Source organism: Arthrobacter citreus (assembly GCF_038405225.1).
In the GTDB taxonomy this organism is placed as follows: domain Bacteria; phylum Actinomycetota; class Actinomycetes; order Actinomycetales; family Micrococcaceae; genus Arthrobacter_B; species Arthrobacter_B citreus_A.
On sequence record NZ_CP151657.1, the window covers coordinates 2914252 to 2971922 of the forward strand.

At 63.0% G+C, this 57671-nt stretch carries 45 protein-coding genes, 1 tRNA gene and 6 rRNA genes (1 of these 52 running past the window's edge); 15 read left to right on the top strand and 37 right to left on the bottom strand.

Annotation, left to right across the window (positions count from 1 at the left end; translation table 11 throughout):
* The first annotated feature begins 81 nt into the window (after nucleotides 1-81).
* Entirely contained in the window at nucleotides 82-543 is a 462-nt protein-coding gene (locus AAE021_RS13410) for a GatB/YqeY domain-containing protein (RefSeq protein ID WP_342022838.1), read from the top strand.
* Between the two features lie 35 nt (nucleotides 544-578).
* Here the strand turns inward: AAE021_RS13410 and AAE021_RS13415 are convergent, their stop codons facing one another.
* On the bottom strand, nucleotides 579-1250 hold the full coding sequence (locus AAE021_RS13415) for an aminoacyl-tRNA hydrolase (protein WP_342022839.1): 672 nt from the start codon (nucleotides 1248-1250) through the stop codon (nucleotides 579-581).
* A 107-nt stretch (nucleotides 1251-1357) separates the two neighbouring features.
* Nucleotides 1358-1777 (bottom strand): hypothetical protein, encoded by a 420-nt coding sequence (locus tag AAE021_RS13420; RefSeq protein ID WP_342022840.1) that lies wholly within the window; start codon nucleotides 1775-1777, stop codon nucleotides 1358-1360.
* Nucleotides 1778-1875: 98 nt separating this feature from the next.
* Between AAE021_RS13420 and AAE021_RS13425 the strand changes: the two genes are divergently transcribed.
* A complete protein-coding gene (locus AAE021_RS13425; RefSeq protein WP_342022841.1) occupies nucleotides 1876-2331 on the top strand; it encodes a hypothetical protein in 456 nt (151 codons plus the stop codon).
* A 44-nt stretch (nucleotides 2332-2375) separates the two neighbouring features.
* On the opposite strand, the gene AAE021_RS13430 is transcribed toward AAE021_RS13425, so the two are convergent.
* From AAE021_RS13430 to AAE021_RS13445, 4 genes are read right to left on the bottom strand one after another with little or no spacing between them, the layout of a single operon-like run.
* Complete coding sequence (locus AAE021_RS13430) at nucleotides 2376-3770, bottom strand: gluconate:H+ symporter (RefSeq protein WP_342022842.1); 1395 nt, start codon at nucleotides 3768-3770, stop codon at nucleotides 2376-2378.
* 51 nt (nucleotides 3771-3821) lie between these two features.
* The gene (locus tag AAE021_RS13435) at nucleotides 3822-4457 is read right to left on the bottom strand and encodes a bifunctional 4-hydroxy-2-oxoglutarate aldolase/2-dehydro-3-deoxy-phosphogluconate aldolase (RefSeq protein ID WP_342022843.1); all 636 of its coding nucleotides are present in this window, start codon (nucleotides 4455-4457) and stop codon (nucleotides 3822-3824) included.
* Nucleotides 4447-6105 carry a D-aminoacylase gene (locus AAE021_RS13440; RefSeq protein WP_342022844.1) on the bottom strand — a complete coding sequence of 553 codons (1659 nt, stop codon included), beginning with the start codon at nucleotides 6103-6105 and terminating at the stop codon, nucleotides 4447-4449. Before AAE021_RS13440 ends, AAE021_RS13435 begins: the two co-directional genes overlap by 11 nt.
* 12 nt (nucleotides 6106-6117) lie before the next feature.
* Nucleotides 6118-7440 carry an amino acid deaminase gene (locus tag AAE021_RS13445; RefSeq protein WP_342022845.1) on the bottom strand — a complete coding sequence of 441 codons (1323 nt, stop codon included), beginning with the start codon at nucleotides 7438-7440 and terminating at the stop codon, nucleotides 6118-6120.
* Between the two features lie 243 nt (nucleotides 7441-7683).
* On the opposite strand from AAE021_RS13445, the gene AAE021_RS13450 reads away from it, so the two are divergent.
* The 3 genes from AAE021_RS13450 to AAE021_RS13460 are packed head-to-tail and all read left to right on the top strand — an operon-like array spanning nucleotide 7684 to nucleotide 9868.
* Complete coding sequence (locus AAE021_RS13450; protein WP_342022846.1) at nucleotides 7684-8709, top strand: sugar kinase; 1026 nt, start codon at nucleotides 7684-7686, stop codon at nucleotides 8707-8709.
* Complete coding sequence (locus AAE021_RS13455) at nucleotides 8706-9467, top strand: IclR family transcriptional regulator (protein ID WP_425362401.1); 762 nt, start codon at nucleotides 8706-8708, stop codon at nucleotides 9465-9467. The genes AAE021_RS13450 and AAE021_RS13455 overlap by 4 nt, the downstream gene beginning before the upstream one ends.
* The gene (locus AAE021_RS13460) at nucleotides 9464-9868 is read left to right on the top strand and encodes a RidA family protein (protein WP_342022847.1); all 405 of its coding nucleotides are present in this window, start codon (nucleotides 9464-9466) and stop codon (nucleotides 9866-9868) included. The genes AAE021_RS13455 and AAE021_RS13460 overlap by 4 nt, the downstream gene beginning before the upstream one ends.
* A gap of 19 nt (nucleotides 9869-9887) precedes the next feature.
* On the opposite strand, the gene AAE021_RS13465 is transcribed toward AAE021_RS13460, so the two are convergent.
* From AAE021_RS13465 to AAE021_RS13495, 7 genes are all read right to left on the bottom strand, one after another.
* A complete protein-coding gene (locus tag AAE021_RS13465) occupies nucleotides 9888-10970 on the bottom strand; it encodes a PLP-dependent cysteine synthase family protein (RefSeq protein ID WP_342022848.1) in 1083 nt (360 codons plus the stop codon).
* Nucleotides 10971-10975: 5 nt separating this feature from the next.
* The gene (gene sigJ / locus AAE021_RS13470) at nucleotides 10976-11926 is read right to left on the bottom strand and encodes an RNA polymerase sigma factor SigJ (protein WP_342022849.1); all 951 of its coding nucleotides are present in this window, start codon (nucleotides 11924-11926) and stop codon (nucleotides 10976-10978) included.
* Nucleotides 11860-13020 carry an NAD(P)/FAD-dependent oxidoreductase gene (locus AAE021_RS13475; RefSeq protein ID WP_342022850.1) on the bottom strand — a complete coding sequence of 387 codons (1161 nt, stop codon included), beginning with the start codon at nucleotides 13018-13020 and terminating at the stop codon, nucleotides 11860-11862. Before AAE021_RS13475 ends, sigJ begins: the two co-directional genes overlap by 67 nt.
* A gap of 96 nt (nucleotides 13021-13116) precedes the next feature.
* Nucleotides 13117-13422, bottom strand: a complete 306-nt coding sequence (locus tag AAE021_RS13480) for a transcriptional regulator (RefSeq protein WP_342022851.1) — start codon at nucleotides 13420-13422, stop codon at nucleotides 13117-13119.
* Nucleotides 13415-13885 (bottom strand): hypothetical protein, encoded by a 471-nt coding sequence (locus AAE021_RS13485; RefSeq protein WP_342022852.1) that lies wholly within the window; start codon nucleotides 13883-13885, stop codon nucleotides 13415-13417. The genes AAE021_RS13480 and AAE021_RS13485 overlap by 8 nt, the downstream gene beginning before the upstream one ends.
* A 66-nt stretch (nucleotides 13886-13951) precedes the next feature.
* Entirely contained in the window at nucleotides 13952-14914 is a 963-nt protein-coding gene (locus tag AAE021_RS13490) for a patatin-like phospholipase family protein (RefSeq protein ID WP_342022853.1), read from the bottom strand.
* Nucleotides 14915-15010: 96 nt separating this feature from the next.
* A complete protein-coding gene (locus tag AAE021_RS13495; RefSeq protein ID WP_342022854.1) occupies nucleotides 15011-15238 on the bottom strand; it encodes a hexameric tyrosine-coordinated heme protein in 228 nt (75 codons plus the stop codon).
* A gap of 99 nt (nucleotides 15239-15337) precedes the next feature.
* Between AAE021_RS13495 and AAE021_RS13500 the strand changes: the two genes are divergently transcribed.
* The 3 genes from AAE021_RS13500 to AAE021_RS13510 all read left to right on the top strand — a co-directional run bounded on the left by AAE021_RS13500 (nucleotide 15338) and on the right by AAE021_RS13510 (nucleotide 17653).
* Nucleotides 15338-15694: a YciI family protein gene (locus AAE021_RS13500; RefSeq protein ID WP_342022855.1), complete on the top strand. Its 357-nt coding sequence runs from the start codon at nucleotides 15338-15340 to the stop codon at nucleotides 15692-15694.
* A gap of 82 nt (nucleotides 15695-15776) precedes the next feature.
* Nucleotides 15777-17075, top strand: a complete 1299-nt coding sequence (locus tag AAE021_RS13505; protein ID WP_342022856.1) for an LssY C-terminal domain-containing protein — start codon at nucleotides 15777-15779, stop codon at nucleotides 17073-17075.
* Nucleotides 17076-17104: 29 nt separating this feature from the next.
* Entirely contained in the window at nucleotides 17105-17653 is a 549-nt protein-coding gene (locus tag AAE021_RS13510) for a hypothetical protein (protein ID WP_342022857.1), read from the top strand.
* A 16-nt stretch (nucleotides 17654-17669) separates the two neighbouring features.
* Here the strand turns inward: AAE021_RS13510 and AAE021_RS13515 are convergent, their stop codons facing one another.
* A complete protein-coding gene (locus AAE021_RS13515) occupies nucleotides 17670-18128 on the bottom strand; it encodes a hypothetical protein (RefSeq protein ID WP_342022858.1) in 459 nt (152 codons plus the stop codon).
* Between the two features lie 122 nt (nucleotides 18129-18250).
* Entirely contained in the window at nucleotides 18251-19258 is a 1008-nt protein-coding gene (gene gap, locus AAE021_RS13520) for a type I glyceraldehyde-3-phosphate dehydrogenase (protein ID WP_342022859.1), read from the bottom strand.
* 112 nt (nucleotides 19259-19370) lie between these two features.
* On the opposite strand from gap, the gene AAE021_RS13525 reads away from it, so the two are divergent.
* Nucleotides 19371-20579 (top strand): ROK family protein, encoded by a 1209-nt coding sequence (locus AAE021_RS13525; RefSeq protein WP_342022860.1) that lies wholly within the window; start codon nucleotides 19371-19373, stop codon nucleotides 20577-20579.
* A gap of 31 nt (nucleotides 20580-20610) precedes the next feature.
* Here the strand turns inward: AAE021_RS13525 and AAE021_RS13530 are convergent, their stop codons facing one another.
* The 9 genes from AAE021_RS13530 to AAE021_RS13570 form a co-directional block, all read right to left on the bottom strand.
* Complete coding sequence (locus AAE021_RS13530; RefSeq protein ID WP_342022861.1) at nucleotides 20611-21021, bottom strand: VOC family protein; 411 nt, start codon at nucleotides 21019-21021, stop codon at nucleotides 20611-20613.
* A 24-nt stretch (nucleotides 21022-21045) separates the two neighbouring features.
* Nucleotides 21046-21486: a helix-turn-helix transcriptional regulator gene (locus AAE021_RS13535; protein WP_342022862.1), complete on the bottom strand. Its 441-nt coding sequence runs from the start codon at nucleotides 21484-21486 to the stop codon at nucleotides 21046-21048.
* A complete protein-coding gene (locus tag AAE021_RS13540; protein WP_342022863.1) occupies nucleotides 21483-21962 on the bottom strand; it encodes a DUF1801 domain-containing protein in 480 nt (159 codons plus the stop codon). The genes AAE021_RS13535 and AAE021_RS13540 overlap by 4 nt, the downstream gene beginning before the upstream one ends.
* A gap of 179 nt (nucleotides 21963-22141) precedes the next feature.
* A complete protein-coding gene (locus AAE021_RS13545) occupies nucleotides 22142-23140 on the bottom strand; it encodes a lantibiotic dehydratase C-terminal domain-containing protein (protein ID WP_342022864.1) in 999 nt (332 codons plus the stop codon).
* 50 nt (nucleotides 23141-23190) lie between these two features.
* Nucleotides 23191-23676, bottom strand: coding sequence for a cupin domain-containing protein (locus tag AAE021_RS13550; protein ID WP_342022865.1), 486 nt, complete (start codon nucleotides 23674-23676; stop codon nucleotides 23191-23193).
* Nucleotides 23677-23866: 190 nt separating this feature from the next.
* Nucleotides 23867-24604 (bottom strand): NUDIX hydrolase, encoded by a 738-nt coding sequence (locus AAE021_RS13555; RefSeq protein ID WP_342022866.1) that lies wholly within the window; start codon nucleotides 24602-24604, stop codon nucleotides 23867-23869.
* Nucleotides 24604-25710 (bottom strand): AAA family ATPase, encoded by a 1107-nt coding sequence (locus tag AAE021_RS13560; RefSeq protein ID WP_342022867.1) that lies wholly within the window; start codon nucleotides 25708-25710, stop codon nucleotides 24604-24606. Before AAE021_RS13560 ends, AAE021_RS13555 begins: the two co-directional genes overlap by 1 nt.
* Nucleotides 25707-26366, bottom strand: coding sequence for a nicotinamide riboside transporter PnuC (gene pnuC, locus AAE021_RS13565; protein ID WP_342022868.1), 660 nt, complete (start codon nucleotides 26364-26366; stop codon nucleotides 25707-25709). The genes AAE021_RS13560 and pnuC overlap by 4 nt, the downstream gene beginning before the upstream one ends.
* Before the next feature lie 85 nt (nucleotides 26367-26451).
* Nucleotides 26452-27078 carry a TetR-like C-terminal domain-containing protein gene (locus AAE021_RS13570; protein WP_342022869.1) on the bottom strand — a complete coding sequence of 209 codons (627 nt, stop codon included), beginning with the start codon at nucleotides 27076-27078 and terminating at the stop codon, nucleotides 26452-26454.
* 112 nt (nucleotides 27079-27190) lie between these two features.
* Here AAE021_RS13570 and AAE021_RS13575 point away from each other — a divergent pair, with 112 nt between their 5' ends.
* Nucleotides 27191-28171: a DUF5692 family protein gene (locus tag AAE021_RS13575; protein WP_342022870.1), complete on the top strand. Its 981-nt coding sequence runs from the start codon at nucleotides 27191-27193 to the stop codon at nucleotides 28169-28171.
* Nucleotides 28172-28241: 70 nt separating this feature from the next.
* On the opposite strand, the gene AAE021_RS13580 is transcribed toward AAE021_RS13575, so the two are convergent.
* Both AAE021_RS13580 and AAE021_RS13585 read right to left on the bottom strand, forming a co-directional pair.
* A tRNA-Thr gene (locus tag AAE021_RS13580) sits at nucleotides 28242-28318 on the bottom strand.
* A gap of 161 nt (nucleotides 28319-28479) precedes the next feature.
* Nucleotides 28480-29352, bottom strand: a complete 873-nt coding sequence (locus tag AAE021_RS13585; RefSeq protein WP_342022871.1) for a DsbA family protein — start codon at nucleotides 29350-29352, stop codon at nucleotides 28480-28482.
* 169 nt (nucleotides 29353-29521) lie between these two features.
* Between AAE021_RS13585 and otsA the strand changes: the two genes are divergently transcribed.
* The 5 genes from otsA (at nucleotide 29522) to AAE021_RS13610 (ending at nucleotide 36289) form a co-directional block, all read left to right on the top strand.
* Nucleotides 29522-30985, top strand: coding sequence for an alpha,alpha-trehalose-phosphate synthase (UDP-forming) (otsA, locus tag AAE021_RS13590; protein ID WP_342022872.1), 1464 nt, complete (start codon nucleotides 29522-29524; stop codon nucleotides 30983-30985).
* Nucleotides 30982-31758, top strand: coding sequence for a trehalose-phosphatase (otsB, locus tag AAE021_RS13595; RefSeq protein WP_342022873.1), 777 nt, complete (start codon nucleotides 30982-30984; stop codon nucleotides 31756-31758). The genes otsA and otsB overlap by 4 nt, the downstream gene beginning before the upstream one ends.
* A gap of 132 nt (nucleotides 31759-31890) precedes the next feature.
* Entirely contained in the window at nucleotides 31891-32982 is a 1092-nt protein-coding gene (locus AAE021_RS13600; protein ID WP_342022874.1) for a sn-glycerol-3-phosphate ABC transporter ATP-binding protein UgpC, read from the top strand.
* Nucleotides 32983-33086: 104 nt separating this feature from the next.
* The gene (locus tag AAE021_RS13605) at nucleotides 33087-34451 is read left to right on the top strand and encodes a DUF4032 domain-containing protein (protein ID WP_342022875.1); all 1365 of its coding nucleotides are present in this window, start codon (nucleotides 33087-33089) and stop codon (nucleotides 34449-34451) included.
* Between the two features lie 122 nt (nucleotides 34452-34573).
* Entirely contained in the window at nucleotides 34574-36289 is a 1716-nt protein-coding gene (locus tag AAE021_RS13610) for a glycoside hydrolase family 13 protein (protein WP_342022876.1), read from the top strand.
* Between the two features lie 26 nt (nucleotides 36290-36315).
* Here the strand turns inward: AAE021_RS13610 and AAE021_RS13615 are convergent, their stop codons facing one another.
* The 11 genes from AAE021_RS13615 to treS form a co-directional block, all read right to left on the bottom strand.
* Entirely contained in the window at nucleotides 36316-37689 is a 1374-nt protein-coding gene (locus tag AAE021_RS13615; protein WP_425362402.1) for an FAD-binding oxidoreductase, read from the bottom strand.
* A gap of 9 nt (nucleotides 37690-37698) precedes the next feature.
* The gene (locus tag AAE021_RS13620; RefSeq protein WP_342022877.1) at nucleotides 37699-38184 is read right to left on the bottom strand and encodes a hypothetical protein; all 486 of its coding nucleotides are present in this window, start codon (nucleotides 38182-38184) and stop codon (nucleotides 37699-37701) included.
* Between the two features lie 325 nt (nucleotides 38185-38509).
* Nucleotides 38510-38626: ribosomal RNA gene (gene rrf / locus AAE021_RS13625) — 5S ribosomal RNA — on the bottom strand.
* A gap of 275 nt (nucleotides 38627-38901) precedes the next feature.
* Nucleotides 38902-42066: ribosomal RNA gene (locus tag AAE021_RS13630) — 23S ribosomal RNA — on the bottom strand.
* Between the two features lie 539 nt (nucleotides 42067-42605).
* Nucleotides 42606-44133 (bottom strand): 16S ribosomal RNA (locus tag AAE021_RS13635).
* Together the 16S, 23S and 5S rRNA genes form the textbook arrangement of a ribosomal RNA operon.
* Before the next feature lie 767 nt (nucleotides 44134-44900).
* Entirely contained in the window at nucleotides 44901-46955 is a 2055-nt protein-coding gene (locus tag AAE021_RS13640) for a thioester domain-containing protein (protein WP_342022878.1), read from the bottom strand.
* Nucleotides 46956-47343: 388 nt separating this feature from the next.
* Nucleotides 47344-47460 (bottom strand): 5S ribosomal RNA (gene rrf / locus AAE021_RS13645).
* A gap of 289 nt (nucleotides 47461-47749) precedes the next feature.
* Nucleotides 47750-50914 (bottom strand): 23S ribosomal RNA (locus tag AAE021_RS13650).
* A 539-nt stretch (nucleotides 50915-51453) separates the two neighbouring features.
* Nucleotides 51454-52981, bottom strand: a 16S ribosomal RNA gene (locus AAE021_RS13655).
* Between the two features lie 513 nt (nucleotides 52982-53494).
* Nucleotides 53495-57349 carry a 1,4-alpha-glucan branching protein GlgB gene (glgB, locus tag AAE021_RS13660; RefSeq protein ID WP_342022879.1) on the bottom strand — a complete coding sequence of 1285 codons (3855 nt, stop codon included), beginning with the start codon at nucleotides 57347-57349 and terminating at the stop codon, nucleotides 53495-53497.
* On the bottom strand, nucleotides 57346-57671 hold the end of the coding sequence (gene treS, locus AAE021_RS13665; protein ID WP_342022880.1) for a maltose alpha-D-glucosyltransferase. It continues 1444 nt past the right edge of the window; the window shows 326 of its 1770 coding nt (coding positions 1445-1770); the start codon falls outside the window, past its right edge; it ends in the stop codon at nucleotides 57346-57348. Before treS ends, glgB begins: the two co-directional genes overlap by 4 nt.

Genomic DNA, 57671 nt, shown 5'->3' on the forward strand with positions numbered 1-57671 from the left:
GCGGCAGCGTGCATGCCCGTGCCGATCCGCGGGATCATGGAGGTAAACCTTACGAGATTCGTCGATCGGAAATGAGACCCCATGACACTCAAAGAGCAGCTCCAGGCCGACATGAAGACCCATATGAAAGCCGGAAACCGCACCGCGCTGATGACGGTGCGCAACGTGCTCGGCGAGATTGAGACCCGGGAAAAGTCCGGAAAAACTCCGGTGGAGCTTGATGACGTGCAGGTCGTGTCGCTGCTGCAGAAGGAAGCAGCCAAGCGGCGGGACACCGCCGGAATCTACCGCGATGCCGGCGAGACGGAGCGTGCGGACGCTGAGGTCGCTGAAGCCGAAATCATCGAGGCTTACCTGCCGGCCCCGCTGACCGCCGCTGATGTGCTGGCCATTGTGGATGAGGTCATCGCAGATCTCTCCGCCGCCGGCACTGAACTGTCGATGCGCCAGATGGGCGCCGTGATGAAGCCGGTAACTGCCAAGGTGGCGGGGCGCTTTGACGGCAAGGCCGTCAGCGAGATTGTCCGCAGCCGCCTCGCCTAGCCAGCGCTCCCGGTAGGACCGCCAGGCGGGTGGTTCTACCGGGCGGCCGCCGGCGGCACGGGGTTGCCGGCCCCGGCGGGCGCCACGAAGGCAGTGGCTGTGTTGGGGGCAATCTCGGTCATGCCGGCGTCCACGATCAGCGGCCCGGCACCGGCTGTGGCGGCGAGCGCCTTGAACTCGGCCCCCGCTGCGGCCCGGACGGACACCGGGCTGCCGTCAGCGCACCACGCGTCCTGCTCCTGCCCGGACAGCGTCAGATACCAGGCGAGCAGGGCATGCGCGGCCTGCGCCCCGGCCTTGCCGGTGGACATCTCCAGGTCCGCGTTCACCACCACCACCGGGGCACCCGGAAGTCCCGGCACCGGGTCGTCGTCGGGCAGCTGGGTCCCCGAGACCTGCAACGCGCGCACGGCCTTGGGCATGTCCTCATAGGTCACCGGTTCAAAGGCCAGTGCCTGTGCCCGGCCGACGACGACGGTGCCCGACGGCGCATGGGCCGCCAGCTTGGCAAAGGCCTTGGGGCTCGCCCGGCGGACGGTCTTGGTGAAACGGCCGTACACCCAGTTCTCCCAGGCTCCATCGTCTTCCCGCCGCGCATAGGCGCTCACGCTGGCCGCTGCGGCGGCTGCCACTGCGTCATAGTGGGCCGCGGGGTCTTCCTTATCGACGAGCAGGACGATCGGCTGGACAGTGTCGCTGGGTTGCATGTCTCCAGTTTTTCACGGCGGGGACAATTCACCCCTCACACGGACTGCCCGGCGTAATTCCGCCGGAATCGAAGCGTGACCAGTTCAAAGGGCCTCAGCTCCTGCACCTAGAGGACGACGGCGGCGGTCATCTCGCGCACGAAGGCCTCAGTTTCGGCGGCGTTGCGGAAACCGTAGGACACTTCGCGCACTGCCTCCTCGCGGCTGGCCGGAACGGCGTGATACTTGACGGCGTCGAAGTTCCCGGGGTCGGTGACCGGCTGGACCAGCGGCCGGTGGTTCAGGTGCGGAAACTGGCGAAGGGTCGGATCAATCCGCCACTGCTGCGTTTCGATCCAGAAGTGGTCGCCCATTCCGGAGGATCCGCTGGCCACCCGGATGTCCTCGATCCCCGCACCGGCCATCAGCCACGCCAAAGTGAAGGAAGCCGGCGCGCCAAGGCCGGAGCCGTAAGGAATGTGACCCTCTGCCACCGCCGCTGTCTGCTCTGCAAGGCGGGTTGCTTCCTGAAGGCTGAGTGATCGCATGCTTCCATGTTCCCAGCCCGATGCGCAGAGTACCTATTTCACGGCCCGCAGGCGGCTGTCCCCTGCCTCTGCGCCGATGGCGGCGGTACCGTTGAACCATGACCGACCGGGAAACCCATCAGCGGCACAGCTCCCATCCAACCGGCGCCATCCGGACCATTCCGTCCGGCAAAAAGGCCGACGCGCTGTGGTCCTCGATGGAACGGGAGGACGGCCTGTACACCATCCTCGAAGCCGCCCAGCGTCTGGGGTTTGGCTACGGCCCTAACCTCCGGGCTTCCCGGCTGACCGGTAAGGGCCGGGTCCTGGCTGTGAGGCGCGGCGGACGATTCCTGTATCCGGGGTTCCAGTTTGATGTGCCCGGCGGCCGGATGATTCCGCCCGTCAAGGACGTTATCCGGCTTGGCCGGTGGATGGGTTGGACCGATGAACAGGTCGCGCTGTGGTTTTACACGCCCAACAACTCGCTGCAGGGCAAGCGTCCCGTCGATGTCCGTCATGACGAGGAAAAGCTGATCAGCACCGCCGAGAAGGACATCGCCGGCGTTTCCTGAGATCTGGCCGCCGGAACCCCGGACCGCCGGAAACGCCGGCCCGGTTACACGAACTGGTAAAGCAGTGCCGCCATGCCAAAGCCCACCAGGGAGAGCACTGTTTCCAGGACAGTCCACGTTTTCAGGGTGTCCTTGACCGAGAGGTTGAAGAACTTGGCTATGATCCAGAAACCTCCGTCGTTGACGTGGCTGGCGATGATCGAGCCCGAGGAAATCGCCATCACGATGAGGGCCAGCTGCGGCTGGGAGTAATCCCCTGCAAGCAGGCTGGGTGCCAGAATTCCACCGGTGGTAACAATGGCCACGGTGGCGGATCCTTGGGCGATGCGCATGCCGGCGCTGATGACGAAGGCCGAAACCAGGAGCGGCAGCCCTGCCGCGGCGAGGGATTCCGCAACGGCCGCTCCCACACCGGTTGCGGTGAGGACGGCTCCGAAGAACGCTCCGGCTCCAACCACCAGCAGGATCATGCCAACGGGACGCAGGGATGAGGAAGTCAGTTCAGAGAGTTCCATGGATGTCATGCCGCGGCGGATGCCCAGCAGCCACATGGAGATCAGAACGGCCACCGTCAGTGCGACGGCGGGATTGCCGAAGAACTGCAGGACCGATCCCACAGGACCGTCCGGCAGGAAGATGTTGCCGAAGGTACCTCCGAGGATCAGCAGCATGGGCAGTCCAATGCAGGCGAGCACGGTGGACAGGGCCGGGCCGCCCAGCTTCTTGGCATCGTCGGATTCAGGAATAATGCGGTCTTCCGGAACGGTGATGTAGATCCGTTTGCCGATCCAGGTTCCCCACAGGATGCCTGAGGCAAACCAGGCGGGAATGCCGCATGCCAGGCCCATGATGATAATCCAGCCCAGTTCCACCTGGAGCAGGCCGGCGGCAGCAACCGGACCCGGGTGCGGCGGCAGGAAGGCGTGCGTCACCGAGAGTCCGGCGAGCAGCGGCAGTGCATAGAGGAGCAGGGACTTCCCGCCCTGGACGGCGGCCACGTAGACCAGCGGCGCGAGCACGAAGATGCCGATGTCAAAGAACACGGGGATGCCCAGCACAAAGCCGGTGATACCCATTGCCAGCGGGGTTCCCTTTTCCCCGAAGAGTTTCACGAGCCGGCCCAGCAGGACCTCGGCTCCGCCGGACCGTTCAAGGATGGCACCCAGGACGGTGCCCAATCCGATGATCACGGTGATGTGGCCAAGGATTCCAGCGAACCCCTTTTCGATCAGGGCGTCACTGCTCTTGGTTGCCGTGCCCACCAGATCGTCCACCGGCACGCCGCCGGCCAGTGCCACGAGAATTCCGGTGCCGACCAGGGCGATGAAGGGCTCCAGCTTGAGTTTGATAATCAGGAACAGGAGCAGCGTGATGCCCGCGCCGGCGAGGAGCAGGAGGCCTGCCGTGTCATTGCGCAGCCAGGTAAGGAAATCGATCATGAAAGACTTTCTGGTGAGACCTTGGAGGGGTGGCGGGAAAAGATCCGGGCGTCAGCCCAGTGCGCGGATGAAGCCGGCGGCGCGGGCCGTGATGTCGGCCCAGTCCCCCGCCTGCACCGCCGCCGGTGGCACCACGCTGGTGCCGCAGCACACCGCCGCGGCTCCCGCCGACAGGTAGCTGCCGGCGTTCTGGTCATTAATTCCGCCCGAAGGGAGCAGTGCGATCCCCGGGTACGGGCCCTGGAGGTCCGAAAGATACGAAGGCCCAAATTGCCGTGCCGGGAAAATCTTCACGGCCGCCGAGCCAAGGTCCAGGGCCTGCGCCACCTCTGTGGGCGTCATCGCGCCAAGGCTGAAGGGGATCCCGGCTGCGGTTGCCACGGCGGCCACCTCCGGGCGCAGTCCGGGAGTCACCAGGAACTGCGCGCCTGCATCGATGGCAGCCCGGGCCTGGTCTGCTGTCAGCACGGTGCCGATCCCGACGACGGCGCCGTGGCTGGCGGCCGTGTCCGCTGCGCGGCGCAGGTGGGTCAGGACATCGGGAATGGTGAAGGTCAGTTCCACGGTACGGATGCCGCCGCCCGCCAGCGCCTGGCACAGGGCTTCAGCGTCGGGAAGCGCCTGCGTCCGGACGACGGCGAGCGTTCGGTCTTCACGGAGTTGGAGGATGAAGTTCTCAGGAGTCACGGGGATCTGTGCTTTCTGTCCGGGTCTTGCCATCGGGTTGGCGGCGGAGGGCCCTCCCGGCGCGCGCACCGGTGGGTTTCCCTTCATCGATCGCCGCTGTTCCGTTGACAAAGACGCAGTGGATGCCCGCGGCGGCTTGCCGGGGCTGGTCAAAGGTTGCTCGGTCGCTGATCGTGTCCGGGTCAAAGAGCACGAGGTCGGCTGCGTAGCCTTCACGGATCAGCCCGCGGCGGTCCAGCTTGAGTCGGGCCGCCGGCCGGCCCGTTAGGTGATGAACGGTTTCTTCGAGGCTCAACAGTCCCAATTCGCGCCTGTAGCGGCCAAGGAACCGGGGGAAGGTGCCCCAGGACCGGGGATGGGGTTTGTCCCCAACCAGGATTCCGTCGCTGCCGCCGGTGTGTGCGCGGTGCATCATGATTTCCCGGACGTTCTCTTCATGGCCGACGTGCTGCAGGATCCCGGTGCCCAAGCTGTCGGTGCGCAGGATATGCGTAAAGACGTCGAAGGGGGCCGTGCCGGATTCCGCGGCGATCTGCGCAATCGTCTTGCCGATGCAGTTGGCCAGCGCGGGGTTCCGCACGCCGCTGATTTCCAGGGTGTCCCACTCCGCAACTACTCCGTGACAGCCGTCGGAGCCGTAAACCTCGACGTTTTCGCGGATCCGTTCCAGTGCGGACGGATCGGACAGCCGCTGCAGGGTCGCTGCCGTTCCGCCCGAAGAAGCCCAGCTGGGCAGGATTGCCGAGAGGGTGGTGGCGCCGGGAAGGTAGGGGTACGTGTCCAGGGTGATGTCCACGCCGCTGTCCAGCGCCTGGTCGATCAGGTCCAGAAGCTCCCCCGCGCGGCCCTTGTTCTCGGCGAAGTTCATGGTGGCATGGGACAGGTGCAGTGCACAGCCCGTGTCCCGGCTCAGGTCAATCATTTCGGCGTAGGCAGACAGGGCGTCTTTTCCATAGGAGCGGTGGTGCGGGGCATAAAAGCCGCCGAGGTGCGCCACTGCCCGGCACAGTGCGGCCAGCTCCTTCGTGTCCGCGTACATCCCGGGTGTGTAGGTCAGTCCGGAGGACATCCCCACCGCCCCTTCCATCAGGCCGGTCCTGATGACTTCCTGCATCTGCTCCAGCTGGGCCGCTGTGGGTTTCCCCTCCGTGAAGCCCATGACCAGCGCCCGGACCGTTCCCTGCGGCACCAGATAAGCGGCATTGGTGGCGATCCGGCCCCCGGGACCGGGGGCGTCAAGGCGGTCCAGGTACTCGCCCACCGTCCGCCAGTCGTAGGTGAATCCCTCGGGGTCATCGTTCCAGCCGGCTATTTTCTGCCGCATCCCCTCGAGGGTCACCTCGTCCACCGGCGCATAGGACATGCCGTCCTGGCCCAGCAGCTCGGTGGTCACGCCCTGGCTCAATTTTGCGTAGTGCCCGGGCTCCGCCAGCAACTGCAGGTCGGAGTGGGCGTGCATATCGATGAAACCGGGGCTCAGGACCAGGCCTGAGGCGTCGATGATTCGTGCTGTTTCATAGCGTGAGGGGGCCAGGGAGCCGACGGGCGCCACCGCAGCGATCACGGTCCCTTCCACCAGGACGTCCGCTGCGCGTCGCGGTTCCCCTGTCCCATCCACCACCGTGGCGTTGCTGATCAGCGTGTTCATGGACATCAGCTCCTAAAAAAACGTGTGGACAAGGTCAACAACTGTTGGGTCCTGATCCGTGTCCGCCAGCACTGGAATCAGCGTCCATTTGTCCAGGGCGGTGCAGGGATGCGACAGACCCAGCCGGACAACGTCTCCCATTCGAATCTCCAACGCGGGGTCATAGGCCAGGAAGCAGTGCTGATCATTGACCGCGGTGATGGTCGCCTTCAGGGGCCGCATGGGCTCACCCAGCCCCGCACCAATCAGCTGCGGCTCCGGCAGGCCTTCGTCCACGGGGAAATCACGCTTGCCACCGTCAAGGATCGCCAACCCGGGCTCAGGCAGTGAAACCACCCGGGCCCACCCATGCATCCCGGCGGCGAGGGGTGCTGCGCCGCTGCGCGAGAAGGGGGAGATCCCCCGGTAGAAGCCGTCGTCGTGGACGAGGTAAGCGCCGCTGCGGATCATCAGCCGTACTGCCGGGCCACCCTTCGTTTCAGCTCCGGTGACGCAGGGGGAAAGGACATCAACCACCTCGTCGAAGTACGCGCTTCCGCCGGCGGTCAGGATGACGTCCGCGCCGTCGCCGTACAGATTCTCCTCAAGCAAAGCCGTGTGCAGAACGGCCATCTGCCCCAGATACTCCCGTACGGCAGCCAAACCGGAGGGGTCCGCGGTATGCGCCAGTGCACCTTCATAACCGCTGACCCCCACCAGCCGCAGAAAAGGCGACCGTGCCACGGCCCGGGCCACCTGCTGCGCAGCCCCAACGCTCCGGGCACCCGTCCGTCCACCGTGGCCGCCCAGCTCCACCAGGACATCCAGAACCGCGGTGCTGCCGGCGGCCGAGAGTACCCGGCCAATACGTTCAACGGTTTCTTCGGCGTCCACCCACGAGAGCACAGGGCGGCCGGCGGCTGTTTCTTCGGCAACCCAGCTAATGGCCTGTGGGTCGGTGAGGCTGTTGGCCAGCTGAAGCCTGCGGACGCCAAAGGCCCGCGCCACGCGAAGCTGCGCGAAGTTGGCCAGCGTGATTCCCCAGGCTCCGCGCTGCAGCTGCTCGGCCCAGAGCTGGGGTGCCATGGTGGTCTTGCCGTGCGGTGCCAGCAGCACTCCGCGTTCTGCGCACCAGTGTGCCAGCCGGTCAAGATTGTGATGCACAGCAGCACGGTCAAGCGTCAGCAGCGGTGTGGAAAAGCTTGCCAGGGTGGGATGCGCGGCCACGAAGGATCCGGCAGTTTCTCCTGAGGCCGAGACGGGAGCCGCTTTGTACCGCCAATCCAGGACGGCATTCTGCAAGGCGGCGACGGCGTCGGTGTCAATGTCGCGGTCGATGGCTGAGGATGAGGCCATTGCGTCAGTCCCTTCAAAGGTGGGCGCCCAAACGCAGGTGACCACATTGCGGATATTGCAACGCTCGTTGCAAACTCGATGGTGATATGTCTAACATGGTGGTCATTCGGGAGTCAAAAGGTGCGGTCAGCGGCGCCCGTCACATGGCTCGGGAGTCCGCGTCCGCCGCGGCCGGCATCACGTCGAGCGCCCTCAGAAGAGAACAGGAAACACATGCTGTCAGCCGTATGCGTCGGTGAGTCAATGGCCGTATTGACACCCGCACGGGCGCTGCCCCTTGACCAAGCGGACACCCTGCGGGTTGGGGTGGGCGGCGCCGAATCCAATGTCGCCATTGGGCTGGCCGCGCACGGGGTCACCACTCACTGGATCGGCAGGGTGGGAGAAGACGGGTTCGGCACCCGGATCCTGGATGAACTGCAGAATCACGGCGTGGGGATCTCGGGCGTGGAGCTGGATCCCGTCCGGAACACCGGCGTTTACGTGAAGATAGCCGCCCAGCCGTCCGGCCCCCGCACCGGCAGCAGCTCCGTGCTGTACTACCGCAAGGGTTCGGCGGCCGCCGCCATGAGTCCTGAGCTCCTCGCCTCGCCCGCCGCGGCCCGGCTCATCGGCGATGCGCAGCTCATCCATCTGAGCGGCATCACGCCAGCGCTTTCCGCCGACTGCCTGGACTTGTGCCGCGCCATCCTCACCGCGCCGCGGGAGGGCAGGACCATCAGCTTCGACGTCAACTGGCGCAAATCCCTCTGGGCCGGGCAGGACCACAGCGTCCTGCCCGAATTAGCCAACCTTGCCGATGTCGTACTGGTAGGCAGTGATGAGGCGGAACATGCCTTCGGCACCAGCGATGAGGAAGAAATGCGGAGCCTCCTGCCGGACCCGGAGGTACTGGTCATCAAGAACGATGCCATTAGCGCCATAACCCTGAACCGTTCCGGTGTGCGCGAGGAAGTGCCGGCACTTTCCGTGGACGTCGTCGAGCCTGTGGGTGCCGGTGACGCGTTTGCCGCAGGGTACCTCAGCGGCATGCTTTCCGGCCTCGATCCCAAGGCGAGCCTGCGGCGCGGGCACCTTAGTGCAGCCTGCACCCTGACTGTCCGGGGAGACCGCGGGCCCCTGCCGGGCGCGGATGTCCAGGCGGCGCTTGAGCAGAGCAGCGATGCCCACTGGCTGCAAACGCACGTCGCCGCCGGTCGGATCACGTCACCTGCCCTTGATAACCTTGCAGGTTCCATTTCCCTTCCCCTCGAAAAGGCGGACACGTGAGCCAAAGCCTGATGCGCGCCATGGACTTGCTGGGCGAACTTGCCGAAAAGCCGCAGACCCTGGATGAGCTGGCGTCCCGCGCATCCGTGCATAAAACAACGATCATGCGGCTCCTCCATGCCATGGAGGAGACGCGGTTTGTCACCCGGGACCGGGAGCAGCGGTTCCATCTGGGGTCCAAGCTCTTCGAGCTTTCCTCCCTGGCCCTGGAACAGCGTGATATCCGCGCCGCCGCACGCCCTCATCTTGCCGAGCTGAACACCCGCACCGGCCACACCGTGCACCTTGCGGCGTTTGAGGGCAGCGACGTCGTCTACGTGGATAAGTTTGAGTCCCGGCACCCGGTGCGGATGTACTCACGGATCGGGTTGACGGCCGCCCTGCACTCAGCGGCGGTTGCCAAAGTCCTGCTGGCGGACCTGCCGCGCAGCGAGCAGGAGCACATCGCCGGCGGACTGGACTACGTCCGGATGACAGATAACACGCTGACCGACCCGCAGGCGCTTCTGGCCGAACTTGAGCGGGTCAAGACCCAGGGGTGGGCCCATGACAACGCCGAGCACGAGTCCTTTGTGCATTGCATCGCTGCCCCCATCCGTGATGTCCGCGGCGTTGTGGTGGCCGCAGCGTCACTGTCGATCCCCATCGTCATGCTGGACTACGACGGCTTGCTGAACCTGCTTCCCGACCTTAAAGCCTGTACCGAGGCCATTTCAGCGGACCTCGGCTGGACCAACCCTGAAAGGGACAATAAATGAGTGAAAAGACCGTTGTACTGACAGACCAGGCTCCGGCCCCCGCCCATGTGTTTTCGCAGGGGGTGCGGAAAGGCGGTTTCTTCCAGGTGTCCGGACAGGGCCCCATGGATCCGGCGACCAACCAGTACATTGGCGAGGGAGACGTCCGCACCCAGACGCGCCGAACCCTGGAAAACGTTAAGGCGATCCTCGAAGCAGGCGGGTCCTCCGTTGAGGATGTCCTGATGTTCCGCGTCTATCTGACCACCCGCGATGATTTCCCCGCGATGAACGAGGTTTACGGTGAGTTCATCAGGGAGAACGTCCCCAGCGGAGCGCTGCCCAGCCGCACCACGGTCTTCGTGGATCTTCCGCACGAAGTAATGCTGGTGGAGATCGACGCGCTGGCTGTCACAGCCTAAGTGCGCTGCTGGCCGCGCCTTACTGCTGCGGCCAGCGGCCGGTTGCGAACAGTTCGGCCAGCAGTGCCTGCGCCGGAGCCGGGTCCAGCCCGCGTGAGGCCAGCCAGTCGTTGTTGCCGTAGGACGCCTCATACCGGTCGCCGGAATCGCACATCAGGGAGACGATGCTCCCGGTCTTTCCTTCGGCTTCCATCGCGGCCGCCAGCTGCCACACACCCCACAAATTGGTACCGGTGGACGGACCGGCATGCAGCCCGGCCAGGTCGAAGAGATGTCTGGCGGCCGCCACCGAAGCGGCGTCGGGAACCTGGATCATGTGGTCGATGACGGCGGGGACAAAACTCGGTTCCAGCCGCGGCCGGCCGATGCCCTCAATCCGCGAGGGGCCGCCAACCGCGGGTACGCCGGGGTTACGCCAGGACGGATAGAACACCGAATTTTCCGGGTCCACCACGGCCAGCTTCGTGGCATGGCGGTGATACCGGATGTAGCGGCCCAGCGTTGCGCTGGTGCCGCCGGTACCGGCGCCAACCACAATCCATTCGGGCACCGGGGACTCCTCCAGCGCCAGCTGCCCATAGATGGATTCGGCGATGTTGTTGTTGCCCCGCCAGTCCGTGGCCCGTTCGGCATAGGTGAACTGGTCCATGTAGTGGCCGCCGCTGCTGCGGGCAATCTCCTCGGCGGCCGCGTACACCTGGGACGGATCGTCCACAAAGTGGCAGGTGCCGTTGTACTGCTCGATCAGCGCGATTTTTTCGGCGCTGGTGGTGCGGGGCATGACGGCGACAAACGGCAGGTCCAGCAGCTGCGCAAAATAGGCCTCGGATACGGCGGTTGAGCCGGAGGACGCCTCAACGATGGTCATGCCGCGGGTAATCCATCCGTTGACCAGTCCAAAGAGAAACAGGGACCTGGCGAGCCGGTGCTTGAGGCTGCCGGTGCGGTGGGTGGACTCGTCCTTGAGATAAACCTTCACCGACCATCCGGCCGGAACCGGAACCTCGAACAGGTGGGTGTCGGCGGACCTGTTGCCTTCGGCCTCGATCCGGCGGATCGCGTCGTCCGACCAGCTGCGGTTCTGTTCCTGGGAATTAATCACCTGATTCAGCCTACAGCCGGGCCCTGCAGGTGAACGAGCTTGTCCGGGTTGCGCATCGCGTACACCCCGCTGACCTGCCCGTCGGCCAGACTCAGCTGGAACACCGTGGTGATGCTTCCATCCTCCCGGAACGCCACCGCGGGCAATCCGTTCAGTTCCACAAACTCCACCACCGCGCCCGCCGCGTATTTCGACGCCAGCCCAAGCATGAGCCGGGCAACCTTCTCCGGGCCGAACACCGGCCGCACCGCGGCGCTGGCCTTCCCTCCGCCATCGGAATGCAGCACCACATCCGGTGCCAGCACATCCAGCAGCGCCTGGAGCTGACCGGTGAGGGTTGCTTCCAGAAAGCGGCCGACGGCGGCCCGGTGCTCAGCCGGATCCGGCAGTGTCCGGGGCGCTCCCGTTCCGACACGTTCCCGGGCCCGGTGCACCAGCTGGCGCACGGCTGGCTGTCCGGAGTCCAGCGTCTCGGCAATTTCCGGATAGCCAAAGCCAAATACGTCGTGCAGGATAAACGCGGCCCGTTCCGGTCCGCTCAGGGTCTGCAGGACCACCAGCATGGCGGTGGACACTTCAGCGGCGGTCACTGCGGCGGCTTCCGGATCCAGGGATCCTCCGGGCGCATGCCCTCCGGTGGGAAGCGGCTCAGGGAGCCACTCCCCCGGATAGTCTTCGCGCCGCCGGGCCGCGGAACGGACGGCGTTCAGCGCCTGCCGGGTGGCTATCCGCGCGAGGTATGCCCGCGGGTTCGCCACCGTCCTGTCGACCGAACGCCAGCGCAGATAGGTGTCCTGGACAATATCCTCGGCGTCGGCCACCACCCCGGTGACGTCATAGGCGATGGTGAAGATCAAACCGCGGTGCGCCAGGAAATCGGCGTCCCGGCTCAGCTCCAAGCTTCCGCCTGCCCCTGCGCCGCCGTCGTTGTCCTCAAACGCGGGCCCCTGGGCCATGTGTACGCTCCGCTCCGTTTGGCTTCGCCGCGGATCCAGCGCAGCGTCATCCGGCAGATGATTTCCTTCTGGACCGCCGCCAGCCTGCCGTGCAGGTGGAAACGGACCGGACTGTCATCCGCACGGACAAACTGCACCAGACCGTCACTGCGGCCCAGACTAACGCACTGCCCGCCGAAACCGCTGTCGTGCCGGATTGGAGAGTCGCTGTCCAGGTTGCGGAGGATATTTCCCGCCGCGTCGGCACCCATCGGCATTGCCGCCGCGCAGCTCATCCGCAGATAGGCGTAGTCCCGGCCGGCGATCACCGCCGCGTCTCCTGCGCCGTAAATCCGTGGCTGGCCGGGCACCTGCAGGGTCGGGTCCAGCAGCAGCCGGCCCGCGGCATCAACCGGCAGACCGCTGACCGAGGCGAGGTCCGGCACACTGAACCCGGCACACCACAGCACGACGCCGGCGTTCAGGGCCGCCCGCGGATCGCCCGGCCACGGCACCGGCGTCCCGTTTCGCTGCTCCACGCCGGCACGGCGCAGGCTGCGGACCAAACCGCGGCGGGCACCAGCGGAGACATGCGGCGCAGGAACATCCGCGGCATGTAGGCTGATGCGCAGGTGAGGGTTGCGGTATGCGGCTTCGGCAGCACTTTCGATGGCGGTGAGGCCGCCACCCACCACCGCCACATGCCCTCCCGGCTCCATAGCAGCCAAGGCCTCGCGGGCCTGTGCCGCACCGGCCAAAGTGCTGATGGACAGGGCTCCGTCGGGGATCTTTGCCTGCCCGGAACCCACCGCGTATACGAGATAGTCGTAGTTCAGCCTGTTTCCTCCCGCAAGCCGCACCGTCCGGGCGGCGGCATCAATCCCGACGGCGGTGTCCGCCACCCGGCGGACTCCCGGATGCAGGAGCGATCCAAAGTCCACAGTGGGATCCTTCCGGGTTCCGGCCGTGTACTCGTGGAGGCGGATCCGTTCCACAAAACGTTCCTCCGGGCTGACCAATACCACATTGAGCTCCGGACGCCCCGTGGCGGCCAGCCGGTTAGCCGCCATGACGCCGGCATATCCTCCGCCCAGGACAACTGCAGTCGTTTCCATGTCCTTCTCCTGTTTTTGTGTTTCCGGCTGCTGCCGGCTCACACATGGGACACCGGCCGCGGCGGATTTGTGACAGGAAGGAAATCGGCCGTGCTCTCAGCCGGCCGCGGCGGCGATCTGCTGCAGTGCGCGGACATGCGCGTCAAAGGCTTGCCTCCCGGCTGGGGTGAGTCCCACCCAAGTCAGCCGTCTGGCGTCCCGCCGGGTCTCCGAGGCGGCCTTGGACAACCGGATGAAACCTGCATCCGCCAGGGTCTTCAGGTGTTTGGACAGGGCGGCGTCCGATAGTCCCAGCCCGTCGCGGAGGACGGAAAAATCCATCGAGTCCACGGCCCGCAGTAAGCCGCAGATCCGCAGCCTGCTGGGGGCATGGATCAGGTCGTTGAACTGCGCCTCAGGCATGGAGCAGCCGGTCCAGTGCCGAGCGGTAGGCCACCGAGGCGAGCCAGCTGACGGCGCCGAAGGCTGCCAGGCTCGTGAAGGCCACGGCCCACCCCGCGCCCAGCGCCACCAAGCCAAGCGAAACGGAGAACAGCGCCAGGCAGACCAGCAGTATTCCTCCCATGGCCATGGCAGCCCCGGGCCCCATGCTCTTGAAGCGGATGCCGGTTTCCCGGTTCAGAAGATGGGCGATGACCAGCACGGCCACCAGCGCCAACCACCCCGAGGTCGGCGGCTGGTAGTTCTCCCCGGGGCTGGCTGTCGCCGCGCCGGCCACCCACCATGCCGCGACTCCGCCGTAACCAGCCAGCAGCACCCGCGGGAGGCGTGTGCTGCCGGCCAAGGCGCGGCGGTCCCCGGACAGTTCATTCAGCCGGGCAGCTGCCTCATCGGCGGAGGGGCGGCCCTGAAAGTCGTTTTCCATAACGGCAAGTCTATGGGTCACTTTCCATGGAGGCAAGAGACTTACACGGTGGCTTCGGGTCGGAAGTTATTTTCCCTGCAGCACGTCTGCCAGCCGGTGCAGCTCGGCGGAAGTATCCAGTGTCATCTTTTCCGCGCTGGCCAGCAGGGCCAGGATATTCTTGGCTCCGGCGTCATTGGAGGCATGGTTGGTGCCCGGCAGCAGGCGTGCCTGGATCCGCACGTAGTTGGTGTCCAGTATCCGCCGCAGGCCTTCCCTCATCAGTTGCCCCGGCCCGCCAAAGACCATGGCGAAGTCCTGCTCCAGCGCCTGGAGGTCGGCGGTGTTCCGGGTCTGCTCGGCGTTCAGCAGCAGGCCGATCGCGGTGCCGGAGGTGCCGGTGCCCAGCGAAACCAGCAATACGCCGTCGTCGTCCCGCGGAAGCGAAAGGCCGAGAGTGTAGGCCACCAGGGCCGGGTCATCGGCGGCCAAACCGCCGTCCACCAGCTCCCGTGTATGTCCGCCCGGATCGGTGTAGGTCACGGCTGGGAAGAACCGCGGAAGGGACCCCGTGGCCCGGGCCGCGAGCGCCATGGGTGCATCGCCAAGCTGGGACTGGTCCAGTCCCCCGCCGGCAAAGTGCAGTGCCTGCGTGTTGGCCAGGTCGCAGGTGGTGACGGCCACGGGAACGGTGGCTTGGGACAGCTTCGCGTCACCGAGGACCTCTTCGAGGAAGTGCTGCAGGGGCTGCGCCGGATACATGGATCCGCCGGGCGGAATGACCGACAAATCCCGCTTGGCGTGCTCCCTGGGGAAAATCGATTTCGCACTGGCGAAGTTCAGGTTCCGCACTTCTTTCGCGCTGTAGGGCGAACCGCCGTCGCGCGGGCAGGTCAGTGCCAGCGCGATCATGCCTCCCACGGACGTGCCGACAATCAGGTCAAAGAGTTCCGATGTCCGCCGGCCGGACCGTTTCTCCAGATGGGTCAGCCACATGATCGGAATGATGCCGCGGACTCCGCCGCCGTCGATGGAGAGGATGCGCAGCATGGTGGCTCCTGAGGGAAAGGAGGGGTGGTCCCAACGTCCGGTTAACCCTGCCCGGGCCGGTGTTGGGGGTCAAGGCCGGTCCGGGCCGGGGGCCTTTCAGCGCCAGTAATTATTGGCAGCGGCTATCGTGGCAAATTCGATGGCCACCACTTGTGAGGCTGCGATCAGTCCGTCCGGGTTGTTGGTATAGGCATCGCGGATGATGGCCTGGACGTGCTCGTCGGGCTGGATGGCAAGGGATGTCTGCAGGGCCAGGCTGATGGCCAGCCGCCGGCCGTCCTCGGGGCTTGTGCACTTGAGGGAGTTGCTGGGAACGAGTTCCATGGTGTGTGTCCTATCAACGTTCGGCCTGGCCTCCCACCTCATTGTGGACGGCACCGGAAAGGGGAACAAGGGTCGGACCTCTGCAACAAGGAGCCCATGATGGATGAGTATCTGGTTCTGCTGCCCGACGACGAAGCAGCCTGGGAGCGCCTGCGCGAGGACGAGCGGGATGCGGTTTACAACCAGCACCGCGAGTTCGCCCGACTGCTGGAGGAGGGCGGGCAGGTGCTGAAAGGAGGCGCGGAGCTGGCCCCGTCCCGGACAGCCAGGACCGTTCGCCGAGTAGCCGGCCGCACTGTCATCAGCGACGGCCCGCCCACCGATGCGGCCGAGCAGCTCACCGGCTACTACCTGGTGGAGACCGGGGACCCCGATGGGCTGGCCGAGGCCTGCGGCTTGCTCGCCTCCACCTCGCCCGTCGAGATCCGCCGGGTTGCGCGCCACGACACCAGCTAGGGGTTACAGGCTTGACGTGGAAACCCAGGGCCCTGAGCGTGGGCGTATGACTCAGTCACCGGGTGCCACGAGGAGCACCGCTGTGACTGCAGTCTCCCCCGAGACCGCCGTCGACTGGGCCTTCTTTCTCTTTAGCGGGATCGCGGCGGGCTGGTTCGCCGTCATGCTCCTGGATGAGAGCCTTCAGCCGCGGCACCTCTGGGTGCTGGTCATATTCTGGGCCGTACTCGCGTATCTGGTGCTGCCAAGAATCCACCGGATCCTGACCCGCATCTACATTCCCGACTACTTCATGGGACGAACCCGGACCAGCGACGGGCTCTTCGGTGACCCGGTGAACCTGGCGTTCCGCGGGCAGGAGGAACAGCTGCGCGGCGCGCTCGAGCGCGCCGGCTGGACGGCGGCGGACCCGGTCACCCCGTCGAGCAGCCGCCGCATCATCATGGCCAGCGTCCTGCACCGCAGCTATGCGGCAGCTCCGGTCAGCCCGCTGTTCCTGTTCGGCCGCCAGCAGGACTTTGCCTACCAGCAGGAAATTGACGGAAACCCCCGCCGAAGGCACCACCTGCGCTTCTGGCGCTGCCCGGACGGATGGCTCCTGCCCGGCGGGATTTCCGTGGACTGGGTTGCTGCAGCAGCGTATGACCGGTCCGTCGGGGTGTCCTTCTTCACGCTCCAGGTCACGCACCGGATCGGCGCAGACATTGATGCCGAACGGGACTACGTCGTTTGGTCCCTGAGGAAGTCCTCCGCGGACCTGCCGGTGCAGGTCATTAAAGGGTTCTCTACCGGATATCACTCTCGCAACGGCGGCGGGGACTCATTCGAAACTGACGGAGACCTTCCAATCGTCAACATGGGCCACACATCCTTGCGGTCCAGCGTCCCACCGTCCCCCGCCGGGAGTTCCGGCCCAAAGCACCGGCGGCCCGGCCCCGTCGTCGTCGGCGCCGTTCTGGTGTTCCTGCGGGCACTTGCCGCACTGGCGGTTGCGGCAGCCTTACTGGCCAAAGACAACGGACCCTGGCGGAATATCCTGCCGGATCCGGCTGCCGTCGATCTGGGCAGCGCCACTCAGACGGTTGGAGTCCTTCTGGTCATCTTCGCCTGCCTGGACGCCTGCATGGCAGTGCTCATTCTTCAGGGAATCAACACGGCGCGCCTAGCCGCGATGAGCCTCAGCGCCGTCGCTGTTGTCCTTCAGATAGTTTCCGTTGTCAGCAGCGGCCCGGATGTTCCCCTGCGGACCAATCTGGCCGGCTATTCACTGGATGTCCTGCTTATTCTGGCCTTGTCCAGCGGCCGGGCCCGGGAGTTCTCGCACCAGCGGCGCAGCAGCCGCAGGCGGAAGCGCAAGCGTGTCCGGGACGCCGTCGGCTAGGGTGGCGGAGACAAAGGGGCGGCTTGCAGATGATCATTACCGAATTTCCGCGGGACCTGCTGATGACCGGTGCGATTTTCGGAGTGGCCGCGTTCATGTGGGCCGGGTGGGCGCAGGAGCGCCCGCCGCGGCACTGGGCCTGGCGCGTCCTGCTCGCTGCCCTGGGCCTCGGGGGTGCGGCTTTGGCGGCCGTCACCATCCCCGCGGCGATCCGCCACTGGGCCGGACCAACTGCGATCGTGTTCGGCGGAACCGCCTTTGCCTGGTACGTCGCAGTGTTCTGGCTGGAGGTCGCCGCGATGATCGCCCTGGTCATTGCGGCCACGCGCAGGAAGCGCAGCGACCTCGTTGCGCCGCTGATCCTCGCGGTGGTTGGCGTCCACTTCATCCCGCTGGCCTGGGTGTTCATGCAGCCGGTTTTCGCCGTTGCCGGAGTCGTCCTTACCGCAGTGGCGGTGACGGCCGCACTGGTGCCGGGCGGGGCCGCTGCGCGCAGCTTCTGGTGCGGGCTGTCCGCCAGCGCACTCCTGCTCGCCACCGGAGCCATCTGCGCCGCCGCCGGATTCGCTGCCCTTTAGCTTCAAAGCCCGGCGATCAGGGGTGCACCTTACCGGTACTGATCTGCTGCGGCTGCCGGTTCCGCTCCACACGCCGGCCGAAGATGAGCCTCGCCATAACCAGAAGAAGCGCCGCTCCGGCGGCCGAACCGATCAGGATCAGCACCACGCCGATTGCGGCGAGTCCTGAATCGTCTGCCCTGGCGCTCAGCGCGAATCCGCCGGCAACACCCAAGCTCGTAGCCGCAACGTTCGCCGGCGCCGGCAGGAAACGCCGCGCGGCAAACACCAAAAGCCCGGCCGAGAGCACAAATCCTGCCACCTGCCACCAAGAGTACGGTCCGCTCAGGCTGCCGGTCACGGGATCAACGTCGTAGGTTGTGTCCCAGCCCAGCCACGCAAACCACAGCCCCAGGGCCGCCGCGGCCACCAGCAGGAAATAGGCCGCCGGCCGGGTGGCGGCTTTGCGTGGCTGAATGGCAGGGGTGGAGGTCATGGCTTTATCGTGCCACGGTTTCCGTGAACGCAAGACGGCGCCGCCCGGACCGTGGAAGCGGTCCGGCGCGGCGCCGTCGTGCAGTGTTCTGTTTCATCTCCCGCCGGGACGGGAGCCGTGCCTTAGAGCTTGGACGCAACCAGGCCGGTGAGGTCCACCAGGCGGTTGGAGTAGCCCCACTCGTTGTCGTACCAGCCAACAATCTTGACCTGGTTGCCCATGACGCGGGTCAGGCCGGAGTCGAAGATGCAGGAGGACGGGTCGCCCACGATGTCGGAGGACACAATCGGATCCTCGGTGTAGGTGAGGATGCCGGCCCAGCGCGGGTCCTGAGCAGCCTTGGCGTAGGCGGCGTTGATTTCCTCGACCGTGGCTTCCTTTTCCAGCGTGACCGTGAGGTCGGTGACGGAACCGGTGGGGACGGGAACGCGGATGGCGAAGCCGTCCAGCTTGCCCTTCAGCTCCGGCAGGACCAGACCGATGGCCGCAGCGGCACCGGTGGAGGTCGGCACCATGTTCAGGGCAGCGGCACGGGCACGGCGCAGGTCGCTGTGCGGGCCGTCCTGCAGGTTCTGGTCCGCCGTGTAGGCGTGCACCGTGGTCATCAGGCCCTTTTCGATGCCGAAGGCGTCGTTCAGGACCTTGGCCAGCGGGCCCAGGCAGTTGGTGGTGCAGGAAGCGTTGGAGATGATGTCGTGGTTCGCGGGATCGTAGTCGCCGTCGTTCACGCCCATCACCACGGTGAAGGCGTCGCCCTTGGCGGGTGCGGAGATCAGGACCTTCTTGGCCCCGGCGGTGATGTGCTTGCGGGCATCGTCAGCCTTGGTGAAGAAGCCGGTGGATTCGATGACGATGTCAACGTCCAGCTCGCCCCACGGCAGGTTGGCCGGATCGCGCTCGGCGAGCACCTTGATGGTCTTTCCCCCAACACTGAGGTTGCCGTCTTCGACGGAGACCTTTTCGCCCAGGCGGCCGGCGACGGAGTCGTACTTGAGCAGGTGAGCCAGCTGTGCGGGATCGCCCAGGTCGTTAACCGCGACAACCTCGAAGCCTTCGCCGTGCTCCAGAGCTGCTCGCAGGAAGTTGCGGCCAATGCGACCAAAACCGTTAATACCGACGCGTACCGTCATGAGGGCCTCCTCAGGCTCGATAAGATTAAATTTAGAGACTAAATTTATTACCTCCTATAATTATGCTGTTATCGCCGCCACACGTCAAAGTCACCACGCCAAAGGGCCAGCCATGGATGCCTCCACCAGTACCCCGCAGCTCCTGCGCCGCACCAACCTGCGCGCAGTGCTCGAGGTTCTCCGCACCGTACCCTCGGCCACCGGCACCGACCTGATTTCCGCCACCGGGCTGACACGGGCCACCGTCATTGCGGTGTGCGATGACCTGATTTCCCGGGGTTGGGCCCGCGAACGCGAGTCTCCGCGAATTGGCGGACAGAAGGGCCGGCCGGCCCGCCGCTTCGAATTTAATGCCGGGGCCGGGCACGTCCTGGGGCTCGACGTCGGCATTGCCACCGTCCGCGTCCTGGTCTCCGACTTGTCCGGCGCCGTCGTCGGCGGGTCCGAGGCCCGGTTCCCCCGGCACGGCGGAGCACCGGAGCAGCGGCGCCGGGTCCTCGCAGCCGCCGTTGACCAGGCACTGGCCGACGCCGGTATCACCTCCGCTGCCGTGCTGTGCGTGGGCATGGGCATCGCCGCCCAGGTAACCGGCGACGGCGCCGTCGCCCCCGGGCAGGAGGTGGCGCCGATGTTCGATCTGGGCCTGCGGAAGGAATTTGGCGAAGGCCGCGGCTGGCCCCTGCTGGTGGAGAACGACGCCAAGCTCGCCGCTTTGGCCGAGCGCTGGCGCGGGGTGGGTGCCGGCGAGAAGAACCTGGCCGTGATCCTGGCCGGCGAGCGCCTGGGCAGCGGCATTATCGAATCGGGGCGGCTCCTGCACGGCGCCTCCGGCGGGACCGGTGCGATGGGTGCGCTTGAGCTGGTGGCCGGGGTTGGCAATGAGGACGGTATCGCCAAGCTGGCCCGATTGTGGGGCAGCGCGGCTTTGAAGGACGGGCACGACGGCGGCATCCGCGCCTTGGTGGGTCCGGCCACCAACCGCGCTTCCGCACGGCTTGTTTTTGAGGCCGCAGAGGCCGGCGACCCGGTGGCTGAGGAAATCCTGGACCGCATTGCCCGGCGTATGGCCCGGGTCCTGGCACTGGTGTCCTCGTTCTTCGATCCACGGCTGATCGTCATCGGCGGCGCCGTGGCCGCGTCAGCTACCGCACTGCTGCCGGTGATGACCGAGGAGCTGGCCCGGTATGTGAGCGAGCCGCCCCGGCTTGCCGTCTCGGACATGGGCAAGATGCTGGTGCCCACCGGCGCCGTGCGCCTGGCCCTGGACTACGTGGAGGCGCACATGCTGGAGCTGGTGCCGGAGGTCCGCCGGCCGGGGTAGATCCTGGCCTGCCACAGCGATCCTGGCCTGCTCAGCGCATCTCTTGGAGACGGAGCAGATTGCCCGCCGGATCCCGGAACGCGCAGTCGCGCATTCCCCAGTCCTGGTCCATGGGTTCTTGGACAACTTCCGCTCCCCCGGCTTCAACCCGGGCAAAGGCGGCATCCAGATCAGCCGTCGCCAGCATCATCCCGGCATAAACGCCCTTGGCCATCATTTCCTCAATGGCACGGCGCTCCCCCTCGGTGATTCCGGGGTCGGCGGCGGGCGGCTGCAGGACAATCGAGGTGCCGGGCTGATCCGGCGGTCCCACCGTGATCCAGCGCATCCCGTCGTACCCAACATCGTTGCGCACCTCGAATCCGAGCACGTCCCGGTAGAACGCCAGCGAGGCATCGGGGTCGGTGTGCGGTAGAAAGGCACAGTTGATGGTGATGTCCATGCTGCTCTCCTTACTGCGGCTGTATCAGCCGCCTTCTCGGTTCCTTATCGGTCGTGTCACGGCCCTGGTGACGCAGAGCGGCATCCCGGCCAGTGCGTTCCGTGCCTGCTGCCGGTATAGGGACGGCGGCAAACCCACCAATTCGGTGAACCGTGTGCTGAAGGTCCCCAGGGACGAACAGCCAACCGCGAAGCAAACCTCGGTGACGCTGAGGTTTCCCCTGCGGAGCAGTGTCATGGCCCGTTCCATCCGCCGGGTCATCAGGTAGGAGTACGGCGACTCTCCATAGGCGCTGCGGAACAGGCGGCTGAGATGCCCGGCGGACATGAATTCGCCGCGGGCGAGCGCCTCGACATCCAGGGGTTTGGCATACTCCCGGTCAATCCGGTCCCGCACCCGCCGCAGCCTTGCCAGGTCCTCCAGCCGCCGGGGCTGGCTGCCTGTCCGCACCGCCGTCGTCGTCATATCCCCACGGCCTGTTCCACGCGCGCCCGGAGTGCCGCTTCTCCTGCCTCCGTCAATGCAGCGGTTAGGGCGTAGGAGACCGGCCATACGCCGCCGGGCTCATCCAGCTGCGCTTCCTCGTTGAAACCAAAGACCGAGTAGCGTCCCTTGTCCATCCCGCCGCTGCGGAAGAAGCAGACAACTTTCCCGGCCCGGGCGTAGGCTGGCTGGCCGTACCAGAGCTTGGGCAACAGTTCCGGGGCCGCGGTGGTGACGAGGGCGTGAATGCGCTCTGCCAGCGCACGGTCCGACGCCGGCATGTCGGCAATTTTCGACAGCACTGCTTCCAGGTCGGCGGCGGCTTTGTCCGCGTTCCTCCCCCGTCCCGATGTCTTGAGCTCGGCCGCACGCTCCTTCATGGCCGCGCGTTCCTCCGCCGAGAATCCGTCATCCCGGACTTCTTTTGGTTCAGTTCCAGCCCCTTGCCGGTTCGCCATGACTTTGCTCCTTCTGCCCCGCTTCCGTAAGTGTGCCTCCACGCTACGGCGAGCAACAGGTCCGGCGCTTCTTGATTCCTGACCGATCCGGGAACGACCGGGAACGACCCGGGACAAAGCGCAGAAGCGTGGCCGCCTGCCCGTACGCCGCTGGGGCGGGTCCTGCGCCGGCGGCGGGATCAGGGACGCCGGGCCGGGCGGCCGGCCCGCTTAGCTGCCGGAGTTTCTTCAAGGTCCTTGCTCCACGCACGGGCATACAGGCTGAGCGCTGCCTCATCCCACAGGGTGACACCAAGACGGTTGAGCAGCTGCCGGCTCTGCGTCATGGCCAGCTGCTGCGCGCTGCGGCTGATGCGGGCCCTGTCGGCACGGTACAGGTAGGTATCGATGCCGTGCACCCAGCGCTTGCGCCAGCTCTCAACTGATGGTTCTGATGCGAGAGCCACCATGATCCGGTGCGCGCCGGCAATCTGCGGGGACACCCGGTCCGTCAGTTTCCTGCGCGACTGCTCGACGTTCAGGCCGACGGACTCAACACAGCCGCCCAAATAGTGGTCCCAGTAAAAGTCCCAGCTAACCGTCCTGCGGTCGGCCCATACGGAGGACCGGGCTCCTCGCATCATGCTGTGGCAAGTGTCGAAGAGAAGGAGCGCTCCCAATGCTGAACGCATGCTGCCGGTGGGGAAGCGGTTGACCGCCCAAATGGTGAGCTCCGACCCCAGCTCGGCAACCTCTCCCATCAGGTGGATCCCTTCAACCCCGCCGTAGCGGGCCAGCATCGCTTCCAGTGCAGCTGGCACCGGCTCACCGCGGGGCGGCGGGATAATGATGGGCTGCGACTGGGAGATCTGCACGGTGCCCACATGCGGGCTGCATTCTTCCGCCAGCGCGTGGGCAAACTTCCACACATGGTCAACAACGTCGGCGGAGGCCACCAGGTACAGCTGCACCTGCGGGTTGCTCTCATCCAGTCCCCGTGCAAAGCCAAATCTGGCAGCACCCCAAATCCGTGCCTGGGCGCTGAGCGGGGCAATGATGTGGCTAACCACCTCGTCCGTGGACTTTATCGTCTCCGGGGCAATGGCCAGGATCCACAGCAGGGTCGTCTCAGCCTGCTGCGGAACAGGTGGGATCCCCGCCCCGGCCCGGCCAGGTCCGTTAAGCGCAGTTTTGCTCATGTTTCCCCCTCATCTGAGCGCCCGCCCGGATCCGTGTTCCACCCGCTGCGTTATGCCCCGGGCACAGTTCCCGGGGGCAGGAAATTGACGTCGTGCAAGGCCGAAAGCCGGACGACCTCATCCGGATCCGTGAGATTGTGCAGCTGGTCGAACAACTGTGACAAGCGCCCGGAGGGGCTGACCCAGAACAGCGACTTGGCTGGTGCTTCAGACCTGTTGAAGTAGGCATGCGCAAGGCCCATCGGCAGCCGGACCGTGTCGCCCGGGCCTGCGGTTGTCCACTCCCCGTCCAGGTAGAGCGTGTAGACGCCTTCAAGGACATAAATGTGTTCATCCTGCAGGGGGTGGATGTGCGGAGGAACTCCGGTGGCTTGGGGGTCATGAGAGAGCCAGGCGAAACTGGTGGGGCTCTCCACTTTCGACTCATAGGTGTGGCCCAGAACATTCCACACCTTGTTTCCCATGGCTTCGCTGGCAAGCGTGATGCCTTTGGGCAGCGAACCAACAATAATCTCCGGGCTGAGCGGGTTCTCCATGGCGGCTTCCTTTGAGGAGTAGTTGGGTGGAGGTCAGCCTGATCCGGGCCAGGCTCCTGCAGGGCCGGACGCAGATCCCAGGAACTCCCGCAGGCCGCTGCAGCCAACCCGCGGGGACGTGGGCTCAGTGTACTGAAAAAAGCCGTATCGTCAGCACTTATTCGCTGTCATTTGCCGGCCGGTCCGAAAGTCACCCGGCTGGCCGGATCAACGGCGGGCTCAGGTACTCATCCCTGACCGTGAACACCGCAGCCGGAGCACCTTTTCCCCGTGTGACTTTCCGGCCTGTGTCCTGCAGGGCCCCAGTCATTTTGCGGGTGAAGTTACCGGCGTCGAGCCTGGCGGTGTTCCAGACCGCCTGATAAACGCGGCGGAGCTGGTTCAGGGTGAATTCTTCCGGCAGGAGGCGCGAGGCCGTGAGCGTGTACTCGATCTTGCCGGCCAGCCGGTCCAATCCGGCGCCGAGGATGTCCCGATGGTCAAACGCCAGGTCCGCGTTGGCAAGAACGTCGTACACAGGCAGCCATTCCGCAGCCGCGGCGTCGCTCCCCGTCGCCAGGTCCGGAAGGGCCCGGCCGTCGGTGGCGAGCAGGGCCAGATGGGCAACGGACGCCACCCGCATCCGGGGGTCCCGCTGGGGCGACGTGTAGGTGGCCAGCTGCTCAACGTGCGCCCGGTGTGCCCCCAGATCCAGCCCGGCCTCTTCCTCCAGCTCGCGCCATGCCGCGGTCAGGGCGTCTTCTTCCGGTAAGACGAAACCGCCGGGCAGGGCCAGGGAACCCTTGAAAGGGTGGGCCCCACGGCGGACGAAAACGGCATGCAGGGTGCCTGCGGTGACAGCGAAGACCACCAGGTCCACAGCCAAGGCAACGGACGGATATTCGCGGGGAACGTAGTCGGTGAGGAACCGTTCTTCTTCTGTGGCCATCAGCTTCCTGCCAGTACCGTCCGGGTGGCCCAGGGCGGGGAGGCGAAGGTGTTCCGCCGGGCAATGATCAGGTCAATGATCTCAGTTGCCGTGGACAGGCGCTGCGCCGGACTGCCGGAAACAAGGATCCAGGAGGCTCCGGCCGCCGTGAGCTCTTCCTGGAACCATTCGGTCATCTCTTCCCGCGGATGGTCAGCCTCGCGCCAGCCGTCGTCTTCGAACGGCACGCCGTCGTGGTCCGTGATGAGGTAGAGATCGCGGCGCGGGATACGGTTCACGGCCAAAAAGGAACCGTAGCTGTGCTCGCCGATGTAGACCCGTTCAAAGAGCGCGGTGGTGATGACATCGGTGTCCGCAATAACCAGGGGGCACCGGTCTGCCGCCTCGTTCTCCATCCGGTTCTGCCGTTCACCGATGATGGCGAAATCTCCGGCGGTCCAGACCATGTCGGCCAGGCCGGCGCCGGGGTTTTCGGCCCGCAGCTCCGCGAACTTGTCATAGGTGAACTGGCGGCCGTATTCCGGCACGTCGGCAAGCCCCGGATACCGGCTCCGGTAGTGCCGGGTCAGGTCGGAGGCGAGAGTGGTGGTGCCGGTGGACTGCGCGCCCACCACGATGATCCGCACTGCCAGGTCCTGCCGTGCAGGGCCGATGATACTGGGCCAGGCTGCGCTGAGGTCATCCCGGCACAGCGTGCCGCTGACCGGATTGGCTGTGCGGTCCCGGTCGACCATGACATGGACGGCCCCGAAATCTTCGGCAAGCTGGCTGCCGTAGTCCTCGGAGCTGAAGACCGCATCAACCGCCGTAATCCCCTTCAGCTTGAGGGCCATCCGCAGCACCTCGTTATGCGCCTTCCAGATGGCCCGGGAGGAGTAATCCACGGGACAGTCGTCCGGCATCCCGATGACCGTGACGTTGGTTCCGTCGAACTCGGCGGCCAGCCATTTCACCCGGTCGTCAAGGTCGATGCTCTCAAAGCGGCTGCCAAGGACTACCACTGCGAGCCGGACGGACTGCTCCGAGGCCTTGGTTATGAGGTGCCGGTGGCCGGCATGCGGCGGATAGAACTTTCCAATGATCACTCCCTGCCCGAAGCGGCTCATGCCGGCACCTTCTGTGGTTCGCCGCTGTGGGTGCCTGCGGACCGGGACCGGGTCCAGCCGACCAGGCCGTAAACGCAGAGGACCGTGAAGCCGATATACAGGATGGCGGTGAGGTTGAGCCCGCGGGAGAAATAGAGCGGGATGCTGACCAGGTCAATCACAATCCATACGTACCAGTGCTGGAAGATCTTTCGGGCCTGCCAATACGTTGCCAGGAGTGAAGCGGCCAGGACAAAGGCGTCCGGCCACGGAACCTGGGAATCGGTACCGTGCGTGAGGATCATGGCAACTCCCACAGTGGCCAGCACCACTGCGCCGAGCCCGCAGGCAACTTCTGTTGTGCTGCCGTCGCGGATGGGGAGGTCGCCAGTGCCGGCCGTGCCTCTGGCTCCCCGGACCCAGTTGTACCAGCCGTACACGGACACCGCGGCGAACACCATCTGGAGCAGTGTCTCCCCGTACAGCCCGGCGCCGAAGAACAGCACCATAAACGCAACGTTGTTCACGATGCCCACCGGCCAGTTCCATGACTTTTGCCGGGCGACGCCGTAAACGCAGGCCGCGCCGGTGACGAACCCGATGATTTCAATCCAGCTGACGGGCGCTCCGAGCAGGGTTGCCGCCGGGGAGTTCATCCAGTCCAGTACCGCGTTCATGTCGCTCTCCTGATTTATTGTCACTCTGACAATAAGTACCCTAGAGCAGTGTGATGAAAATAACCAGCCCTCAACTGAGGGCAGCTCACCGCCGCCGGTTCACGTCCTGCGGCGCGGCACGTTCATCGAGCCGGCGCACCGACTCCCGCACGGCGCCATGCAGCATGATCTCCAAATCGCCGACCACACGGTAGGGGTGTTCCAGCATGCCATTCCCGACCCACCGCAGCACGACGGCGAGCACAGCCGACGTATAGAAGTCGATGACCAGGACGCGGTCCTGCGGGCGCACCGGCCCGCCGCCGTCCTGGTCCATGACAGCCTCAGTGATGGGCCGCATCTGCCGAAACAGGAAACGCTCGAGCCCGGGCTGGCCCACCCCGTTGAGCACCCCCAGTGTCGAGGAGCGGTTCCCTCGCATGTACAGCATCAGCCGCACCAGTCCGTCGGCCCATCCCTCCTCAGCCGCGGAGGCGCGGACCTGACCGGCGACCTCGGTCTCGAACACGTACGCGGCAAGGTGCCGCACGTCGGGGAAGTGGTAGTAGAACGCCTGGCGCGTCAGTCCGCAGTCCCGCGCCAGTTCCGTAACCGTCACCTTGTCCAGCGGCTCGGAGCGCAGCCGGACACTGAGCGCGGCCGCCAGCGCCTCTCGTGCACCGGCATGACGCTGCGCTTCAGAGCCCTCATCGGTCATGCCTGACGGTAGCACCGGGGCACTTTTGGACACATCGCACCACCTGTCTAATGACCCGTGGCGCGGGCGTTTTTACCTTTAATCCGAAGGCATTAATGACACCGGGCTGCTAAGGAGAGGTCCCTAGATGTTCTTGTTCGAATCGATTCCCTGGTATTCCTGGGCGATGTTCGGCGTCGTCCTGGTTGCCCTTATTGCGCTTAACGAAGTGACGCGGCGCTGGAAGTGGGCCGGCCTGGCCTTCTTCGTGGCGCTGCCGCTCCTCCTGACCGTGTTCGTGTGGCCCACGACGGCCGGAGAAGGGTCGTCCACCGGCACGTGGTTTCACTGGGTGAAGGTGTACTCGGCGCTCCTCGGGTGCCTGGGCTTCATGCTCATTCGCTACGTGCCGCGCCTGGCGAAGAACCGCTGGATGCTGATGTTCCCCGCACTGATCCTGGCGATCAACATCGCCGAGGCTGTCATCCGCGACTTCGAGGTGGCGGGCCTGCAGGGCATGCACGACGGCGTGTTTATGGTCGGCGGCCCGTGGAACTACATGAACGCCATTGCCGGCATCCTGAACCTGCTCACCATCTGCGGCTGGACGGGCATCATCGTGTCGCGCGACAAGTCGAAGGACATGATCTGGCCTGACATGATGTGGTTCTGGATCATCGCGTACGACCTGTGGAACTTCGCCTACGTCTACAACTGCGTCGGCGACCACTCGTTCTACGCCGGTGCGGCGCTCCTCATCTCCTGCACCATCCCCGCGTTCTTCCTCAAGAAGGGCGCATGGCTGCAGCACCGCGCCCACACCCTGGCGCTGTGGATGATGTTCACGATGGCGGTCCCCACATTCGTGAGCACGTCACCGTTCGCCGTCGAGTCCTCCCACAACCCCACCGCACTGTTTGTCGTGTCGGCCATCTCACTGGCTGCCAACATCGCGGTCGCGGTCTACCAGGTGTTCACCATCGTCAAGCGGCACCGCAACCCGCTGCGCGACGAGCTGTACACCCACCTGCCCCAGTACCAGGAGGTACGCGGCGCGAACCTTCCCGGCGATCCCGCCCTGCCCGGGTCCGCTGGGTCCCCGGGAGCGGGCCGGCCGGTCACCGTCTGACCCCGCCGGTTCCCAGCGCAATAAAAAACCCTCCTGATCGGGCGTTTCGCCTGATCAGGAGGGTTTTTCGTGGAGCCCCCTGCCGGATTCGAACCGGCGACCCCCTGTTTACAAGACAGGTGCTCTGGCCAGCTGAGCTAAGGGGGCGGTACCGGCCAAGCCGGCTGCGCGCCGTCGTCGTGCCTTGAGCCTTGTTTCAAAAAACAAAACACGGTGACTGCGCTAGTCAAGGTTAACCCAGAGCGCCCGTTCCCGCGAAACCCAAACAGGTTTCACGCGAAACGGGCGCTGCGGGTGAAGCTCAAAACCTACTTGTTGGCGTCGAGCGCCGTCTGAACGGCAGTTTCGAAGTCATTGGCGTTGGTCTCGGCGCCGTTGACGTACACCGTGGGCGTTCCGCTGATGTAGTCCACGCGGGCCAGACGGTCCGTGTAGTTCACGAAGGCACGGAAACCGTCGTTCTGAATGCAGTCGGCTGCGTCGCCGGCGCCCACGGACTCGGCCATGTCAGCCAGTTCCGCGTTCTTGAGCTCGCCGTTTTCATAGTTGCCGAAGATGGCGGTCATGAAGTCCCAGTACGACTCCGGGTTGCTGTCGGCAACACAGGCGGCGGCGTTGGCGCCGCGCGAGGAGTAGTTGGTGGGTGACCCGCGGTCCAGGAATGCCACCGTGCGGTACTCGTAGGTGATGTCGCCGGCATCCAGCCAGGACCCGATCTTCTCCTCGTAGGTCTCCTCGAAGTCGGCACAGTGCACGCAGTTCACGTCCACGTAGACCACAACAGGAACCGGCTCACCGTCGGCTGCGGGCGCGATGCCCGGAGGAACCGGAGCATCCTCCTTGGCCTCCGTCGGAGCCTCCGGCAGCGAAGCAACATCGACGTCGAACGGCTCAGTGGACTCCAGCTCGGTTGTGGAAGTCAGCGTGATGCCGCCGTATTCGTTCGCATTGGCGGGCGCCGGGCCGGTCTGGGCATCAGCCCCGTTGCCTCCGCGCATGGAGTTAATCACGATGAGCGCCACAACCACGATGATGGCCACCACGGCAACGACCACACCCCAGCGCACCAGGAGCTTGTTGCGCCGCTCCTTTTTCTTCTGTGCTTCACGCAGGGCGCGTGCCTGTTCACGCGCAGCGGCCGTACGATCGGCCTTGCTGGGCTTGGGGTTCCGCTCAGTCATAGTTCCTCATGTTTTCTCTCACGCCTGCCCGATTGGGCAGGCGGCCGGCAGGCAACAGTTTAGGCCACCAAGCCATGCTGCCCTTACTTCCAACGCCCGTAGCGGACACAAAGTTTCAGGCCTTGGATAGAGTGGCATAAATACAAAAGCCAACCAAGGGGTGCATATCGTGAACGCTGCTGCCGCTGATCCTGCAGAAACAAATGCCACGGACGGGTATGGCGATTTCGATTTCATCGTAGTTTCCAACCGGCTGCCGGTTGACCGGGTGAACACCGATGACGGTGAAAGCTGGCGCCGCTCCCCCGGCGGACTGGTGACCGCCCTGGCCCCGGTCATGGCCAAGGCCGACGGCGCATGGGTGGGCTGGCATGGGGCTCCGGACGAGGAGCTCAAGGAATTCGACCACGACAACATGCACCTGCTGCCGGTGCCGCTGAGCGCATCCGAGGTGGAGCTGTACTACGAGGGATTCTCCAACGCGACCCTCTGGCCGCTGTACCACGACGTCATTGCACCGCCTGAATTCCACCGTACCTGGTGGGATTCCTACCGCACCGTCAACCGCCGCTTTGCCGACGCCGCCGCCACCATGGCTGCGAAGGGCGCCACCGTATGGGTGCAGGATTACCAGCTGCAGCTGGTTCCGCAGATGCTGCGCAAGGACCGGCCGGACCTGAAAATCGGCTTCTTCAACCACATTCCCTTCCCGCCGCTGGAAATCTTCGCCCAGCTGCCATGGCGCCGCAACATCATCGAGGGTCTGCTCGGCGCGGACCTCATTGGCTTCCAGCGTCCCTCCGACGCCAGCAACTTCCTGCGCTGCGTCCGCCGCTTCGCCGGGCACACGGTCCGCCAGCAGCAGGTGCACGTCACTAACGACGACGGCGTGTCCTACGTGTCCCGGGCCGAGTCCTTCCCCATCTCCATCGACGTGGACCAGATCACGGAACTGGCCAAGCGCGAGGACATCATCGAGCGCTCCCGCCAGATCCGCCGCGAACTCGGCGACCCGAAAACGGTGCTCCTGGGCGTGGACCGGCTGGATTACACCAAGGGCATCAGCCACCGGCTCAAGGCTTACGGCGAACTCCTTGAAGACGGCAAGCTCACGGTGGAGGACGCCTCGCTGATCCAGGTCGCCAGCCCCAGCCGCGAGCGCGTGGAGCAGTACCGGCTGCTGCGCGAAGAGGTGGAAGGCACCGTGGGCCGGATCAACGGCACCTACGACACCATGGGCAGCACAGCCATCCGCTACCTGCACCACAGCTATCCGGTGGAGGAAATGGTGGCCCTTTACCTCGCCGCCGACGTCATGCTGGTGACCGCCCTGCGCGACGGCATGAACCTGGTGGCCAAGGAATATGTCGCCGCCCGCACCAACAACACCGGAGCACTGGTGCTGAGCGAATTTGCCGGCGCTGCGGACCAGCTGCGGCAGGCCGTCCTGGTGAACCCGCACGACATTGACGGCCTCAAGAGCGCCGTGCTGGATGCCATCAACATGCCGGACCGCGAGGCGCAGCGGCGCATGCGCCTGATGCGCCGCCAGGTCCTGCAGAACGACGTCGAGCGCTGGTCCAAGAACTTCCTCAGTGCCCTGCAGCAGTCGGAGACGGAGAACGGAAAATGAGCGGACTTCCCGCGGACCTGGCCCAGGCGCTGGAGCAGTTGGCTGCGGCACAGACGCTGCTGGTGGCCCTGGATTTCGACGGCGTGCTGGCTCCCCTGGTGGAACACGCCGACGACGCGCGGCCGCTGCCGGGTTCCGCCGCCGCGGTCCGGGACCTGGCGGCCCTGCCGGACACCTTCACAGCGATGATTTCCGGCCGCGCCCTGGACAGCCTTCGCCGGGCCGCCACCCCCGAGCCGGAGACCCTGCTGATCGGCAGCCACGGCGCCGAGGCCTGGACCGGCCCCAACGCCCAACCCCTGCAGCTGACTCCGGAACAGGCACAGCTGCTGGCCCGGGCCCGGGCAGCAGTGGAGGAAGTCGCCGCATCCCATCCCGGCACGTGGCTGGAAGCCAAGCCCGCCGGCGTCGTGCTCCATACCCGCAGTGCCGCCGATGACATTGCCGCGGCGGCCACCGAAGCCGCCCGCGCCAGGCTCAGCGCCATTGACGGGGTGCAGATTACTGACGGCAAGCGCGTCCTCGAGACATCCGTGGTCCACACCAACAAGGGCGAAGGCATCCGGACGCTGCGCACGCTCACCGGTGCGGCGGCGGTGCTCTTCGCCGGCGACGACGTCACCGACGAGAACGGTTTTGCGGCGCTGCTCCCCGGTGATCTGGGCGTGAAGATCGGCCCCGGCGAGACGCGGGCTTCCTACCGGGTGGATTCACCGGAAGCGTTCACCGAGGTCCTTCAGACACTGCTTGTATTACGGCGGGACCGGCATTAAGCGGCGCCGCCCGGCGGATATGGCATACTGACCCTGTGACCGCGGCCACAACCGCTGCCACCTGTTCCTTAACTCAATAAGCACTTCACAACGGATCGTCGGGCACGTACCTGCCCGTGAAGGAGAAATATCATGGCAACGGTAACGTTTGACCAGGCCACGCGCCTGTACCCGGGCACCGATCGCCCGGCAGTCGACAACCTCAGCCTGGAGATCGCCGACGGCGAATTCCTGGTTCTCGTGGGCCCCTCGGGCTGCGGAAAATCCACCTCCCTGCGCATGCTGGCCGGACTCGAAGACGTCAACTCCGGCCGCATCCTCATCGGAGAACGGGACGTCACCGACGTTCCGCCGAAAGACCGTGACATTGCCATGGTTTTCCAGAACTACGCCCTGTACCCGCACATGTCCGTTGCTGACAACATGGGCTTCGCGCTGAAGATCGCGGGCATCGGCAAGGAAGAGCGGATGGAGCGCGTCCGCGAGGCCGCAAAGCTGCTGGACCTCGAGGATTACCTGGACCGCAAGCCGAAGGCACTCTCCGGCGGCCAGCGGCAGCGTGTTGCCATGGGCCGGGCCATCGTGCGTAACCCCCAGGTCTTCCTCATGGATGAGCCCCTGTCCAACCTGGATGCCAAGCTGCGAGTGCAGACGCGCACGCAGATCGCATCCCTGACGCGGCGTCTGGGTGTCACCACCGTTTACGTCACCCACGACCAGGTTGAGGCCATGACCATGGGTGACCGGGTGGCCGTGCTCAAGGACGGCATCCTGCAGCAGGTCGACACCCCGCGGAACCTCTACGACCACCCGAACAACGTCTTCGTCGCCGGCTTCATTGGCTCCCCCGCCATGAACCTGCTGGAGCTTCCCGTGGTGGACGGCGGTGTCGCCTTCGGCGGCGCCGTGTACCCGGTGGCCAGCTCGGTCCTCGGTGCCGCCGCCGGCAACACGGTCACAGTCGGTGTCCGGCCCGAAGACCTGGAGATCGTGGATTCCTCGGGCTCCGGCCTGAAGGTGGAGGTCGATGTCGTCGAGGAACTCGGCGCCGACGCTTATGTCTACGGACACACCACCCTCGACGGGACGGACCGGGACATGGTGGTCCGCGTCGACGGACGCCGCCCCCCGATGAAGGGTGACACGCTCTTTGTCCGTCCGCAGGTTGGCCACGTGCACCTGTTCGACACCAGCAACGGTGAGCGTCTGGCGGATCACGCCTGATCCTTTCCGCCTCAATGCGGTGGCCCCCTCAACTGAACTAGACTCGTTGAGGGGGCCACCGCGTTGCTGTTTAACCAAGAACGCTCGACAAAGGGCATGTGCTTATGACCGAACCTGCAGGCGCAAACTGGCGAGACGAACCGACTGACTGGGACCAGCCGGGCAAACTGCCGCGGCTTCATGTCTCGTCTCCGGAAAAGGCCCTCGCCTCCCTGAACATCACCGCGGCGTCCATGGATCCCGCGCTTTTGGACCTGCCCTGGCACCTGCCGCTGGAGGACTGGCCCAAGGAGAACCTGGCCGCCCTGCCCCGTGGCATATCCCGGCATGTGGTCCGTTTCGCCAGGATGGGCGACTCGCTGATCGCGATCAAGGAAACCAGCGAACATGTGGCCCGGCAGGAATATCACATGCTGCGCAAGCTCCGGCGGCTCAACGTCCCCTCGGTTGCTCCGGTGGCCGTCATCACCGGCCGCTACGACGTCAACGGCGAGGAACTGCAGCCGGTCCTGGTGACCAAGCACCTGCGCTTTTCGCTGCCCTACCGCGCCGTTTTTTCCCAGACCCTGCGCGAGGTCACCCTTACCCGGCTGATCGATGCCCAGGCCCTGCTGCTGGTCCGCCTGCACCTGGCCGGGTTCTATTGGGGCGACGTGTCGCTGTCCAACACCTTGTTCCGCCGCGACGCCGGCGCCTTTGCCGCTTATCTGGTGGATGCGGAAACCGGCGAACTTTACCCGGAGCTGTCCAACGGCCAGCGCGAATACGACCTGGAAATTGCCAGGGTCAACATCGCCGGCGAGTTGATGGACCTTGCCGAAGGCGGCCTGGTGGAGGAGAGCGTGGACCCGTTGGCCACGAGCGAGCGGATCATGGACAGCTACCGCAACCTGTGGGCCGAGCTGACGGAGAAGGAGTCCTTTGAGCTCGGCGAACGCTGGCGAGTTAATGCCCGCATCCGCCGCCTGAACGAGCTGGGGTTCGACGTCGACGAACTCACCATCAAAACCACCGCCGACGGGACCCAGGTTCAGCTCCAGCCCAAGGTGGTCGACGCCGGCCACCACCAGCGCCGGCTGCTGCGCCTGACCGGGTTGGATGCCCAGGAGAATCAGGCCCGCCGGCTGCTGAACGATCTGGACTCTTACCGCGCCGACAATAACCCGGACCTCGACGAGGAGCTCAGCGCACACCTGTGGGTCACCCAGGTCTTCGAGCCAATCGTGAAATCAGTCCCGCGCGAACTGGGCAGCAAGCTGGAACAGGCCGAAGTGGTGCATGAAGTGCTCGAGCACCGCTGGTACATGTCCGAAAAGGAAAACCGCAACGTTCCCATGGCCGAAGCCGTGCAGTCGTATATGGACACGGTTCTGCGCCACCGCCGGGATGAGGCGGCCATCCTGCTCACCGCAGACACCCGGACCATGAAAATCCTGGAATCCGGCGGCGCACCGGACCAAATGAATTGACGGTTGTCCGGCTCACCGCACCTTGTGCGGGATCTCACCGGTAAACGGGGAAAGGGCGACGCCGGCGGGGCGTTAACACTGGTAGATAACGTCATGCGAGTCTAGGAGGTCCCTGCCCAGCCATGACCACACCAACTGTTTCCCACGCACTGGGAGCCACTCTCAAGACCGTCCCCGTCCATCTCCCTCCGGCGGATCGGGAATGGTGGCGCTCCTCTGTCATTTACCAGATTTATCCCCGGTCCTTCCGCGACCTGAGAGGCGACGGAATCGGGGATCTTCCCGGTATCACCGAAGAGATTCCGACTTTGGCCGAACTGGCCATCGACGCCGTCTGGCTATCTCCCTTCTACCGGTCGCCGCAGAAGGACGCGGGGTACGACGTTGCCGACTACTGCTCCGTGGACCCGCTCTTTGGCACCCTCGAGGACTTCGACGCCCTCGTGGCCCGGGCCTCCGAGTACAACATCCGGGTGATCGTGGATCTGGTCCCCAACCACTGTTCCGATCAGCATCCCCTTTTCCAGGCGGCGCTGGCGGCGGAACCCGGATCACCGGAACGGGACATGTTCATCTTCCGCGACGGCACGGGCGAGCATGGGGAGAACCCTCCGAACAACTGGCAGTCCCACTTCGGCGGCCCGGCGTGGACCCGCATCACCAACCCTGACGGGTCCCCGGGACAGTGGTACCTGCACCTCTTCGACACTTCCCAGCCGGACTTTAACTGGGACAACCCCGCGGTGCGGAAAGAATTCGAACGGATCCTGCGCTTCTGGCTGGACCGCGGCGTGGGCGGCTTCCGGGTGGACGTGGCGCACGCACTGATCAAGAAGTCAGGCCTGCCGGACTGGGGAGGCACGGCCGACGGCGCCTCCACCGAAGGGTTCCCCGGCTCCGCTGCCCCCATGTTTGGCCAGGAGGGAATCCACGATATCTTCCGGTCCTGGCGGAAGCTCCTGGATGAGTACGACGGCGACCGCGTCCTTTGCGCCGAGGCGAACGTCGATCCCGTGGAGCGCATCACCAACTGGGTCCGCTCCGATGAAATGCAGCAGGCGTTCAACTTCGCCTACCTGAACCATCCATGGGAACCCAAGGCGCTGCGAAACATCATCGAAACGTCCCTGCGGGCCTTCGACACCGTTGGTGCGCCCACCACCTGGGTACTGTCCAACCACGACGTCGTCCGCCATGTCTCGCGTTTCGGGCTTGAATCGAACAAGCTGCGCAGCGGTGACGGCATCGGCCCCCGGGACAGCCAGCCCGACTATCTGCTCGGCGCGGACCGGGCGCGGGCTGCCACCATGCTGATGCTCGGCCTGCCCGGCGGCGTTTACCTGTACCAGGGTGAAGAGCTTGGCCTGCCGGATCACACCATGATGCCCGACGAATTCCGTCAGGATCCCACCTACCACCGGACCGCCGGAGTTCGCGTGGGCCGGGATGGAAGCCGTGTTCCGCTGCCGTGGCGGGTTGGTGAGCCGTCCTTCGGTTTCAGCTCCGGCGGCCGCTCCTGGCTGCCGCAGCCGGCTTACTGGGGCCGCTACTCCCGTGACGTTGAAGAGCGGGATCCGTGGTCGTCCCTGAATATGTACCGCAAGGCCCTCTCCGTGCGGCGTGAGCTGGGGTTGGGCGCCGGGTCACTGGCATGGTGGCCGGAGCACGACGACGAGGGACTGGTGGCCTTCGTCAACGGCAACGTTCTCGTGGCCATGAACATGGGTGAGCACCCGGTGCAGCTGCCGGATCTTCCCGTTCTGGCTGCCAGCTCGCCGTCGGCACTGGAAGGCACCCGGCTGCGGCCCAACCGTACAGTGTGGCTGCAGCTGGACTAACGGTTGTTCCAGCTGGCGTAACTGGCCTAACGCGGGAGGATGGCTTTCCCCGGGTTGAGGATTCCGGCCGGGTCAAAGGCGTCCTTGATGCGGCGCTGAAGACCGCGCACCTCCTCCCCCTGTTCCTGCGCGAGCCAGCGCAGCTTGAACTGGCCGATTCCGTGTTCGCCGGTGATGGTGCCGCCCATGGCAAGGGCCACGGTTATGGATTCATCGAGGGCAGCGTCCAGCCTCAGGGCCGCGGCGCTGCCCTCCGCCGTCTCCACCCAAAAGGTGGGGTGCAGGTTTCCGTCGCCTGCGTGGGCCACCACCTTAAGCCGCACCCGGTGGTCCCGGGCCATGCGGTGCAGTTCTTCAATGTAGGAGACAAGCCGGGACCGTGGAACTGCGACGTCTTCGCCGACGCGGAGCTCCGTGTGAACGGCGTCGCCGCGGCTGTGCCGGCGCAGGTCCACCAGCTCCAGCGCCTCCGCAGACCCTTCCCTGCTCACTGTCCCGCCGAGGGCACCCAGCGCTGAAGCCACCACTTCAGCTTCGGTGTCCGCCCCGTAGCCGTCTGTCTGTATCAGCAGCAGCGCGTCGCCCCGGTTCCGGAGGGTGGAACCGTGCGCGGCATCCAGGGCACTCATCGTTTCCCCGTCGAGCAGCTCCATGATTGCCGGCTGGACCCGGGCCCTGCCGACGGCGAGCACACCGGCTGCCGCACTTGCCAGGTTGGGGAAAAAGGCGGCGAGGGTGCACACCTTGACCGGCAGGTAACGCAGCCGCACCGTGATTCCCACGACGACGCCCAATGTGCCTTCGGATCCGGTGAACAGGCTGGTCAGGTCGTATCCGGCAACTCCCTTGAAGGTTTCCTGTCCGGTGGTGATCAGCGTCCCGTCCGCCAGCACGACGTCGAGCGAGAGGACGGAGTCCCGTGTGACTCCGTATTTTGCGCAGCGCAGCCCGCCGGCGTTGGTGGCAACGTTGCCGCCCACCGTGGAGATGCGGTAGCTGGCCGGGTCCGGGGCGTACATCAGTCCGTATTCAGCGGCCGCAGTGCTCAAATCCGCATTGATCACTCCAGGCTCGACTCTGGCGATCTCGTCCTCCGGGCGGATTTCGAGGATCCGGTTCATCCGCTCAAGACTCAGCACAAGGCAACCGGCAGTGGCGTGTGCTCCGCCGGAGACTCCGGTCCCCGCTCCCCTCGGTACCACCGCAGTTCCCGTGCGCGACGCCCAGCGCAGCACCTGTTGAACTTCGGCTACCGACTCTGCCCGGATAACTGCCAGCGGCCTGGCGATGTCCAGGACGGGCCCCTGGTCACTCGCATAGGCCGCCAGCACCTCGTCCGAAGTGTCCACGTCGATATTCGGCAAAGAGAGTGCAAGGTCCATAAGTGTTTCCGGGGTCATACGGGGATGCTACCCGGCGCCCATGAAACGTGAGTAGCGGTCAAGGATCAGGGGCCATGCCGCGGAGAAGCCGAGGTGGGTCTCCACCGCTTCGGCAACACTGCCAAGACCTGAGTGCCTCAGCTGAATCTTCGTTTCGCCGCCGCTTACCGCGGTAAACGTGATCCGGACTTCCGTGGGAGTCTGCGGGCTGTGCCCTGCCACCCATTCCAGGACCAGTTCAGAGTCCTGGATCCTGTTGGTTACCGTGGCCCACAGGGCTGTTTGCCCATCCGGACCCGTCTCCGTGAGGGAAGCGGCCTCAAACTCGGGGTGGGTTCCCTCGCCGAATTCCGTGTACTGCTCCGGCCACCACAGATGCAGATACTCGGTGAAGCCGTTGAATGCTTCGTGCAGTTCGCGCGGGACGTCACGTTCAAGGATGATGTCCTGCACTGCGGCCGGTTCCTTCGCAGGTTCGGGCTGCTCGGCGTGGGAAAACAGGGATGAGTTCATCGTTCAACCCTAGCCGGAACCTTTCCCCGGCTCCCCTTCCTTCCCGCTCCCGCTCTCCCCTCCCCGCCTCCCCACCTTCCCTCCTCTCCTCCACTCCTCTCCTCCACTCCTCCACTCCTCTCCTCCACTCCTCTCCTCCACTCCTCTCCTCTCCTCCACGCGAGATGGCAGTAAGTGCTGTTCCCAGCCCCGGGAAGAGCACTTACCGCCATCTCGGCAAAAGAAAGAGGGACCCCAAAGGTGGAACGGGGAAGAAAAACGGGGGTGTTAAACAAGTAAGGCCCGCACCAACCGGTGCGGGCCTTACTCTCTCAACCGAAATATTGTCCGGCGGTGACCTACTCTCCCACATCCTCCCGGATGCAGTACCATCGGCGCTGTGGGTCTTAGCTTCCGGGTTCGGAATGGGACCGGGCGTTTCCCCCACGCTATGACCGCCGTAACCCTTCCACCCACACCACCCCAAACAAACAAACCTCAGGGTGAGGGGAAAACAATGGTCACAACAAGAAACACGCGCAGTGTTTCGATGCAATATATAACTGTAATTATACGGCACACCAGAACTCATGAGGGTGTGGTGGTGCCGGTTCCAGGAGTGACAAACCACACGGGTTTGTTATCCGGGAACCACATAGTGGACGCAAGCAGCACATGATCTAACACAACCCTTATTTGGCGGGAACGTTTGAAGTCGTTTCCTGCCCAGATTGTGGTGTGGTGTAAGTTATCGGCCTATTAGTACCGGTCAGCTTCACGGGTCTTTAGTCCCCGCTTCCACATCCGGCCTATCAACCCAGTGGTCTGGCTGGGGGCCTCTCACACACAAGGTGTATGGAAATCTCATCTCGAAGCGGGCTTCCCGCTTAGATGCTTTCAGCGGTTATCCCATCCGAACGTAGCTAATCAGCGGTGCACTTGGCAGTACAACTGACACACCAGAGGTTCGTCCGTCCCGGTCCTCTCGTACTAAGGACAGCCCTTCTCAAATTTCCTGCGCGCGCAGCGGATAGGGACCGAACTGTCTCACGACGTTCTAAACCCAGCTCGCGTACCGCTTTAATGGGCGAACAGCCCAACCCTTGGGACCTACTCCAGCCCCAGGATGCGACGAGCCGACATCGAGGTGCCAAACCATGCCGTCGATATGGACTCTTGGGCAAGATCAGCCTGTTATCCCCGAGGTACCTTTTATCCGTTGAGCGACGGCCATTCCACAATGTACCGCCGGATCACTAGTCCCGACTTTCGTCCCTGCTCGAGATGTCTCTCTCACAGTCAAGCTCCCTTGTGCACTTACACTCGCCACCTGATTGCCAACCAGGCTGAGGGAACCTTTGGGCGCCTCCGTTACTCTTTAGGAGGCAACCGCCCCAGTTAAACTACCCATCAGGCACTGTCCCTGACCCGGATTACGGGCCGAAGTTAGATATCCAGTATGACCAGAGTGGTATTTCAACGATGACTCCACCCGAACTGGCGTCCGGGTCTCACAGTCTCCCACCTATCCTACACAAGCCACACCGAATATCAATACCAAACTATAGTAAAGGTCTCGGGGTCTTTCCGTCCTGCTGCGCGTAACGAGCATCTTTACTCGTACTGCAATTTCGCCGAGTTTATGGTTGAGACAGCGGGGAAGTCGTTACTCCATTCGTGCAGGTCGGAACTTACCCGACAAGGAATTTCGCTACCTTAGGATGGTTATAGTTACCACCGCCGTTTACTGGGGCTTAAATTCCCAGCTTCGCCCCAAAGGGCTAACCGGTCCTCTTAACCTTCCAGCACCGGGCAGGAGTCAGTCCGTATACATCGTCTTGCGACTTCGCACGGACCTGTGTTTTTAGTAAACAGTCGCTTCCCCCTGGTCTCTGCGGCCCCGATCCCCTCCGGACAGCTTGTGTCCCTCAAGGTTGGGGCCCCCCTTCTCCCGAAGTTACGGGGGCATTTTGCCGAGTTCCTTAACCATAATTCTCTCGATCGCCTTAGTATTCTCTACCTGATCACCTGTGTCGGTTTGGGGTACGGGCGGCTAAAACCTCGCGCCGATGCTTTTCTAGGCAGCATAGGATCACCGGATTCCCACCAAAGTGGGTCCCGTCAGATCTCAGGATCGTCATCAAAGACACAGCAACGGATTTACCTATCGCTGACCCTACATCCTTAGACCAGGACAACCATCGCCCGGCCCGGCTACCTTCCTGCGTCACACCTGTTAATACGCTTACCTCCCGGGATCAGGTCCCGCGCTCCACCAAAAACCGGGTCACCACAAGGGCGGCCGGTCAGGTATTGGGCGGTTAGTGTCCCCCGATCAGTATTGGCGGTTTTTCGCCGGTACGGGAATATCAACCCGTTGTCCATCGACTACGCCTGTCGGCCTCGCCTTAGGTCCCGACTTACCCAGGGCAGATTAGCTTGACCCTGGAACCCTTGATCATTCGGCGGACGGGTTTCTCACCCGTCTTTCGCTACTCATGCCTGCATTCTCACTCGTGTAGGCTCCACCGCTGGTTTACACCGCGACTTCACTGCCCACACGACGCTCCCCTACCCATCCAAACGCTTGAACGAAAATGGATAAACCATCCGCTTGGCTAATATTTGAATGCCACAACTTCGGCGGTGTACTTGAGCCCCGCTACATTGTCGGCGCGGAATCACTTGACCAGTGAGCTATTACGCACTCTTTCAAGGATGGCTGCTTCTAAGCCAACCTCCTGGTTGTCTTCGCAACTCCACATCCTTTCCCACTTAGCACACGCTTAGGGGCCTTAGTTGGTGGTCTGGGCTGTTTCCCTCTCGACTATGAAGCTTATCCCCCACAGTCTCACTGCTGCGCTCTCACTTACCGGCATTCGGAGTTTGGCTGACGTCAGTAACCTTGTAGGGCCCATTAGCCATCCAGTAGCTCTACCTCCGGTAAGAAACACGCAACGCTGCACCTAAATGCATTTCGGGGAGAACCAGCTATCACGGAGTTTGATTGGCCTTTCACCCCTACCCACAGCTCATCCCCTCCATTTTCAACTGAAGTGGGTTCGGTCCTCCACGCGCTCTTACACGCGCTTCAACCTGGCCATGGGTAGATCACTCCGCTTCGGGTCTAGATCACGCCACTGCATCGCCCTGTTCAGACTCGCTTTCGCTACGGCTTCCCCTCACGGGTTAACCTCGCGACGTAACACTAACTCGCAGGCTCATTCTTCAAAAGGCACGCTGTCACAAGCACAACACCACAAGTGGCATCGCCCTGCTCCAACGGATTGTAGGCACACGGTTTCAGGTACTGTTTCACTCCCCTCCCGGGGTACTTTTCACCTTTCCCTCACGGTACTTGTCCGCTATCGGTCATCAGGGAGTATTTAGGCTTACCAGGTGGTCCTGGCAGATTCGCACGGGATTTCTCGGGCCCCGTGCTACTTGGGATCCTCTCCAAGCGGCAGCATACATTCCGGTTACGGGGCTAACACCCTCTACGGCCCGGCTTTCAAACCGGTTCACCTATGCACCTGCACTCACTTCACCAATCCGGCAGAACTGGTACGGAAAGTCCCGCAACCCCAGTGATGCAACGCCCGCCGGCTATCACACACCACTGGTTTAGCCTCTTCCGCGTTCGCTCGCCACTACTAACGGAATCACTGTTGTTTTCTCTTCCTGTGGGTACTGAGATGTTTCACTTCCCCACGTTCCCTCCACGCACCCTATGTGTTCAGATGCGGGTCACCCGGTCACTCGCGCGCCGGGCGGGGTTTCCCCATTCGGACATCCTGGGATCAACGCTCGGTTATCAACTCCCCCAGGCTTATCGCAGATTCCTACGTCCTTCTTCGGCTCCTGATGCCAAGGCATCCACCGTGTGCCCTTAAAAACTTGACCACAAAGATCAATAAATATTATCGCTATCGAGAAAACCATGACAACACCGGAAACACACCCATCAAGGGCACATCCCCGGATCACCAGGTTTATCTGAAATTGCACTTAATAATTTTAAGATGCTCGCGTCCACTATGTAGTTCTCAAACAACAACCCCGTCACACCCCGCCACCACCACGTATTCACCGTGGAAGTCTTAGGTCTGCGCAGGAACAATCAGAAACAACACGGTACCCGTGCCACCTCCAACCAAACGGCTGTCAGTTCATACGGTCCTGTTGTCTCAGGACCCAACAGTGTGCCAAACGGTAAAACCCGGTACTCGAGGCACCGGCAGCTCTTTCCAACCACAACCATCCCCACAAGTGGGAACGTACACGGCGTACTCATGCTGCCAGGCTCAACGCCGGGCACCTGCTCATTGATATTCCACCCTTGAGCACCCACCGAAGAACAAATGTCTTACGATATGGGCATCTCCTGCAAAGACCGCATCCAACACTGTGGAAGGACACAAAATCCTTGAGGTGCTCCTTAGAAAGGAGGTGATCCAGCCGCACCTTCCGGTACGGCTACCTTGTTACGACTTAGTCCCAATCGCCGGTCCCACCTTCGACGGCTCCCTCCCACAAGGGGTTAGGCCACCGGCTTCGGGTGTTACCAACTTTCGTGACTTGACGGGCGGTGTGTACAAGGCCCGGGAACGTATTCACCGCAGCGTTGCTGATCTGCGATTACTAGCGACTCCAACTTCATGAGGTCGAGTTGCAGACCTCAATCCGAACTGAGACCGGCTTTTTGGGATTAGCTCCACCTCACAGTATCGCAACCCTTTGTACCGGCCATTGTAGCATGCGTGAAGCCCAAGACATAAGGGGCATGATGATTTGACGTCGTCCCCACCTTCCTCCGAGTTGACCCCGGCAGTCTCCTATGAGTCCCCGCCATCACGCGCTGGCAACATAGAACGAGGGTTGCGCTCGTTGCGGGACTTAACCCAACATCTCACGACACGAGCTGACGACAACCATGCACCACCTGTAAACCGGCCACAAGTGGGGGACCTGTTTCCAGGCCTTTCCGGTTCATGTCAAGCCTTGGTAAGGTTCTTCGCGTTGCATCGAATTAATCCGCATGCTCCGCCGCTTGTGCGGGCCCCCGTCAATTCCTTTGAGTTTTAGCCTTGCGGCCGTACTCCCCAGGCGGGGCACTTAATGCGTTAGCTACGGCGCGGAAAACGTGGAATGTCCCCCACACCTAGTGCCCAACGTTTACGGCATGGACTACCAGGGTATCTAATCCTGTTCGCTCCCCATGCTTTCGCTCCTCAGCGTCAGTTACAGCCCAGAGACCTGCCTTCGCCATCGGTGTTCCTCCTGATATCTGCGCATTTCACCGCTACACCAGGAATTCCAGTCTCCCCTACTGCACTCTAGTCTGCCCGTACCCACTGCAGACCCGGGGTTGAGCCCCGGGCTTTCACAGCAGACGCGACAAACCGCCTACGAGCTCTTTACGCCCAATAATTCCGGATAACGCTTGCGCCCTACGTATTACCGCGGCTGCTGGCACGTAGTTAGCCGGCGCTTCTTCTGCAGGTACCGTCACTTTCGCTTCTTCCCTGCTGAAAGAGGTTTACAACCCGAAGGCCTTCGTCCCTCACGCGGCGTCGCTGCATCAGGCTTTCGCCCATTGTGCAATATTCCCCACTGCTGCCTCCCGTAGGAGTCTGGGCCGTGTCTCAGTCCCAGTGTGGCCGGTCACCCTCTCAGGCCGGCTACCCGTCGTCGCCTTGGTGGGCCATTACCCCAACCAACTAGCTGATAGGCCGCGAGTCCATCCAAAACCGCATCAAGCTTTCCACGGACCGCCATGCGGTGGTCCGTCGTATCCGGTATTAGACCCGGTTTCCCAGGCTTATCCCGAAGTTAAGGGCAGGTTACTCACGTGTTACTCACCCGTTCGCCACTAATCATTTTGTGCAAGCACAAAAGTCATCGTTCGACTTGCATGTGTTAAGCACGCCGCCAGCGTTCATCCTGAGCCAGGATCAAACTCTCCGTAAATGTGTTACAGACACAGGGCCGGAGCCAAGGAAAATTGGCTGCACGGTCCTGCACTAAATTCGAAACCAGCTAAAAAAGCCGTCCCATACCCACGGGGTGGGCGGTGACAGCCAGTTCAACCAATTAAAATAACTGGTATCAATAAACTTGGCACACTATTGAGTTCTCAAACAACAGATGCATCCGAAATACTCGGAAAAACAATGGTTTGTTTTTCTTTTCTCTTCGCTGCAGTGTTTCTTTATTCTATTTCATCCGGCCGGTTTTAGCAATTCGGGATAATTCCCGGTTAGTGCTGCATTCGGCTGGATGGACCCGCGCAAAAGCCCCGGTTTTCCGTGTCCCGGGCGGTAAGGCGCAGGATGGATCATCAGGATGTTTTTGGTGGGGTTTGGCCGCCCTGCCGGGGATGTTTTTCAACTCCCTGCCGCGGCGACTTAGAAGACTTTACACAGGTTTGCACCCCGCCGCAAATCGGTTGCTGCACCTGTGACGGGGGTCCCTAAAACACCTCGGCTGGCGCCTCCGCCGCCCCTTTCGGCGCATTATTTTGTTGCACGTTCAGGCTTTTTCGGACACTGCCAAGGACTCTTACGGCTGTATATGCAACTGTGGGCAGCTCCCCGGACGGGAAAGCTACCCACAGCAGCACCACTGGTTCGAAGGCTTCATATGCTGGCCGTCAAACAATCAGCGTCTGGCCAGCCGCCGGCAGGTCATCCAGCCGCCGGGCGGCGCTGAGATTTCCGTACCGCAGTGGGCAAGAGCTATGCCTTCCTCCGTCGTGTTGCCCCGGCGACCAAGAGCGAACCGATCAACAGTGCTCCTGCCCCAGCCAGGGATATCTGAGCAGTGCCATTTGCCCCCGTCTTGGCCAGCGTGTCCTTCCCCAGGACCGCATAGGTGTTGGTCACCGTCGCCCCGACCGTCTCGCCCGAGACAATCACAACACTGTAGGGAAGCACCGTCTCGACAGTAACCTTGCCGTTCTCCCCTGACGTTGGCTCAGTGACAGTGCACTCGGTTCCGGCGGGGATACCGTCGAAGACCTGGACATACTCCCCCGGGAGGGTTTCAGCCGGGATCCGGACCACTTGCTCAAGCTCGTTTCCGCACACCACATTCAGAACCGACGCGGACTGCTGGCCGGCGCCGTTTCCGGCCACGACCTTTGTCACCTTAAGCGATCCGTTTGCATACTGCACCGTATTGGTCAGGCCCGCGCTCACCGTTGCGCCCGGCTCGATCACCACAGTGACGGGATCTCCAGTGTCGACGGTAACTTCCGACGTCGCGCCCGTGCTTGATTCCGTTACTGTGCACTCCGTGCCTGCCGGAATGTCAGTGAAGGTTTGCCCGTAGGGGCCGACTGCAGTTCCTGCGGGAATGACAACGCTGGTGTCCAGGACAGTTCCGCAGACGACATCGAGGACGATCTCCGACTGCAGGCCTGCCGCATTCCCCGTGATCGTCTTGGTGACGTTGAGCGCGCCAGGCCGGAAGCTCACGGTGTTGCTGACGGTGACGGCTGAGTTTGCTTCGATCACGACTTCTTGGGGTGCGGTCGACACCACTTCCACAGCAGTGGTTGATCCGGTTTCCGGTTCGGTTACAGTACAAGTGCTCCCCAGCGGGATGCCTGCGAAGGTGGCACTCTGATCCTCAGTACTGCCGGCGTCGATGGTTGCCTGGAAAACAAACCCCGGTCCGCAATCAACGTTGAGGACGATGGCGCCCTGCTGCCCTACGGCATCACCGGCAAACGTCTTGTTGACCGTCAGCACCCCGGCTTGGAAAAATTCCGCTGTTGCCTGCGCAGTGGAGCTGATCGAGGTGCTGGCGGCAAGGATGAGCTTTTGCGCGGCGGTCACCGAAGGGTTGTTTCCGGCATAGAGATACACGTTGCCGGTCTCAACGGGAACCACCGCCTCAGCAGTGATCACTGCCGGTGCCGTTGTTTGGGCATCACTGCGCACCCAAAGCTGGGTACCTGAAGCCACGGGGGTGTCGTCCGGCAGCGGGACAGTCCCCGCCGGGTCGGTATAGAGGGTGAAACCATCCGGCACTGTAACGGTGAGAGTCGCTTCGTTCCCTGCTGCCACGGTGAAAGGACCGGTGGGGCCGTCGACCGGACCGGAGGCCACCGGGGGAGTAATGCTCACATCCGGTGCCGGCGGCTCGGTAAGCGGTCCGGCGGCGAGGACATCTGCAACAATCTGGGCGGTCAGCGGGCGAATGGGGTCGGTATCCTGGAGCACGTAACCGTCGCTGAAGAACCAAACAGCTGCTTGCACCGCTGCAGCGCGGATGTTGTCATTGTCGGCCGGGGGAAGGCCTGGCTGATCCGGGAAATAGCTGTTCAAGACCCGGTTTACGTATCCGATGTTGGGGACGTTCGATTCATCCCAGGAGCCGTTCTCGTACCCCAGGCCCGCATAGGTGGCCGTGCGAATATCGATGCAGTACATCTGCTGGGTGTTTCCGGCTTGATCCACCGTGGTGATGATGCCGGCAAAGGGTTCGTTGGCTGCTTCATATCCAGCGGGAACATCGCCCGGGTACCCCGTCGTTGGATCGAAGGCCGTTCCGACCGGCGGGAGCCCGCCCGTCACCGCTGTGCCGGGCCCTGTACCCGTCATCGTGATTTCAACTACGTCCAGAGGGACCTCTTCGCCGGGCGCCGGACCCTCCTGGAATACAGCCTGCGCCGGTGACGCAAGCTGCATCAGCAGGCACAGCACGGCAAAGATTCCCAGTCCCGTGCCTCCGGCCTTCCTGGTCCAACGGCTATCCCCCGGCACACCGCCGGCTTTCTGAAGCACGCTCATAGCTTCCCGCTTTCAACTTGGCCCGTTTCAACATCGCCAGAGCCAAATTTGGGCGGGTAACGCCACAGGCTCCGTAAGCAGCGAGGCTACCGGGTTGGGAAACGTGTGAGAAGGGAAGGTCAGGAATCATCTGCTGCTACTGATGTTAAACGGGTGACCCGTGAGGTGGGCTTGACAATTCAGCTGTGCTCGACAATTTGTCTGGCGCACGACGGCGGAGCGCGGTCAGCTATTGCGCTCCCCGGCGCCAGGACAGGGCCATGTGCAGGGGGATTAAACAGGTAAGGCCCCGCCAACAGGCGGGGCCTTACACACTTGGGATGTTAAACAGTTGAGGTCCGCACCATCACTGGTGCGGACCTCAACCTCTCTGCCAGAATTTGTCCGGCGGTGACCTACTCTCCCACATCCTCCCGGATGCAGTACCATCGGCGCTGTGGGTCTTAGCTTCCGGGTTCGGAATGGGACCGGGCGTTTCCCCCACGCTATGACCGCCGTAACCCTTCCACCCACACCACCCCAACAAACAAACCTCGGGTGAGGGGAAAACAATGGTCACAACAAAACACACAAAACCAATAACAACATTGAGTGTTCTATAGCGAAGTTATAACTGTAATTATACGACACACCAGAACTCATGAGGGTGTGGTGGTGCCGGTTCCAGGAGTGACAAACCACACGGGTTTGTTATCCGGGAACCACATAGTGGACGCAAGCAGCACATGATCTAACACAACCCTTATTTGGCGGGAACGTTTGAAGTCGTTTCCTGCCCAGATTGTGGTGTGGTGTAAGTTATCGGCCTATTAGTACCGGTCAGCTTCACGGGTCTTTAGTCCCCGCTTCCACATCCGGCCTATCAACCCAGTGGTCTGGCTGGGGGCCTCTCACACACAAGGTGTATGGAAATCTCATCTCGAAGCGGGCTTCCCGCTTAGATGCTTTCAGCGGTTATCCCATCCGAACGTAGCTAATCAGCGGTGCACTTGGCAGTACAACTGACACACCAGAGGTTCGTCCGTCCCGGTCCTCTCGTACTAAGGACAGCCCTTCTCAAATTTCCTGCGCGCGCAGCGGATAGGGACCGAACTGTCTCACGACGTTCTAAACCCAGCTCGCGTACCGCTTTAATGGGCGAACAGCCCAACCCTTGGGACCTACTCCAGCCCCAGGATGCGACGAGCCGACATCGAGGTGCCAAACCATGCCGTCGATATGGACTCTTGGGCAAGATCAGCCTGTTATCCCCGAGGTACCTTTTATCCGTTGAGCGACGGCCATTCCACAATGTACCGCCGGATCACTAGTCCCGACTTTCGTCCCTGCTCGAGATGTCTCTCTCACAGTCAAGCTCCCTTGTGCACTTACACTCGCCACCTGATTGCCAACCAGGCTGAGGGAACCTTTGGGCGCCTCCGTTACTCTTTAGGAGGCAACCGCCCCAGTTAAACTACCCATCAGGCACTGTCCCTGACCCGGATTACGGGCCGAAGTTAGATATCCAGTATGACCAGAGTGGTATTTCAACGATGACTCCACCCGAACTGGCGTCCGGGTCTCACAGTCTCCCACCTATCCTACACAAGCCACACCGAATATCAATACCAAACTATAGTAAAGGTCTCGGGGTCTTTCCGTCCTGCTGCGCGTAACGAGCATCTTTACTCGTACTGCAATTTCGCCGAGTTTATGGTTGAGACAGCGGGGAAGTCGTTACTCCATTCGTGCAGGTCGGAACTTACCCGACAAGGAATTTCGCTACCTTAGGATGGTTATAGTTACCACCGCCGTTTACTGGGGCTTAAATTCCCAGCTTCGCCCCAAAGGGCTAACCGGTCCTCTTAACCTTCCAGCACCGGGCAGGAGTCAGTCCGTATACATCGTCTTGCGACTTCGCACGGACCTGTGTTTTTAGTAAACAGTCGCTTCCCCCTGGTCTCTGCGGCCCCGATCCCCTCCGGACAGCTTGTGTCCATCAAGGTTGGGGCCCCCCTTCTCCCGAAGTTACGGGGGCATTTTGCCGAGTTCCTTAACCATAATTCTCTCGATCGCCTTAGTATTCTCTACCTGATCACCTGTGTCGGTTTGGGGTACGGGCGGCTAAAACCTCGCGCCGATGCTTTTCTAGGCAGCATAGGATCACCGGATTCCCACCAAAGTGGGTCCCGTCAGATCTCAGGATCGTCATCAAAGACACAGCAACGGATTTACCTATCGCTGACCCTACATCCTTAGACCAGGACAACCATCGCCCGGCCCGGCTACCTTCCTGCGTCACACCTGTTAATACGCTTACCTCCCGGGATCAGGTCCCGCGCTCCACCAAAAACCGGGTCACCACAAGGGCGGCCGGTCAGGTATTGGGCGGTTAGTGTCCCCCGATCAGTATTGGCGGTTTTTCGCCGGTACGGGAATATCAACCCGTTGTCCATCGACTACGCCTGTCGGCCTCGCCTTAGGTCCCGACTTACCCAGGGCAGATTAGCTTGACCCTGGAACCCTTGATCATTCGGCGGACGGGTTTCTCACCCGTCTTTCGCTACTCATGCCTGCATTCTCACTCGTGTAGGCTCCACCGCTGGTTTACACCGCGACTTCACTGCCCACACGACGCTCCCCTACCCATCCAAACGCTTGAACGAAAATGGATAAACCATCCGCTTGGCTAATATTTGAATGCCACAACTTCGGCGGTGTACTTGAGCCCCGCTACATTGTCGGCGCGGAATCACTTGACCAGTGAGCTATTACGCACTCTTTCAAGGATGGCTGCTTCTAAGCCAACCTCCTGGTTGTCTTCGCAACTCCACATCCTTTCCCACTTAGCACACGCTTAGGGGCCTTAGTTGGTGGTCTGGGCTGTTTCCCTCTCGACTATGAAGCTTATCCCCCACAGTCTCACTGCTGCGCTCTCACTTACCGGCATTCGGAGTTTGGCTGACGTCAGTAACCTTGTAGGGCCCATTAGCCATCCAGTAGCTCTACCTCCGGTAAGAAACACGCAACGCTGCACCTAAATGCATTTCGGGGAGAACCAGCTATCACGGAGTTTGATTGGCCTTTCACCCCTACCCACAGCTCATCCCCTCCATTTTCAACTGAAGTGGGTTCGGTCCTCCACGCGCTCTTACACGCGCTTCAACCTGGCCATGGGTAGATCACTCCGCTTCGGGTCTAGATCACGCCACTGCATCGCCCTGTTCAGACTCGCTTTCGCTACGGCTTCCCCTCACGGGTTAACCTCGCGACGTAACACTAACTCGCAGGCTCATTCTTCAAAAGGCACGCTGTCACAAGCACAACACCACAAGTGGCATCGCCCTGCTCCAACGGATTGTAGGCACACGGTTTCAGGTACTGTTTCACTCCCCTCCCGGGGTACTTTTCACCTTTCCCTCACGGTACTTGTCCGCTATCGGTCATCAGGGAGTATTTAGGCTTACCAGGTGGTCCTGGCAGATTCGCACGGGATTTCTCGGGCCCCGTGCTACTTGGGATCCTCTCCAAGCGGCAGCATACATTCCGGTTACGGGGCTAACACCCTCTACGGCCCGGCTTTCAAACCGGTTCACCTATGCACCTGCACTCACTTCACCAATCCGGCAGAACTGGTACGGAAAGTCCCGCAACCCCAGTGATGCAACGCCCGCCGGCTATCACACACCACTGGTTTAGCCTCTTCCGCGTTCGCTCGCCACTACTAACGGAATCACTGTTGTTTTCTCTTCCTGTGGGTACTGAGATGTTTCACTTCCCCACGTTCCCTCCACGCACCCTATGTGTTCAGATGCGGGTCACCCGGTCACTCGCGCGCCGGGCGGGGTTTCCCCATTCGGACATCCTGGGATCAACGCTCGGTTATCAACTCCCCCAGGCTTATCGCAGATTCCTACGTCCTTCTTCGGCTCCTGATGCCAAGGCATCCACCGTGTGCCCTTAAAAACTTGACCACAAAGATCAATAAATATTATCGCTATCGAGAAAACCATGACAACACCGGAAACACACCCATCAAGGGCACATCCCCGGATCACCAGGTTTATCTGAAATTGCACTTAATAATTTTAAGATGCTCGCGTCCACTATGTAGTTCTCAAACAACAACCCCGTCACACCCCGCCACCACCACGTATTCACCGTGGAAGTCTTAGGTCTGCGCAGGAACAATCAGAAACAACACGGTACCCGTGCCACCTCCAACCAAACGGCTGTCAGTTCATACGGTCCTGTTGTCTCAGGACCCAACAGTGTGCCAAACGGTAAAACCCGGTACTCGAGGCACCGGCAGCTCTTTCCAACCACAACCATCCCCACAAGTGGGAACGTACACGGCGTACTCATGCTGCCAGGCTCAACGCCGGGCACCTGCTCATTGATATTCCACCCTTGAGCACCCACCGAAGAACAAATGTCTTACGATATGGGCATCTCCTGCAAAGACCGCATCCAACACTGTGGAAGGACACAAAATCCTTGAGGTGCTCCTTAGAAAGGAGGTGATCCAGCCGCACCTTCCGGTACGGCTACCTTGTTACGACTTAGTCCCAATCGCCGGTCCCACCTTCGACGGCTCCCTCCCACAAGGGGTTAGGCCACCGGCTTCGGGTGTTACCAACTTTCGTGACTTGACGGGCGGTGTGTACAAGGCCCGGGAACGTATTCACCGCAGCGTTGCTGATCTGCGATTACTAGCGACTCCAACTTCATGAGGTCGAGTTGCAGACCTCAATCCGAACTGAGACCGGCTTTTTGGGATTAGCTCCACCTCACAGTATCGCAACCCTTTGTACCGGCCATTGTAGCATGCGTGAAGCCCAAGACATAAGGGGCATGATGATTTGACGTCGTCCCCACCTTCCTCCGAGTTGACCCCGGCAGTCTCCTATGAGTCCCCGCCATCACGCGCTGGCAACATAGAACGAGGGTTGCGCTCGTTGCGGGACTTAACCCAACATCTCACGACACGAGCTGACGACAACCATGCACCACCTGTAAACCGGCCACAAGTGGGGGACCTGTTTCCAGGCCTTTCCGGTTCATGTCAAGCCTTGGTAAGGTTCTTCGCGTTGCATCGAATTAATCCGCATGCTCCGCCGCTTGTGCGGGCCCCCGTCAATTCCTTTGAGTTTTAGCCTTGCGGCCGTACTCCCCAGGCGGGGCACTTAATGCGTTAGCTACGGCGCGGAAAACGTGGAATGTCCCCCACACCTAGTGCCCAACGTTTACGGCATGGACTACCAGGGTATCTAATCCTGTTCGCTCCCCATGCTTTCGCTCCTCAGCGTCAGTTACAGCCCAGAGACCTGCCTTCGCCATCGGTGTTCCTCCTGATATCTGCGCATTTCACCGCTACACCAGGAATTCCAGTCTCCCCTACTGCACTCTAGTCTGCCCGTACCCACTGCAGACCCGGGGTTGAGCCCCGGGCTTTCACAGCAGACGCGACAAACCGCCTACGAGCTCTTTACGCCCAATAATTCCGGATAACGCTTGCGCCCTACGTATTACCGCGGCTGCTGGCACGTAGTTAGCCGGCGCTTCTTCTGCAGGTACCGTCACTTTCGCTTCTTCCCTGCTGAAAGAGGTTTACAACCCGAAGGCCTTCGTCCCTCACGCGGCGTCGCTGCATCAGGCTTTCGCCCATTGTGCAATATTCCCCACTGCTGCCTCCCGTAGGAGTCTGGGCCGTGTCTCAGTCCCAGTGTGGCCGGTCACCCTCTCAGGCCGGCTACCCGTCGTCGCCTTGGTGGGCCATTACCCCAACCAACTAGCTGATAGGCCGCGAGTCCATCCAAAACCGCATCAAGCTTTCCACGGACCGCCATGCGGTGGTCCGTCGTATCCGGTATTAGACCCGGTTTCCCAGGCTTATCCCGAAGTTAAGGGCAGGTTACTCACGTGTTACTCACCCGTTCGCCACTAATCATTTTGTGCAAGCACAAAAGTCATCGTTCGACTTGCATGTGTTAAGCACGCCGCCAGCGTTCATCCTGAGCCAGGATCAAACTCTCCGTAAATGTGTTACAGACACAGCACCGGAGCCAAGGAAAATTGGCTGCACGGTCCTGCACTAAATTCGAAACCAGCTAAAAAAGCCGTCCCATACCCACGGGGTGGGCGGTAACAGCCAGTTCAACCAATTAAAATAATTGGTATCAATAAACTTGGCACACTATTGAGTTCTCAAACAACAGACTGCTTCCGGCACCGGCAGGCTCAGATCCAGGGGATCTTCCGCTCTGCGTCGCTCCGGAGCAACTTTTCAATCTTACCGCTCTGGTCTCAGACTGTCAAAACGACTGCTCGTCCGTCCGGCGAACCGGTTGAAGCCGTAGGCTTCGTGACGCTCAGCTGTTCTCGTTGCCTCGATCAGCGCGGGTATTAACTCTAGCACGATTTTGGGGTGGGGGCATACACCGCTGCCGGGTTCCCGCCGGTAACCCGCCGAACCCCTGTCAGCCCCTGTCAAACCCCGCCAAACACCCCGAACCGGTCCGAAAGGCCGGCTCGGGGCTTCTGGTCAGGCCAGGTCAGACATCCTTCGGCTTCAGGTACAGCACGCCGAGGGGCGGGACGGTCAGGGTAGCCGATGCGGGCTGTCCGTTGCAGGCGCCCTCGACTCCGGTGACAACACCCATGTTCCCCACGCCGGAACCGCCGAACTCAGCGGCGTCTGTGTTTAGCGCTTCCACCCACTCGCCGGCCCACGGCAGACCCAAACGGAAGTTCTCGTGCGGGGTGCCGGCAAAGTTGGCGATGCAGACAAGCGGGTTGCCCTGATGGTCGTAGCGGATGAAGGACAGGGCATTGCGGGCGCCGTCGTTCTCATTGATCCACTGGAAGCCGGCCGGCTCATTGTCCCGGTCGAACAGCGCCGGAGTGTTCCGGTAGATCTCGTTGAGCTGCCGGACCAGCAGTTGGACGCCCTTATGCTGCGGGGTGTCCGTCAGGTACCAGTCCAGGCCGTACTGCTCGGACCATTCAGCTTCCTGGCCAAACTCCGTGCCCATGAAGATCAGCTGCTTGCCCGGATGCGCCCACTGGAACGCCAGGTAGGCGCGCAGATTGGCCAGCTGCTGCCAGCGGTCGCCGGGCATCTTGCGCAGGAGGGAACCCTTGCCGTGCACAACCTCGTCGTGGCTGATCGGCAGGAGGAAGTTCTCCGTGTAGGCGTAGACCAAGGAGAACGTCAGCTTGGCGTGGTGGTACATCCGGTTGATGGGGTCTTCGGACATGTACTCGAGCGTGTCGTGCATCCAGCCCATGTTCCATTTCAGGCCGAAGCCCAAACCACCGCTGCTGGTGGGCTGCGTGACGCCGGGGAACGCGGTGGATTCTTCAGCGATCATCACGATGCCGGGGACCCTGCGGTACGCGGTGGCGTTGACTTCCTGGAGGAAGGAAATGGCCTCCAGGTTTTCCCGCCCGCCGAAGGCGTTGGGCCGCCACTGGTCGGCGGGACGCGAGTAGTCCAGGTACAGCATGGAGGCCACGGCATCCACGCGCAGTCCATCGATATGGAATTCCTCCAGCCAGTAGATGGCGTTGGCCACCAGGAAGTTCCGGACCTCGCGGCGTCCGTAGTCGAAGATCAGAGTGCCCCAGTCCGGCTGCTCGCCGCGGAGCGGATCCCCGTGTTCATACAGCGTCTGGCCGTCGAACTTCGCGAGCGCCCATTCGTCCTTGGGGAAGTGCCCGGGGACCCAGTCCAGAATGACGCCGATGCCGGCTTGGTGAAGCTTGTCCACCAGGTAGCGGAAATCGTCCGGATGCCCGAACCGGGCGGTGGGAGCGAAGTAGGAGGTGATCTGGTAGCCCCAGGAACCGCCGAACGGGTGCTCGGCAACCGGCATGAACTCCACATGGGTGAATCCCTGCCAGGTCACGTATTCCGCCAGCTGGTCCGCAAGCTGCCGGTAGTCCAGGCCCAACCGCCAGGAGCCCAGGTGCACCTCATAGACGCTCATTGGCGCATTGTGCGGGTCACGGGCAGCCCGCGCTTCCATCCACTCGGCGTCCTGGAAGGAGTAGGTGGACTCCACAACGCGGGAGCCGGTCAACGGCGGCACCTCGGTGCCCTGCGCCATCGGATCGGCCTTCTCCCGCCAGATTCCGTCGCTTCCGAGGATTTCGTACTTGTAGCGTGCACCGGGCTGGACATCGGGAATGAAGATTTCCCATACGCCTGAGCCGCCAAGGGAGCGCATCGCGTTCAGCGTTCCGTCCCAGGCGTTGAAGTCGCCCTTTACCCGCACCGACTGGGCATTGGGCGCCCATACGGCAAAGCTGACGCCGTCGATGTCGCCAAGGACTGACTTGTAGTGATGCAGGTTGGCTCCGAGCACCGTCCACAGCTTCTCGTGCCGGCCTTCACCGATAAGGTGCAGGTCGATCTCCCCCAGGGACGGCAGGAACCGGTACGGATCATCAAAAAGCTGCGGTTCCAACCCTTCATAGGTGACTTCGAGCCGGTAGTCGGGGACCTGGCCGGGGCGGTCGGCGGGGAGGGTGCCGACCCAAATGCCGTTGTGCTCGTGCTCGAGGTCAACGCGGCCCGCGGATGTCACGGCGGTGACGGCTTGGGCCAGCGGACGCAAGGCGCGAATGGTGACCAGTCCCTGGTCATCGAGGTGGGCACCCAAAATGGCGTGCGGCTGATAGTAGCGGCCCTCGGAAACGGCCTGCAGGATGTCTGCGGAAACAGGCAGCGGGTTTCGGTGCACCGGCGCTGCGCTTACGTCAGCGGGAGCGACGGCGTCATGGGCCTGGGAGGGGACGACGGCGTCATGGGCCTGCGCGGAAAGCGCGGGTTCCGGTGACACAGCCACGCGCTCCGGCTGCGCGGGAAGCGCCGGCTCCGGCGAAGAATTCTTGGCCTCGGGTTCGGGCCGTGGGGTCTTGTTCACTGGGTTCTCTTCCTGGCTGCTCGTCCCGTGCGCTTGTTTGCGTGCCTGTTCCAGAATCTGCCGCACGGCAGCAACCGGAACACGGATCCAATCGGGACGATTGCGGATTTCATAAACAACTTCGTAAAGGGCCTTATCCAGCCACAGGGCAAGGTACAGCGGATCGCTGCGGTTTATCTGCGTGCCGGTCTCCTTCTCGTAGCCCCGCAGGAACGCTTCCGAGGCGGTCGCCGCCCAGCGGGCGGCATCGAGGCCACGGCGCTGCTGCCGGCGGGATCCGGGAACCGCGGCCCCGTCCTCCCGGACAGCGCCTTCGACCAGCGCGACGCCGGCGGCGTAATCGATGGAGCGGAGCATGCCCACGACATCCCGCAGGGGGACGTCCGGCACACTGCGTTCATCAGCGGGCCGCAGCGGCTCGCCCTCAAAATCGAGGACCATCCAGCCGTGGCTTCCGGATTTCAGGACCTGGCCCAGGTGATAGTCGGCGTGGATGCGCTGAAGGTTGGGCAGGGTTTGGAGGTCGGAAATCTGCTGCAGCAGATACTCCAGCGGTTCGTCATACTCCCCCACATAGCTGCGGGCTTCCTTCCACGCCCAGCGGATCCGGTTCCCCAAAGACTCAAGAAACTCGGCCCGTTCCGCGGCGGAGGGAGGCTGGGTGCCGAAAGCCTGCGCCAGCTGGCGGTGGATTCTTCCGGTCACGGCGCCGAGTTCTTCGGCTTCGGCCGTGAAGTCAGTGCTACTGAGGGCGGCTGCGGACGCAGTCCGCCAGGCATCCTCGCTGTTGGGAATGAACTCCCGCAGGACACTCAGATGACCGGTCACCCACTTGTCGTCGTCGTTCGCCCGGGGGTCATGCCAGCTTCCGGTGACCCAGCCCAGTGTGGCCGGGACATCCTGGGAACCCGCCGCCGTGAGTTTGGCGCTGACCTCGACGTCGGGGCTTTCCCCGGCGGCCAGGACACGGTAGAACTTCACGATCAGCTGGCTGGGCTCCGCTGGCACCACCACCGAGGTGTTGGACTGCTCGCCCTTCATCAGCTTGGCGGGCACCGTCGTGTCGAACGGCGGCCACTGATCGAACCCGCCCAGCGCGACGCCGTGCGTGTGCCCGTCGAGGGACGCCGATTGGGAGCGCATGAGCTCCAGCCATGCTGTTACGAAGACGGGATCGGCGGCGCCGTCGTACAGCCAGCGCTCCCCCGCTTCCTGGTGCTGCGCACGGCCCAGCAGGGACCCGGCAAGCTCCGGGACCGGGGCCTGGTGATAGCTGACGGGCACGCTGATAATGTCGGTGCGGTGGCCCGAGGCCACTGCCACCAGGTGGACCTCCAGCTCCACCAAACCGGCGGGATCTTCCAAGCGGATGCCGCCAACCCGCTCCAGGGTCACGTCGCGGCCCTTCGCGGGGAACCAGCGCTGCGCCGGAAGCCAGGCAGTCAGGAGTTCAGGCAGGGACGGCGTCAGCTGGGTCATTTCTTCACGGCCTCCGAAATGGGTATCAGGGGAATCGCTTCGGTCTGGGGCGATGACATGTTGGATTTCGGCGAACGCAGGCGCAGCCAGTAGAAATCGTGGCTGCCCAGCGTCAGGGTCACGGAACCGTCAGGCCCGAAGGCCGGGAAGGGCGTTCCGCCGAAGGCGTCCCGCAGTCCGCGGCCGGCAAACTCCGGCAGGCTGACCGTGGCCGAAACCGGGTGCTGGGACAGGTTGAAGATGCAGAACATGACTTCGCCAACCTCCCCCTCCGGATTGTCCGCCGGCAGCTCGCGCAGGAACGCGAGCACGGACTCCGCCT

Excerpts from the sequence above, each read along its gene's own strand:
- AAE021_RS13610 (WP_342022876.1), top strand. The coding sequence starts at position 34,574 with ATGACCACACCAACTGTTTCCCACGCACTGGGAGCCACTCTCAAGACC.
- AAE021_RS13490 (WP_342022853.1), bottom strand. The coding sequence starts at position 14,914 with ATGCTGCGCATCCTCTCCATCGACGGCGGCGGAGTCCGCGGCATCATT.
- AAE021_RS13535 (WP_342022862.1), bottom strand. The coding sequence starts at position 21,486 with ATGACGACGACGGCGGTGCGGACAGGCAGCCAGCCCCGGCGGCTGGAG.
- AAE021_RS13555 (WP_342022866.1), bottom strand. The coding sequence starts at position 24,604 with ATGGCCACAGAAGAAGAACGGTTCCTCACCGACTACGTTCCCCGCGAA.
- AAE021_RS13525 (WP_342022860.1), top strand. The coding sequence starts at position 19,371 with ATGGATGCCTCCACCAGTACCCCGCAGCTCCTGCGCCGCACCAACCTG.
- AAE021_RS13540 (WP_342022863.1), bottom strand. The coding sequence starts at position 21,962 with ATGGCGAACCGGCAAGGGGCTGGAACTGAACCAAAAGAAGTCCGGGAT.
- gap (WP_342022859.1), bottom strand. The coding sequence starts at position 19,258 with ATGACGGTACGCGTCGGTATTAACGGTTTTGGTCGCATTGGCCGCAAC.
- pnuC (WP_342022868.1), bottom strand. The coding sequence starts at position 26,366 with ATGAACGCGGTACTGGACTGGATGAACTCCCCGGCGGCAACCCTGCTC.
- glgB (WP_342022879.1), bottom strand. The coding sequence starts at position 57,349 with ATGACCCAGCTGACGCCGTCCCTGCCTGAACTCCTGACTGCCTGGCTT.
- AAE021_RS13615 (WP_425362402.1), bottom strand. The coding sequence starts at position 37,689 with ATGACCCCGGAAACACTTATGGACCTTGCACTCTCTTTGCCGAATATC.
- sigJ (WP_342022849.1), bottom strand. The coding sequence starts at position 11,926 with ATGGCCCAGGGGCCCGCGTTTGAGGACAACGACGGCGGCGCAGGGGCA.
- AAE021_RS13480 (WP_342022851.1), bottom strand. The coding sequence starts at position 13,422 with ATGCCTGAGGCGCAGTTCAACGACCTGATCCATGCCCCCAGCAGGCTG.
- AAE021_RS13415 (WP_342022839.1), bottom strand. The coding sequence starts at position 1,250 with ATGCAACCCAGCGACACTGTCCAGCCGATCGTCCTGCTCGTCGATAAG.
- AAE021_RS13450 (WP_342022846.1), top strand. The coding sequence starts at position 7,684 with ATGGCCGTATTGACACCCGCACGGGCGCTGCCCCTTGACCAAGCGGAC.
- AAE021_RS13460 (WP_342022847.1), top strand. The coding sequence starts at position 9,464 with ATGAGTGAAAAGACCGTTGTACTGACAGACCAGGCTCCGGCCCCCGCC.
- AAE021_RS13430 (WP_342022842.1), bottom strand. The coding sequence starts at position 3,770 with ATGATCGATTTCCTTACCTGGCTGCGCAATGACACGGCAGGCCTCCTG.
- AAE021_RS13485 (WP_342022852.1), bottom strand. The coding sequence starts at position 13,885 with ATGGAAAACGACTTTCAGGGCCGCCCCTCCGCCGATGAGGCAGCTGCC.
- AAE021_RS13600 (WP_342022874.1), top strand. The coding sequence starts at position 31,891 with ATGGCAACGGTAACGTTTGACCAGGCCACGCGCCTGTACCCGGGCACC.
- AAE021_RS13515 (WP_342022858.1), bottom strand. The coding sequence starts at position 18,128 with ATGACCTCCACCCCTGCCATTCAGCCACGCAAAGCCGCCACCCGGCCG.
- AAE021_RS13410 (WP_342022838.1), top strand. The coding sequence starts at position 82 with ATGACACTCAAAGAGCAGCTCCAGGCCGACATGAAGACCCATATGAAA.
- AAE021_RS13475 (WP_342022850.1), bottom strand. The coding sequence starts at position 13,020 with ATGGAAACGACTGCAGTTGTCCTGGGCGGAGGATATGCCGGCGTCATG.
- AAE021_RS13510 (WP_342022857.1), top strand. The coding sequence starts at position 17,105 with ATGATCATTACCGAATTTCCGCGGGACCTGCTGATGACCGGTGCGATT.
- AAE021_RS13495 (WP_342022854.1), bottom strand. The coding sequence starts at position 15,238 with ATGGAACTCGTTCCCAGCAACTCCCTCAAGTGCACAAGCCCCGAGGAC.
- AAE021_RS13585 (WP_342022871.1), bottom strand. The coding sequence starts at position 29,352 with ATGACTGAGCGGAACCCCAAGCCCAGCAAGGCCGATCGTACGGCCGCT.
- AAE021_RS13440 (WP_342022844.1), bottom strand. The coding sequence starts at position 6,105 with ATGAACACGCTGATCAGCAACGCCACGGTGGTGGATGGGACAGGGGAA.
- AAE021_RS13560 (WP_342022867.1), bottom strand. The coding sequence starts at position 25,710 with ATGAGCCGCTTCGGGCAGGGAGTGATCATTGGAAAGTTCTATCCGCCG.
- AAE021_RS13575 (WP_342022870.1), top strand. The coding sequence starts at position 27,191 with ATGTTCTTGTTCGAATCGATTCCCTGGTATTCCTGGGCGATGTTCGGC.
- AAE021_RS13620 (WP_342022877.1), bottom strand. The coding sequence starts at position 38,184 with ATGAACTCATCCCTGTTTTCCCACGCCGAGCAGCCCGAACCTGCGAAG.
- AAE021_RS13445 (WP_342022845.1), bottom strand. The coding sequence starts at position 7,440 with ATGGCCTCATCCTCAGCCATCGACCGCGACATTGACACCGACGCCGTC.
- AAE021_RS13425 (WP_342022841.1), top strand. The coding sequence starts at position 1,876 with ATGACCGACCGGGAAACCCATCAGCGGCACAGCTCCCATCCAACCGGC.
- AAE021_RS13420 (WP_342022840.1), bottom strand. The coding sequence starts at position 1,777 with ATGCGATCACTCAGCCTTCAGGAAGCAACCCGCCTTGCAGAGCAGACA.
- AAE021_RS13545 (WP_342022864.1), bottom strand. The coding sequence starts at position 23,140 with ATGAGCAAAACTGCGCTTAACGGACCTGGCCGGGCCGGGGCGGGGATC.
- AAE021_RS13550 (WP_342022865.1), bottom strand. The coding sequence starts at position 23,676 with ATGGAGAACCCGCTCAGCCCGGAGATTATTGTTGGTTCGCTGCCCAAA.
- AAE021_RS13500 (WP_342022855.1), top strand. The coding sequence starts at position 15,338 with ATGGATGAGTATCTGGTTCTGCTGCCCGACGACGAAGCAGCCTGGGAG.
- AAE021_RS13605 (WP_342022875.1), top strand. The coding sequence starts at position 33,087 with ATGACCGAACCTGCAGGCGCAAACTGGCGAGACGAACCGACTGACTGG.
- AAE021_RS13530 (WP_342022861.1), bottom strand. The coding sequence starts at position 21,021 with ATGGACATCACCATCAACTGTGCCTTTCTACCGCACACCGACCCCGAT.
- otsB (WP_342022873.1), top strand. The coding sequence starts at position 30,982 with ATGAGCGGACTTCCCGCGGACCTGGCCCAGGCGCTGGAGCAGTTGGCT.